Annotated in this window: 50 protein-coding genes and 2 pseudogenes (2 of these 52 cut by a window edge); 31 read left to right on the top strand and 21 right to left on the bottom strand. The window is 63.5% G+C overall.

Translation table 11 applies throughout. The features are described from left to right. A protein-coding gene (locus L0U81_RS24310) for a glycoside hydrolase family 73 protein (RefSeq protein WP_233806459.1) crosses the window boundary here: on the bottom strand, positions 1-75 show its 5' portion. Its footprint begins 408 nt before the window's first position; 75 of the gene's 483 nt are visible here — the first part of the coding sequence; its start codon is at positions 73-75; the stop codon falls past the left edge of the window. Positions 76-337: 262 nt separating this feature from the next. Here L0U81_RS24310 and L0U81_RS33585 point away from each other — a divergent pair, with 262 nt between their 5' ends. Then, on the top strand, positions 338-472 hold the full coding sequence (locus L0U81_RS33585; protein ID WP_267957215.1) for a hypothetical protein: 135 nt from the start codon (positions 338-340) through the stop codon (positions 470-472). Positions 473-561: 89 nt separating this feature from the next. Here L0U81_RS33585 and L0U81_RS24305 read toward each other — a convergent pair. Beyond that, positions 562-855: pseudogene (locus L0U81_RS24305) on the bottom strand (LysR family transcriptional regulator); the annotation flags it as partial. A gap of 382 nt (positions 856-1,237) precedes the next feature. Here L0U81_RS24305 and L0U81_RS24300 point away from each other — a divergent pair. From L0U81_RS24300 to L0U81_RS24285, 4 genes are all read left to right on the top strand, one after another. Then, positions 1,238-2,395, top strand: coding sequence for a CaiB/BaiF CoA transferase family protein (locus L0U81_RS24300; RefSeq protein WP_233806457.1), 1,158 nt, complete (start codon positions 1,238-1,240; stop codon positions 2,393-2,395). 119 nt (positions 2,396-2,514) lie between these two features. Continuing rightward, positions 2,515-3,816: a CitMHS family transporter gene (locus L0U81_RS24295; protein WP_233806455.1), complete on the top strand. Its 1,302-nt coding sequence runs from the start codon at positions 2,515-2,517 to the stop codon at positions 3,814-3,816. Between the two features lie 36 nt (positions 3,817-3,852). Further along, positions 3,853-5,019 (top strand): acyl-CoA dehydrogenase family protein, encoded by a 1,167-nt coding sequence (locus L0U81_RS24290; protein WP_233806454.1) that lies wholly within the window; start codon positions 3,853-3,855, stop codon positions 5,017-5,019. Between the two features lie 48 nt (positions 5,020-5,067). Further along, complete coding sequence (locus L0U81_RS24285; RefSeq protein WP_233806452.1) at positions 5,068-5,820, top strand: IclR family transcriptional regulator; 753 nt, start codon at positions 5,068-5,070, stop codon at positions 5,818-5,820. A 112-nt stretch (positions 5,821-5,932) separates the two neighbouring features. Here the strand turns inward: L0U81_RS24285 and L0U81_RS24280 are convergent, their stop codons facing one another. After that, positions 5,933-6,856 carry a LysR family transcriptional regulator gene (locus L0U81_RS24280; RefSeq protein WP_233806450.1) on the bottom strand — a complete coding sequence of 308 codons (924 nt, stop codon included), beginning with the start codon at positions 6,854-6,856 and terminating at the stop codon, positions 5,933-5,935. A gap of 136 nt (positions 6,857-6,992) precedes the next feature. Here L0U81_RS24280 and L0U81_RS24275 point away from each other — a divergent pair, with 136 nt between their 5' ends. Both L0U81_RS24275 and L0U81_RS24270 read left to right on the top strand, forming a co-directional pair. Beyond that, positions 6,993-8,330: an MFS transporter gene (locus L0U81_RS24275; protein WP_233806448.1), complete on the top strand. Its 1,338-nt coding sequence runs from the start codon at positions 6,993-6,995 to the stop codon at positions 8,328-8,330. Between the two features lie 23 nt (positions 8,331-8,353). After that, positions 8,354-9,529, top strand: coding sequence for an L-rhamnonate dehydratase (locus L0U81_RS24270; protein ID WP_233806446.1), 1,176 nt, complete (start codon positions 8,354-8,356; stop codon positions 9,527-9,529). A gap of 77 nt (positions 9,530-9,606) precedes the next feature. Here L0U81_RS24270 and L0U81_RS24265 read toward each other — a convergent pair whose 3' ends face one another. Continuing rightward, positions 9,607-10,623 carry a LacI family DNA-binding transcriptional regulator gene (locus tag L0U81_RS24265; RefSeq protein ID WP_233806438.1) on the bottom strand — a complete coding sequence of 339 codons (1,017 nt, stop codon included), beginning with the start codon at positions 10,621-10,623 and terminating at the stop codon, positions 9,607-9,609. Positions 10,624-10,828: 205 nt separating this feature from the next. Here L0U81_RS24265 and L0U81_RS24260 point away from each other — a divergent pair, with 205 nt between their 5' ends. From L0U81_RS24260 to L0U81_RS24235, 6 genes are all read left to right on the top strand, one after another. Next, positions 10,829-11,968: an ABC transporter ATP-binding protein gene (locus L0U81_RS24260; RefSeq protein WP_233806436.1), complete on the top strand. Its 1,140-nt coding sequence runs from the start codon at positions 10,829-10,831 to the stop codon at positions 11,966-11,968. 118 nt (positions 11,969-12,086) lie between these two features. Beyond that, the gene (locus L0U81_RS24255) at positions 12,087-13,340 is read left to right on the top strand and encodes an ABC transporter substrate-binding protein (RefSeq protein ID WP_233806434.1); all 1,254 of its coding nucleotides are present in this window, start codon (positions 12,087-12,089) and stop codon (positions 13,338-13,340) included. Positions 13,341-13,418: 78 nt separating this feature from the next. After that, the gene (locus tag L0U81_RS24250; protein WP_233806432.1) at positions 13,419-14,324 is read left to right on the top strand and encodes a carbohydrate ABC transporter permease; all 906 of its coding nucleotides are present in this window, start codon (positions 13,419-13,421) and stop codon (positions 14,322-14,324) included. A 27-nt stretch (positions 14,325-14,351) separates the two neighbouring features. After that, a complete protein-coding gene (locus tag L0U81_RS24245) occupies positions 14,352-15,203 on the top strand; it encodes a carbohydrate ABC transporter permease (protein ID WP_233806430.1) in 852 nt (283 codons plus the stop codon). A 60-nt stretch (positions 15,204-15,263) separates the two neighbouring features. Continuing rightward, a complete protein-coding gene (locus L0U81_RS24240; RefSeq protein ID WP_233806428.1) occupies positions 15,264-17,228 on the top strand; it encodes a beta-galactosidase in 1,965 nt (654 codons plus the stop codon). A gap of 139 nt (positions 17,229-17,367) precedes the next feature. Next, complete coding sequence (locus tag L0U81_RS24235) at positions 17,368-18,558, top strand: glycoside hydrolase family 53 protein (protein WP_233806426.1); 1,191 nt, start codon at positions 17,368-17,370, stop codon at positions 18,556-18,558. 37 nt (positions 18,559-18,595) lie between these two features. Here the strand turns inward: L0U81_RS24235 and L0U81_RS24230 are convergent, their stop codons facing one another. From L0U81_RS24230 to L0U81_RS24210, 5 genes are all read right to left on the bottom strand, one after another. Then, positions 18,596-18,928, bottom strand: coding sequence for a hypothetical protein (locus tag L0U81_RS24230; protein WP_233806424.1), 333 nt, complete (start codon positions 18,926-18,928; stop codon positions 18,596-18,598). 257 nt (positions 18,929-19,185) lie between these two features. Next, positions 19,186-20,544: an MFS transporter gene (locus tag L0U81_RS24225; RefSeq protein WP_233806422.1), complete on the bottom strand. Its 1,359-nt coding sequence runs from the start codon at positions 20,542-20,544 to the stop codon at positions 19,186-19,188. A gap of 367 nt (positions 20,545-20,911) precedes the next feature. After that, on the bottom strand, positions 20,912-21,898 hold the full coding sequence (locus L0U81_RS24220; protein ID WP_233806420.1) for a M14 family metallopeptidase: 987 nt from the start codon (positions 21,896-21,898) through the stop codon (positions 20,912-20,914). 40 nt (positions 21,899-21,938) lie between these two features. Further along, positions 21,939-22,346, bottom strand: coding sequence for a GtrA family protein (locus L0U81_RS24215; RefSeq protein WP_233806418.1), 408 nt, complete (start codon positions 22,344-22,346; stop codon positions 21,939-21,941). A gap of 13 nt (positions 22,347-22,359) precedes the next feature. Then, on the bottom strand, positions 22,360-23,166 hold the full coding sequence (locus L0U81_RS24210; RefSeq protein ID WP_233806416.1) for a class I SAM-dependent methyltransferase: 807 nt from the start codon (positions 23,164-23,166) through the stop codon (positions 22,360-22,362). Positions 23,167-23,416: 250 nt separating this feature from the next. On the opposite strand from L0U81_RS24210, the gene L0U81_RS24205 reads away from it, so the two are divergent. Beyond that, positions 23,417-24,352: a glycosyltransferase family 2 protein gene (locus tag L0U81_RS24205; protein WP_233806414.1), complete on the top strand. Its 936-nt coding sequence runs from the start codon at positions 23,417-23,419 to the stop codon at positions 24,350-24,352. Then, positions 24,349-25,968, top strand: a complete 1,620-nt coding sequence (locus L0U81_RS24200) for a hypothetical protein (RefSeq protein WP_233806412.1) — start codon at positions 24,349-24,351, stop codon at positions 25,966-25,968. Before L0U81_RS24205 ends, L0U81_RS24200 begins: the two co-directional genes overlap by 4 nt. 61 nt (positions 25,969-26,029) lie before the next feature. Here the strand turns inward: L0U81_RS24200 and L0U81_RS24195 are convergent, their stop codons facing one another. Together L0U81_RS24195 and prpR are read right to left on the bottom strand one after the other, a co-directional pair. Beyond that, on the bottom strand, positions 26,030-27,112 hold the full coding sequence (locus L0U81_RS24195) for a tartrate dehydrogenase (protein WP_233806410.1): 1,083 nt from the start codon (positions 27,110-27,112) through the stop codon (positions 26,030-26,032). A gap of 73 nt (positions 27,113-27,185) precedes the next feature. Next, complete coding sequence (gene prpR, locus L0U81_RS24190; protein WP_233806408.1) at positions 27,186-29,144, bottom strand: propionate catabolism operon regulatory protein PrpR; 1,959 nt, start codon at positions 29,142-29,144, stop codon at positions 27,186-27,188. 235 nt (positions 29,145-29,379) lie between these two features. Here prpR and prpC point away from each other — a divergent pair, with 235 nt between their 5' ends. The 4 genes from prpC to L0U81_RS24170 all read left to right on the top strand — a co-directional run bounded on the left by prpC (position 29,380) and on the right by L0U81_RS24170 (position 35,827). After that, a complete protein-coding gene (gene prpC, locus L0U81_RS24185; RefSeq protein ID WP_233806392.1) occupies positions 29,380-30,549 on the top strand; it encodes a bifunctional 2-methylcitrate synthase/citrate synthase in 1,170 nt (389 codons plus the stop codon). Positions 30,550-30,661: 112 nt separating this feature from the next. Further along, complete coding sequence (gene acnD, locus L0U81_RS24180; RefSeq protein WP_233806390.1) at positions 30,662-33,259, top strand: Fe/S-dependent 2-methylisocitrate dehydratase AcnD; 2,598 nt, start codon at positions 30,662-30,664, stop codon at positions 33,257-33,259. Between the two features lie 106 nt (positions 33,260-33,365). Then, on the top strand, positions 33,366-34,550 hold the full coding sequence (gene prpF / locus L0U81_RS24175) for a 2-methylaconitate cis-trans isomerase PrpF (RefSeq protein WP_233806376.1): 1,185 nt from the start codon (positions 33,366-33,368) through the stop codon (positions 34,548-34,550). A 35-nt stretch (positions 34,551-34,585) separates the two neighbouring features. Beyond that, positions 34,586-35,827: an MFS transporter gene (locus L0U81_RS24170; protein WP_233806367.1), complete on the top strand. Its 1,242-nt coding sequence runs from the start codon at positions 34,586-34,588 to the stop codon at positions 35,825-35,827. Between the two features lie 13 nt (positions 35,828-35,840). On the opposite strand, the gene copM is transcribed toward L0U81_RS24170, so the two are convergent. Continuing rightward, positions 35,841-36,230: a CopM family metallochaperone gene (gene copM / locus L0U81_RS24165; RefSeq protein ID WP_233806365.1), complete on the bottom strand. Its 390-nt coding sequence runs from the start codon at positions 36,228-36,230 to the stop codon at positions 35,841-35,843. A 200-nt stretch (positions 36,231-36,430) separates the two neighbouring features. Between copM and L0U81_RS24160 the strand changes: the two genes are divergently transcribed. Both L0U81_RS24160 and L0U81_RS24155 read left to right on the top strand, forming a co-directional pair. After that, entirely contained in the window at positions 36,431-36,745 is a 315-nt protein-coding gene (locus L0U81_RS24160; RefSeq protein WP_233806356.1) for an antibiotic biosynthesis monooxygenase family protein, read from the top strand. 26 nt (positions 36,746-36,771) lie between these two features. Continuing rightward, a complete protein-coding gene (locus tag L0U81_RS24155) occupies positions 36,772-37,779 on the top strand; it encodes a zinc-dependent alcohol dehydrogenase family protein (RefSeq protein ID WP_233806354.1) in 1,008 nt (335 codons plus the stop codon). Between the two features lies 1 nt (position 37,780). Here the strand turns inward: L0U81_RS24155 and L0U81_RS24150 are convergent, their stop codons facing one another. From L0U81_RS24150 to L0U81_RS24130, 5 genes are all read right to left on the bottom strand, one after another. Beyond that, a complete protein-coding gene (locus L0U81_RS24150; protein WP_233806352.1) occupies positions 37,781-38,404 on the bottom strand; it encodes an ABC transporter ATP-binding protein in 624 nt (207 codons plus the stop codon). 117 nt (positions 38,405-38,521) lie between these two features. After that, positions 38,522-39,370: a shikimate dehydrogenase family protein gene (locus L0U81_RS24145; protein ID WP_233806350.1), complete on the bottom strand. Its 849-nt coding sequence runs from the start codon at positions 39,368-39,370 to the stop codon at positions 38,522-38,524. An 82-nt stretch (positions 39,371-39,452) separates the two neighbouring features. Further along, complete coding sequence (locus L0U81_RS24140; RefSeq protein ID WP_233806348.1) at positions 39,453-40,490, bottom strand: AraC family transcriptional regulator; 1,038 nt, start codon at positions 40,488-40,490, stop codon at positions 39,453-39,455. A gap of 431 nt (positions 40,491-40,921) precedes the next feature. Beyond that, positions 40,922-41,743: a TSUP family transporter gene (locus tag L0U81_RS24135; protein ID WP_233806347.1), complete on the bottom strand. Its 822-nt coding sequence runs from the start codon at positions 41,741-41,743 to the stop codon at positions 40,922-40,924. Positions 41,744-41,826: 83 nt separating this feature from the next. Next, positions 41,827-42,951, bottom strand: coding sequence for an acyltransferase family protein (locus L0U81_RS24130; protein ID WP_233806336.1), 1,125 nt, complete (start codon positions 42,949-42,951; stop codon positions 41,827-41,829). A 278-nt stretch (positions 42,952-43,229) separates the two neighbouring features. Here L0U81_RS24130 and L0U81_RS24125 point away from each other — a divergent pair, with 278 nt between their 5' ends. From L0U81_RS24125 to L0U81_RS24110, 4 genes are all read left to right on the top strand, one after another. Continuing rightward, positions 43,230-44,345, top strand: a complete 1,116-nt coding sequence (locus tag L0U81_RS24125; RefSeq protein WP_233806334.1) for an OpgC domain-containing protein — start codon at positions 43,230-43,232, stop codon at positions 44,343-44,345. Continuing rightward, positions 44,342-46,048 carry a tannase/feruloyl esterase family alpha/beta hydrolase gene (locus L0U81_RS24120; RefSeq protein WP_233806332.1) on the top strand — a complete coding sequence of 569 codons (1,707 nt, stop codon included), beginning with the start codon at positions 44,342-44,344 and terminating at the stop codon, positions 46,046-46,048. The genes L0U81_RS24125 and L0U81_RS24120 overlap by 4 nt, the downstream gene beginning before the upstream one ends. Before the next feature lie 101 nt (positions 46,049-46,149). After that, positions 46,150-47,076 (top strand): ABC transporter ATP-binding protein, encoded by a 927-nt coding sequence (locus L0U81_RS24115; protein ID WP_233806330.1) that lies wholly within the window; start codon positions 46,150-46,152, stop codon positions 47,074-47,076. Further along, entirely contained in the window at positions 47,073-47,834 is a 762-nt protein-coding gene (locus L0U81_RS24110) for an ABC transporter permease (RefSeq protein ID WP_233806328.1), read from the top strand. The genes L0U81_RS24115 and L0U81_RS24110 overlap by 4 nt, the downstream gene beginning before the upstream one ends. A gap of 62 nt (positions 47,835-47,896) precedes the next feature. Here L0U81_RS24110 and L0U81_RS24105 read toward each other — a convergent pair whose 3' ends face one another. Then, positions 47,897-48,898 carry a helix-turn-helix transcriptional regulator gene (locus L0U81_RS24105; protein ID WP_233806326.1) on the bottom strand — a complete coding sequence of 334 codons (1,002 nt, stop codon included), beginning with the start codon at positions 48,896-48,898 and terminating at the stop codon, positions 47,897-47,899. A gap of 181 nt (positions 48,899-49,079) precedes the next feature. Here L0U81_RS24105 and L0U81_RS33725 point away from each other — a divergent pair. The 3 genes and pseudogenes from L0U81_RS33725 to L0U81_RS24090 form a co-directional block, all read left to right on the top strand. Next, positions 49,080-49,551 (top strand): annotated as a pseudogene (locus L0U81_RS33725) (AraC family transcriptional regulator); the annotation flags it as partial. 314 nt (positions 49,552-49,865) lie between these two features. Beyond that, entirely contained in the window at positions 49,866-50,291 is a 426-nt protein-coding gene (locus L0U81_RS24095) for a DUF3830 family protein (RefSeq protein ID WP_233806322.1), read from the top strand. Between the two features lie 100 nt (positions 50,292-50,391). Further along, entirely contained in the window at positions 50,392-51,423 is a 1,032-nt protein-coding gene (locus L0U81_RS24090) for an SGNH/GDSL hydrolase family protein (RefSeq protein WP_233806320.1), read from the top strand. 81 nt (positions 51,424-51,504) lie between these two features. On the opposite strand, the gene L0U81_RS24085 is transcribed toward L0U81_RS24090, so the two are convergent. The 3 genes from L0U81_RS24085 to shiA all read right to left on the bottom strand — a co-directional run bounded on the left by L0U81_RS24085 (position 51,505) and on the right by shiA (position 54,752). Next, positions 51,505-51,633 (bottom strand): MFS transporter small subunit, encoded by a 129-nt coding sequence (locus L0U81_RS24085; protein ID WP_233806318.1) that lies wholly within the window; start codon positions 51,631-51,633, stop codon positions 51,505-51,507. Positions 51,634-51,643: 10 nt separating this feature from the next. Then, on the bottom strand, positions 51,644-53,047 hold the full coding sequence (locus L0U81_RS24080) for an L-lactate MFS transporter (RefSeq protein WP_233806316.1): 1,404 nt from the start codon (positions 53,045-53,047) through the stop codon (positions 51,644-51,646). A gap of 385 nt (positions 53,048-53,432) precedes the next feature. After that, the gene (gene shiA, locus L0U81_RS24075) at positions 53,433-54,752 is read right to left on the bottom strand and encodes a shikimate transporter (RefSeq protein WP_233806314.1); all 1,320 of its coding nucleotides are present in this window, start codon (positions 54,750-54,752) and stop codon (positions 53,433-53,435) included. Positions 54,753-55,122: 370 nt separating this feature from the next. On the opposite strand from shiA, the gene L0U81_RS24070 reads away from it, so the two are divergent. From L0U81_RS24070 to L0U81_RS24060, 3 genes are all read left to right on the top strand, one after another. Then, complete coding sequence (locus L0U81_RS24070) at positions 55,123-55,341, top strand: hypothetical protein (RefSeq protein WP_233806305.1); 219 nt, start codon at positions 55,123-55,125, stop codon at positions 55,339-55,341. Continuing rightward, positions 55,319-56,038 (top strand): GntR family transcriptional regulator, encoded by a 720-nt coding sequence (locus L0U81_RS24065; RefSeq protein WP_233806303.1) that lies wholly within the window; start codon positions 55,319-55,321, stop codon positions 56,036-56,038. Before L0U81_RS24070 ends, L0U81_RS24065 begins: the two co-directional genes overlap by 23 nt. A gap of 215 nt (positions 56,039-56,253) precedes the next feature. Beyond that, on the top strand, positions 56,254-57,671 hold the 5' portion of the coding sequence (locus L0U81_RS24060) for a thiamine pyrophosphate-binding protein (protein WP_233806301.1). It continues 355 nt past the right edge of the window; 1,418 of the gene's 1,773 nt are visible here — the first part of the coding sequence; the start codon lies at positions 56,254-56,256; the stop codon falls past the right edge of the window.

The following is a 57,671-nucleotide window of genomic DNA, read 5'->3' as shown; positions in this document are numbered from 1 at the left end:
AGTGGCACGATGGTTGTGAATAAAGTTAGGAACATAGGCGTCGTCCACATTCGCGTGGTGGTGGCGCTTTGGCATGAATGGCTCCTGAAGCCAACAAAAGGAGCCCCAAAGCTATACCTGACAGACAACGTTTGGCTATGGGCGAAGGATGAAAGTGATGCCCCTCAGTGATCGCTGCATCCAAACAACTCATTGGTCAACTATCGTCGGGGTTCTGATAATGTGCGCACAAAACAAGTCATAGCGGACGCGAGCGTCGGAGCATCGGCGCGGGCTCTCGCGACAATCCGGAGGAGACGATGCTGCGACTCAAGTCAGCCGGGTGGTTCTCGCGCTCATGTCCGCGATCTCTTTCATCATGTATCTCGATCGCGTCAACCTGTCGGCTGCGGCTGGCAACGCTGATATGGTCGCGACGCAGAAGGCGTTTGACGTCGTCACACGAATGGCGACCGAACGCCTCGCGCTTTAGCGCCTTCTGTGCGGCCCCGTCGATGCGCGCACCACGAGCTCAGGCGGCGGCCCGAGTACCATCGACGGCTGCCGCTCCGGCGTCTGGATCAGCACGCGGGACATCGACGATCGTGTGAAGCCGATGCTGAGCCAGCCGCGCCGGCCGACGCCGATCTCCTGCGCGGCGAGCGACATCTGTTCGAGCGAGCCGAGGATTTGACGCGCCTCGGTCAGCATCAGCGGCCGTCGCGCGCGATCGACCAGTTGCGTGCCGAGCCGGTCCTCCAGCGAGCGGATCTGCTGGCTCAGTGCGGGCTGCGCGATATGCAGCCGCTCCGCTGCACGGCTGAAGTTCAGTTCCTCCGCGAGAACAACGAAGCACTGTAGGGCCCTGAGGTTCATGTCGGTGTGCCTGGCTGGGGAAAGCAGAGCATACCGGTCATGACTGGAATCGTGGCCACGGCATGGCAGAAAGCCGGCCAGCCGCGACGACCAGCGAACGTCACGTGAAAAGCCGGTGTGGACGATTGACACCGATGCTGGCTACCGACGACTAGGGACATTCCCAGGGAATTTTTTTGGTAGCCGGCTTGACCTCCAGTATTCCTGCGTGTGAATATTAGTTCTCCCGTGTGAAAGTATGTGGGCGCACTCACGTCAATCCATTACGTGGTCGATGTAGCGGTTCTCCATCGTCAGATGGCTGGTGACAGTTCGTCCGCTGATCGTGCTGCATTGAGGGCTTGGCTATTTCCGTTCCTATCAATACGGAGTACTGATAACAATGGGCATTCCTTTTCCGTCGACAGCAGGATCGCTCCATGGCTTGCGTGTGGTGGATCTATCCCGCGTTCTCGGCGGCCCATATTGCACACAGATTCTCGCCGACCACGGCGCAGAAGTGATCAAGATCGAACCGCCTGGTGGTGATGAAACGCGTGGCTGGGGGCCGCCGTTTGATGGTGACACTGCCTCGTACTTCCAGGGCGTCAATCGCAACAAGCTGGGCGTCGTGCTGGATCTCACGCAGCCAGCGGAACGCGAACGCCTGCTTGCGCTGCTCGAAACCGCCGACGTGCTGGTTGAGAACTTCAAGATCGGCACACTGGAGCGCTGGGGACTCGGCTACGACGCCATACTTGCCGCGCGCTTTCCGCGGCTCGTGCATTGCCGTGTGTCCGGATTCGGCACGGACGGCCCCCTAGGCGCCCTGCCAGGCTATGACGCAGCGATCCAGGCGATGACCGGTCTGATGAGCGTCAACGGCGAGGCGGGTGGTGCGCCGCTACGGGTCGGCGTGCCGATCGTTGATCTCGTGACGGGGCTGAATGCCGCCCTAGGTATCCTCATGGCACTGCGCGAACGCGAGACGAGCGGCCGAGGCCAGTTCGTCGAATCGACGCTGTTCGACTGCGCGCTGTCGATCCTGCACCCGCACACGCCCAATTACTTCTACTCGGGTAAAGAGCCGCAGCGCACGGGCAACGCGCATCCGAACATTACGCCTTACGACATGTTCCACGCGGGCAGCGGGGACATCTTCCTTGCGGTCGGCAATAACACACAGTTCGCGGCGCTCTGCCGGCTGATCGAGGCGCCCCAGCTCGCCGGAGACCCGCGCTTCGGCGACAACCGCTTGCGCAATCAGCATCGCGCCGCCCTGCGCGCGGAGCTGGAGCAACGTTTCGCCGCGTGGGACGGCCCCAAGCTCGCCGACATGCTCGTGCGCCACGGCGTGCCGTGTGCGCCTGTGCTGGGAGTTGGCGCGGCCCTCGCGCACCCCCATACAGCCCATCGCGCGATGAAGGTCGAGATGGGCACATATCGCGGAATCGCCTCGCCGATCAAGCTGGCCCGTACACCGGCCACCTACCGGAGCGTGCCACCGGCACTCGACGAACACAGTGCGCAGATCTTCGGAGAACGATCGGGCGAGGCGTAGCCAGCGCACCAACAGAAGGGTCGACATAACCACAACTGCGGCGCACGCAACGCCGCGCAGGAGACAACAATGACATCTGCCAACCAGGCAAGACGCCTCGCGCGCAGAGAGGGCGGCTCATGCTCGCGCTGATCGGTACGCTGGCGATCGTCGCCCTCTTCACGCTGATCATCACGAAGCGGCTCTCGCCACTCGTCGCACTGATCGCCGTGCCCATCGTCGCGGCGCTTGCAGCGGGATTCGGGCTCTCCACCGCGAAGCTCATCGTTCATGGAGTCCAGAACATCGGTCCGGTTGCGGGCATGTTCGTTTTTGCGATCCTTTTCTTCGGCATCCTCACTGATGCCGGAATGCTCGACCCGATCATCAACGGTGTGCTGCGTGTCGTGGGCTGCCATCCTCCGCGCATTGTCATGGGGTCCGCCCTGCTTGCATTGCTCATCCATCTGGACGGCTCAGGCGCGGTCACGTTTCTCGTCACACTGCCCGCGATGATGCCGCTCTATACGCGCCTTGGTCTCGACCGCCGCATTCTTGCGTGCGTTGCATCGATGGCCGCGGGCGTCAACTTTCTCCCCTGGGTCGGTCCCATGCTCCGCGCTTCCGCGGCCCTGCATATCCCGGGCACCGTGATCTTCTATCCGATGATTCCGGTTCAGATCGTCGGGCTTGTCTTCGTGTTCGGCACGGCATACCTGCTCGGCAAGCGGGAGGAGAAGCGCCTCGGTCTTACGCGCGAGCACGCCGCCGGCATCGCCGCCACGCCGCGGGTGCTCACGCCAGAGGAGCTTGCGCTGCGCCGGCCCCGGCGCTTCTGGATCAATCTCGTGCTCACCTTCGTCGTACTTGGCACGCTTGTGTCTGGCATCGTCGATCCGATGGTCATGTTCATGATCGGCACCGTGCTGGCACTCGTCATCAACTATCCGGATGTGAAGCAGCAACGTGAGCGCGTCGACGCGCACGCGAAGGCGGCCTTGATGATGGCGAGCGTGCTGCTTGCGGCGGGCGCCTTTACCGGCATCATGACTGGCACCGGCATGCTCAATGCCATGGCGGAAGTGGTTGTGCGCCATGTGCCTGCCGAGCACGCGCGCCACATGCCATTCGTGCTGGGACTCCTCTCCATGCCGCTCAGCCTGCTCTTCGACCCCGATTCGTTTTACTTCGGCATTCTGCCTGTGCTGGCGAAGAGTGGGGAACTGCTGGGTGTGCCACCGGTACAGATGGCACAGGCGGCACTCCTTGGTCAGATGACTACCGGCTTCCCCGTCAGCCCGCTCACACCGGCAACGTTCCTGATTGTCGGCCTGACGGGCGTGGAACTCGCCGAGCATCAGAAGTTCACGATTCCGTTCCTGTTTGCCGCTACTTTGCTGATGGTGTTCACCGCGGTACTGATAGGCCTGTTCCCGCTTTGATTCCATTTTCGTTTATGCCCTGAGAGGAGGTCCGCGATGAATTTCAACCTCAATGAAGACCAGCAGTCAATTGTCGCTGCAATCGAAAAGATCTGCGAGCGTTTCGACGACAGCTACTGGCTCGAACGCGACCGCGAAGGTGGCTTCCCGCACGACTTCCACCGGGCACTCGCCGACGCTGGCTGGCTTGGCATTGCGATGTCGCCGGACTACGGCGGCTCCGGGCTCGGTATGACCGAGGCGGCATTGATGATGCGCACGATCAGTGCGTCTGGCGCCGGGCTCTCGGGTGCGTCGGCCGTGCACATGAACATCTTCGGGCTCAATCCGGTGCAGGTGTTCGGTAGCGAGGCGCAGAAGCGGCGTTTTCTGCCACCGCTCATCGAGGGCCGCGACAAGGCCTGCTTCGCAGTCACTGAGCCCGACGCGGGCCTCGACACGACGCGCCTGAAAACACAGGCTGTGCGCGATGGCGATCATTACGTGCTCACGGGCCGCAAGATCTGGATCTCGACGGCACAGGTCGCCAACAAGATGCTCATCATCGCGCGCACGACGCCGCTCGACCAGGTGACGAAGCCCACCGATGGCTTGAGCCTCTTTTATGCCAATCTCGACCGCACACGCGTCGAAGTCCGCGAGATCGAGAAGATGGGCCGCAAGGCCGTCGATTCGAACATGCTCTTCATCGACGGCCTGCGCGTGCCGGTGGAGGACCGCATTGGCGAAGAGGGCAGGGGCTTCCACTATCTGCTGCACGGCCTGAATCCTGAGCGCATTCTGATTGCCTCGGAAGCGGTGGGGCTCGGCCAGGCTGCATTGCGCCACGCAACGCAGTATGCGAAGGAGCGCGTCGTGTTCGGACGTCCCATCGGGCAGAACCAGGCAATCCAGCATCCGCTCGCGCAAGCGTGGATGGCGCTCGAGGCCGCGAACCTGATGGTGATGAAGGCCGCCACGCTGTATGACGCGGGCGAACCGTGCGGCGCCGAAGCCAACGCCGGCAAATATCTTGCCGCTGAAGCCGCGTTCCAATCGTGCCAGACGGCCATCGCGACCCTGGGCGGTATGGGATACGCGAAGGAATACCACGTCGAGCGCTATCTGCGGGAGTGTATGATTCCACGGCTCGCGCCCGTCAGCCCGCAAATGATCATGTGCTTCATCGCGGAGAAGGTGCTCGGGCTGCCGAAGTCGTATTGATCAGCGCAAGGGGCATCGCGCCGCCTTGCGATCCACTGCCTGCCCCCTATGGACGTCAAACTCGTTGCCCGCACGCTCGACCTGTTCGAACTCTTTGCCGCAGAACAGAGGCCGCTGCCGCTTGTTGAAATGGCGCGGCTCCTGAACGTGCCCCCATCGAGTTGCCTCGCGCTTGCCCGCACCCTCGTGAGCCGCGGCTATCTCTACGAAGTGCGCAAACGGGGTGGCTACTATCCCACGCGGCGTCTGCAACTGCTCGCGAACGCGATCAACGCGGTCGATCCCGTCGTTGAAATGTTGCATCCCCGGCTGGTGGAGCTGCGCGACGTGACCGGCGAAACCATCGTGCTTGGCAAGATCCACGGCACGGCGGTCATCTATCTGGACGTGGTCGAATCGGAGAAGGCCGTGCGCTATGCCTGCGCACCGGGCTCACTGCGGCCGTTGCATGCGAACTCTATCGGCAAGGTGATTTTCGGCGAACTCGATCCGACGACGCAGGAGGCACTGAGCGCAAAGCTCCACTTCGAGCGATTCACGGACGCAACCGCCGCTGATCGCGCCACGTTCATGGATCAGGTCAGCACCGCGCATCAGCGTGGCTGGTGCGCGAATATCGGCGAAAGCTTTCCCGAGCTTTCGGCGGTGGCCGTAGCCCTCGACTTCGGCGGCGATCTGTATGGGCTTTCAGTCGGCGGCCCGACGGAGCGCATCCGCGAGCGGTTGCACGAGCACGTGGCAACCCTGGTCAAGGCAAAGCAGCAAATCCTTTCAACCTGGCAGAAGAGCGAGGCGGGCTGATCCCCGACGATCTGCACCTGAGCGTTCTTCGCGCGCGCGGATATTGCGCTTCACGCGGCGCCCGCTCAAACGGACAGCAACGCGAGCGGGGTATTGCGCTTCGCCGAAAGCCTCACGCCGCTCGGATCGAATCGATGACCAGTTGCATCGCCGGCGTGATGCGCCGGTTCCTGCGCAGAATCAGCCCATACGGTGCCAGCCGCCCGCGCAGCGGCGTCGCGATCGCGGCGATCGCGTCGAGCGCGACGTAGTATTGGGCGACCGAACTCGGTAGCACGGCGAGCATGTCCGAATCGCGCAGCAACGACAGCGTGGTCAGAATCGACGACGTCTCGACCGTGCTGACCGGCGGCGCGACGCGCGACTCGCGAAACGTTTGATCGATGACCTGGCGCATCGGGCTCGGATGCGGCTGGATGATCCACGGATAACGCGCGAGGTCCGTGAGCTTTGGCCGCGTGCCCGCTTGTGTGGCCGGATGATCGGGCCGCACGACGATCGAGAGCGCCTCTTCCGCCAACGTCTCGAAGCTCAGATCGAGCGCCGGAAAACCATCGGGAATGCGGCCGATCACGATATCGAGCTGATCCTGTTGAAGCGCTTGCACGAGCACGTCGCTGGTGTCGATCGTGACCGCCATCTGCAGGCGCGGATGCGCTTCCTTCAGCTTGACGATCGTGTGCGTCAGCAATTCGGGCGACGGCGCCATCACCGCGCCGATGCGCACCTTGCCGATATCGCCGGCCTCGATGCCGGCCAGCTCCTCGCGCAACTCATCGAGATCTTCGAACACGACGCGCGCATAGCGCATCACGGCCTCGCCGAAGATGGTCGGCTCCATGCCGCGCGCGTGGCGCACGAACAGCGACACGCCGAGCGTGTCCTCGAGTTCCTGTAAGGCCTTGGTCGCGGCGGGCTGGGTCATCGCCAGATCGTCGGCGGCCCGGCGCAGCGATTCCGTTTCCGAGAGCGCGACCATCAATTGCAGATGACGCAGGCGCAAGCGTTTGCGAATGGCGGAGGCGGGCGGGATCATGAGCGATAACTCTAGCGAATCGGCTGATTCGAATAATTCAGTGGTCAGTTATCGGATAGTTTCGCACACTGGCGCTTGTCACACGACGGCAAGCGCAACGCCGTTCGGGTTGACCAGACCAAACTGGAGACGACGCATGACGATCACCGCGAGCCCCGCGCTCGACAGCGCAATTGCCAAAGCGCGCACGAGGCTGCTGCCATTTCTGATCCTGATGTATGTGCTGGCCTTCATCGATCGCGCGAACGTCGGCTTCGCTAAGAATGTGCTGCAGGCCGACACCGGCCTGAGCGATGCGGCGTTCGCCTTTGGCGCCGGCATCTTCTTCGTCGGCTATGCGGTATTCGAAGTGCCGAGCAATCTGCTGATGTACCGCTTCGGGGCGCGCATCTGGATGAGCCGCATCATGGTCACGTGGGGCATCGTCTCCGCGTGCACCGCCTTCGTCGACAGCGCGACGAGCTTCTACGTGCTGCGCACGCTGCTCGGCATCGCCGAAGCGGGTTTCTTCCCCGGCATCATCCTGTTCCTGTCGAACTGGTTTCCCGCCAGAACGCGCTCGCAGACGATGGGCATGTTCTATTTCGGCTTCCCGCTCGCGCTGCTGCTCGGCAGTCCGATCTCGGGTCTGCTGCTCGATGCGGGCAATCCGTTCGGCATGCATCCGTGGCAGTGGCTGTTCGTCGTCGAAGGGCTCGCGGCGTCGGTGGTGGGTGTCGTCGCGTACTTCTACCTGACCGACCGGCCCGTGCAGGCGCGCTGGCTCAATGCCGGCGAGCGCGACGCGCTCGATTACGCGTTGCGCCAGGAAGACCGTCAGAAGCTCGCGCATGGTCCGTCGTCGGTGCTCGCGGCACTGCGCGATTCGCGCGTGCTGTTCTGCAGCCTGATCTACTTCGCGGTGCAGATGAGCGTGTACGGCGTCGTGTTCTATCTGCCGACGCGTATCGCCGGACTCGCGAGCGGCGGCCATGTCGGCGTCGAGGTCGGACTGCTGACCGCAATTCCGTGGATCGCCGCGATCATCGGCACGTTCTGTGTGACGCGCTTCGCCGACCGCCACGGTCATCACCGTGTGTGGGCCGCGGCGATGCTCGCGCTCGCGGCGTTCGGCATTGCCGCGTCGGCGATGACGTCGTCGGTCACGTTGGCGATTGCCGCGTTCTGTTTCGCCGCCATCGGTTTCGTCTGCGTGCAGCCGCTGTTCTGGACGCTGCCCACCAATTACCTCGGCGGCGCCGCGGCCGCGGGCGGCATCGCGTTGATCAATTCGATCGGCAACCTCGGCGGTTTTGTAGCTCCGAATCTTAAGGGGGTAGCCGAGCGCATGATCGGCTCGTCGCAGGCGGGCATGTTCTCGCTCGCCGTGGTCGGTCTGATCGGCGCATCGCTGCTGCTGACGTTCCGCTTTGCATCCGCCTCCCATTCCATCTCTCATCGCTCCGGCCCGCTCGGCGAACGCACGGGCCACTGACTCTCCGAAGGAAATCGTCGAACATGAAAATCAGGCATATCCGCACGCGCGTTTTCGAGTGGAAAGGCAAGGTCGTCCCGCCGCAAGCGCATTTCTGCACGAACGCGGTCGATATTCTCTACGAGCACGACGATGCGATGGGTTCGTTCCGCTTTCACGGCTGGCTCGTCGTCGAAGTCGAATGCGACGACGGCACCGTGGGTATCGGCAATTGCGCGCTCGCGCCGCGCATCGCGAAGCAGATCATCGACGAATACCTCGCGCCGATCGCGATCGGCGAAGATCCGTTCGACAACGAATACATCTGGCAGAAGATGTATCGCCGCACGCTCGCATGGGGCCGCAAGGGCATCGGCATGGCGGCGATCTCCGCGATCGATATCGCTCTGTGGGACGTCATGGGCAAAGCAGTGAAAAAGCCGGTGTTCAAGCTGCTAGGCGGCCGCACGAAAGAAAAGATCTGGTGCTATGCGTCGAAGCTCTATAACAACGACGATCGCGACGCGTTCCTCGGCGAAGCGGAAAGCTATCTGGACAGCGGCTTCACCGCGATGAAGATGCGCTTCGGCTATGGTCCGAAAGACGGCCCCAAAGGCATGGCGAAAAACATCGAACAGGTGCGGCTGTTGCGCGAGCTGGTCGGCGACGAAGTCGACATCATGCTCGAATGCTATATGGGCTGGACGCTCGAATATGCGCGCAGAATGCTGCCGCGCCTTGCCGAATTCAATCCGCGCTGGATCGAGGAGCCGGTGATCGGCGACGACATCGAAGGCTATCAGGAACTGAAGAAGATGAACCTGATGCCGGTGTCGGGCGGCGAGCACGAGTTCACGAGCTACGGCTTCAAAGATCTGCTCGAACGCCGCGCGATCGACGTGATCCAGTACGACACGAACCGTGTAGGCGGCATCACGGCGGCGCGCAAGATCAATGCGATGGCCGAAGCGTGGTCGGTGCCGGTGATTCCGCACGCGGGGCAAATGCACAACTATCATCTGACGATGGCGAGCACCGCGAGCCCGATGTCGGAGTTCTTCCCGGTGTTCGACGTCGAAGTGGGCAACGAATTGTTCTACTACATCTTCGAAGGCGAGCCGCAACCGGAGAATGGCTATCTGCAACTATCCGACGACGTGCCGGGCCTTGGCATCAAGCTGAGCGACAAGTATCTTGCCGATTTCAACATCGTCGAATGAGTGGACGGGCCCGAGGCAAGCACATGAAGCCACGCATCGCGGAACTGCTGATCGTCGGCGACGGAGCGCCTCGCGCTTTAGCGTTTTCTGCGCGGCCCTGTCGATGCGCGCACCACGAGCTCGGGCGGCGGCCCGAGCACCATCGACGGCTGCCGCTCCGGTGTCTGGATCAAACGGATCAGACTCTTGATGGATAGCTCTGCAACAGCTGCGGTTTGAATCGCGACCGTCGTTAACGCGGGATGCACCTGATGCGCGAGTTGAATGTCGGTGATGCCGATCACCGAGACGTCGTCGGGCACCGAGCGGCCGAGCGTGATCAATGCCTGGATCGCGCCGATCGCGAGCAGGTCGTTGGTCGCGAAAATCGCGCTCAGTTGTGGGCGGTTCGCCATCAGCTCCATGCAGGCTGCGAAGCCGGCGTCGATCGAGTCGCGAATCTGCAGTACCGCGGCCGCGTCGGCTTCGATGCCGGCCTCGCGCATCGCCGCGCGAAAACCGTTCGAGCGCGCGTCCTGCAAACCGCCGCAGCCATCGCCGATCAGCAATCCGATCTCGCGATGACCGAGTCCGAGCAGGTGCCGCGCAGCCAGCTCGCCCGCACGCGCGAAGTCGACCGCGATGCACGGTAGCGCGGGCGGCGACTCGGGATGCTCCCACATGGCGAGCAGAATCGGCGCGCTATGTGTCGCCGATGCGCACAGGTCGTTGATCGTGATGTCCGTGTTCATCACGAGCACGCCGTCGGCGAGCGTGCCGGCTATCTGGTTCAGATACGCACGGCCGATCTCGGCATCATCGTCAGTATTGCAAACCATCAGGAAGTGGCCGGTCTTGCGTGCCGCGCGCTCGGCGGCGAGCACGAACTCCGGGTAGAACGGGTTCGAGATGTTCGACAGCATCAGCGCGAGCGTCGACGAGCGGCCTTCGGCGAGCGCGCGCGCATTCAGGTTCGGCCGATAGCCGAGCTCGGCGATCGCCTGCAACACGCGCTCGGCCGTTTCAGGGCGGACTTTCTCGCGATTGCGCAGCACGTTGGAGACGGTGGCGGCGGTAACCTGCGCGCGTTTCGCAACTTCGGACAACGTAACCATGTTCGGTTTATCCCATATTTAGGGAGGGTAATTCAAATGTTGCAAACTGCCAGCGACATTGCTAACTTTCTCAAAAACGTACCGGAGACACCCGCCATGACTTCTTCCGTCGAACCCAAATTTAAGCGATTAAATGCGCTCGGCACAAGCCCCGGGCATTTTATTTCAGCGAAAATTTAAGCGGTTAAATCAAGGCGGAGACAGCATGGCGACGATTCGTTTGAGCGATGTGCAAAAGGCCTACGGCGATCATCCGCCGGTGATCCGGCGCGTGAATCTGGAAATCGCGCAACACGAGTTCTGCGTGTTCCTTGGTCCGTCGGGTTGCGGCAAGTCGACGTTGCTGCGAATGATCGCCGGTCTCGAAGACCTCAGTGAAGGCAAGCTACATATTGGCGGGCGGCTCGTCAACGACGTGCCGGCCGCCGAGCGAGGCGTCGCGATGGTGTTCCAGAGCTACGCGCTGTTTCCGCACATGACCGTGTTCGACAACATGGCTTTCGGTCTCAAGCTCGCGAAGCAGCCGAAGGACGTGATCGAGCGCAAGGTGCGCGAAGCCGCGCGAATTCTGCAACTGGAGAGCCTGCTCGAGCGTCATCCGAAAGCGCTGTCGGGCGGGCAGCGGCAGCGCGTCGCGATCGGCCGTGCGATCGTACGCGAGCCGGGCGTGTTTCTGTTTGACGAGCCGCTCTCGAATCTCGATGCCGCGCTGCGCGGCCAGACGCGGGTCGAGATCGCGCGGCTGCATCAGCGCTTCGCGAACGCGAGCGTCGTCTACGTGACGCACGATCAGGTCGAAGCGATGACGCTCGCCGATCGCATCGTGCTGCTGCATGCGGGCGCCGATGCCGAGCGCTTCGGCAGTATCGCGCAGAGCGGAGCGCCGCTCGAGCTCTATCACCACCCGAGGTCGCTCTTCGTCGCGGGCTTTATCGGCTCGCCGCGCATGAACTTTATCGATGCGACTGTCGAGTCGATCGAGCCGGGGCGTGTGACGGTTGCGCTTGCGGCAGGTGCGGAAAAACTGGTCGCGCACGTCGACGGCGAACGTCTGCAACGCGGGCGGCGCGTCACGCTCGGCGTGCGCCCCGAGCACCTGCGGCTCGATGGCGACGAGCAGTTCATTCAGTGCTCGACGGTGCTGTCGGAACGGCTCGGCGAGCACAGCTATATCCACGCGGACCACGCGGGCGGCACGCTGATCGCGAAGGCGCCCGGCGATACGCCGCTCGGCGCGGGCGAGCGCCTTCGCGTTCGCGTGCCGCCGGCCGCCTGTCATTTGTTCGACGAACAGGGACTCGCGCTGCGGCGTAGCACGTTCGAACCGGAACGCGCGGCCGCCTGATCGATCGTCGACGGCGGACCCGGCATTGACGGTTCGTCGTACTGAATTCCGCCATAGAGCGGGTTACATCGCCGGCCACGCTGCGTAGCCGGTCAACAAGGTAGACAAGGAGACATAGATGATTGCTCTTCGCCTTCGCCGTCTTGCTCAGGTGTCGATCGCCGCGGCCGTGGTGGCCGGCGCGCTCGGCAGTGCCGCGGTCGACGCGGCCACGCTGAACGTCAACGTGTCGGCGCGCGGTAATCAGCGCTCGACGTGGCAGGACGCTTTCGACCAGTTCAAGAAGGCCAATCCCGACATCGATCTGAAAATCACCTACGTGACCGAGGAGGCGTACAAGGTGCAGATGGGTGGCTGGCTCGCCACCGATCCGCCCGACATCGTCTCGTGGCACGACGGCGAACGCATGGCCTACTATGCGCAGCGCGGTCTGCTCGAAGATCTGAGCTCCGACTGGGCGAAGAACGGCTGGTCGCAGCAGTATGCATCGGTCAAGGACGCGTCGACGTACAAGGGCAAGCAGTACGCGGCGCCGCTCGGCTATGACGCGTACGGCTTCTTCTATCGCAAGGATCTGTTCGAGAAGGCCGGCATCAAGAGCGAGCCGAAGACGTGGGACGAACTGCTCGAGGCGAACAAAAAGCTGAAGGCGATCGGCGTCGCGCCGATCGCGGTGGCCGCGCGCGATAGCTGGACGCTCGCGGCCTGGTTCGACTATCTCGATCTGCGCATCAACGGCAACGAGTTCCATCAGAAACTGATGGCCGGCGAGATTCCATACACCGATCCGCGCGTGAAGAAGGTCTACACGACGTGGAAGACGCTGCTCGACAATCACGATTTCATCGACAACGCGCTCTCGTACGACGTCGATTCGATCGGGCCGATCCTCAACAACGGCAAGGCCGCGATGATGCTGATGGGCACGTTCTTCTCGGCGAGCTTCCCGCCGTCGATCAAGGATCAGATCGGCTTTTTCCGCTTCCCGGTGATCGACGCGAACGTACCGATGGCCGAGGACGGTCCCGTCAACGTGCTGCTGATTCCGGCGAAGGCGAAGAACAAGGCCGACGCGCGCAAGCTGCTCGCGTTCATGGAGACGCCGAAGATCAACTCCGAGCTCGCGAAGGGCTGGGGACAGTTGCCGTCGAACAGCCAGGCGGTGCCGCCTGAAGATGCGATCTCAAAGGTCGGCTTCCAGACGCTCGCAAACACGAAGGGCGGCATCGCGCAGTTCTACGATCGCGACATGCAGAAGGAAATGGCCGACGAGGGCATGAAGGCCATGCAGCAGTTCTACAGCGATCCGTCGCAACTCGACAGCGTGCTCGCTCATCTCGAAGCGACGCGCAAGCGCATCTACCAGAAGTAAGTCCCACCGCGCCGGCCGCCTGATCGCGGCCGGCCTCCGGGTTCCAGTTCCGCCTTCGATTTCCGACGAGGCCGTTCCATGTCTCATACCGCAGCGCGCCGCCTGCCCGCGGCGCGGCACCGTCGCGTCTCGACGACGCGCCGTCATCAGCATCGCGCCGCGTTTTTCTTTCTGCTGCCGGGGTGCGCGTTGTTTGCGCTGTGCGTGATCTATCCGATCATCAGCAGCATTTCGCTGAGTTTCTACAACTGGGACGGCATGACGCCGAAGACCTTCGCGGGTCTCGCCAATTACGTCGAGCTATTCCAGTCCGATACGTTTTATACGGCGCTGAAGAACAACCTGATCTGGCTCGCGCTGTTTCTGCTTGCCCCGCCGCTGGGTCTGCTGTTCGCGTTGTATCTGAACCAGCACGTGCGCGGCATGCGCGTCGTGAAGTCACTGTTTTTCGCGCCGTTCGTGCTGTCGGGCGTGGTGGTCGGCCTTGTGTTCAGCTGGTTCTACGATCCGACATTCGGGTTGCTGCGGCTGATCGTCGGTCGTGGCATACCGGTGCTCGGCGATCCGCATACGGTCACGTTCGGCATCATCTTCGCCGCGTTGTGGCCGCAGACGCCGTTCTGCATGGTGCTGTATCTGACCGGGCTCACCGGCATCAATCCCGAGGTGGTCGAGGCGGCGCGCATGGAAGGCGCGAAGGGATTGCGACTGCTGTGGCACGTGATCCTGCCGCAATTGCGGCCAGCCACCTTCATGGCGGTGGTGCTGACTGTGATCGGCGCACTGCGCAGCTTCGATCTGATCGCGGTGATGAGCAGCGGCGGTCCGTTCGACAGCTCCACCGTGCTCGCCTATTTCATGTACGACCAGGCGATCAAGTATTACCGCGAAGGCTATTCCGCGGCGATTGCCGTGGTGCTGTTCGCGATCATGCTCGTCTATATCGTGTTCCATCTGCGCCGCATGCTGCGCGAGGAACGCTGATTCTCTGAACGTCAGGAGTACCAGGTCATGTATCCGCTTCCCGTCGAACGCTGGAAACCGCTGAATCGCGGGCTTTACAAGGCATCGCTGCCGCTCGCGCTGTTTATCTGGCTGCTGCCGATGCTGGCCGTGCTGCTCACGTCGATCCGTTCATCGGACGAGCTATCGCAGGGCGACTACTGGACGTGGCCGAAACACTTCGCGCTACTCGAGAACTACGGGACCGCGCTCACGCAAACGCCGATGCTGCATTACTTCGCCAACAGCGTGCTGATCACGGTGCCGTCGGTGATCGGCGCGATCGTCCTCGCGTCGATGGCGGGCTTCGCATTGGCGACCTATCGCTTTCGGGGCAACACGGCCGTGCTGTTCGCGTTCGTTGCCGGCAATTTCGTGCCGATCCAGATCCTGATGATTCCGGTACGCGACATGGCGCTGAAGTTTGGCCTGTTCAACACCGTGTGGGCGCTGGTGATCTTTCATGTGTCGTTCCAGACCGGCTTTTGCACCTTGTTTTTGCGCAACTTCATCAAGCAGTTGCCGTTCGAGATGATCGAGGCCGCGCGCGTCGAAGGGGCGAGCGAGTGGGCGATCTATCTGCGCATCGTGCTGCCGCTGATCCGCCCCGCGCTCGCCGCGCTCGCGATCCTCGTGTTCACGTTCGTGTGGAACGACTACTTCTGGGCGCTGTGCCTCACGCAAGGCGACGACGCAGCGCCGATCACGGTCGGCGTCGCCGCGCTGAAGGGGCAATGGACGACCGCGTGGAACCTGGTCGCGGCGGGCTCGGTGCTGGCCGCTTTGCCTTCGGTGCTGATGTTCTTCGCGATGCAAAGGCATTTCGTCGCCGGACTGACCTTCGGGGCAAGCAAGGGATAAACGGCGCCTGAAACACGACTGAAACGACGGCTCGACGTCAACTCACCACGAGACTTTCACATGCAACTTGGTGTCTGCTATTACCCGGAACAATGGCCACGCGCGATGTGGGCCGACGACGCGCAACGTATGGTCGAACTCGGCATCACGCATGTACGGATCGCCGAATTCGCGTGGAGCCGCATGGAGCCGCGCGCCGGTGAATTCGACTGGCAATGGCTCGACGAAGCCGTCGCAACGCTCGCGAAAGCGGGCCTGAAACTCGTGCTCGGCACGCCGACCGCGTCGCCGCCGAAGTGGCTCGTCGACGCGCATCCGGACGTGTTGCCGGTGCGCGCGGACGGCACGCGGTGGAACTTCGGCTCGCGCCGTCACTACGATGTTTCGAGCGAGACCTACCGGCGCGAATGCGTGCGCATCGTCACCGCGATGGCGAAGCGCTACGGGCGGCATCCATCGATCGTCGCATGGCAGACCGATAACGAGCTCGGCTGCCACGACACGGTGCCGAGCTATTCGGCCGCGGCATTGCAGCGTTTTCATGTGTGGCTGCAGCGCCGCTACGAAACGATCGGCGCATTGAACGACGCGTGGGGCAACGTGTTCTGGAGCATGGAGTATCCGTCGTTCGACGCGATCGGCCTGCCGACTCTGACACCCACCGACGCGAACCCGATCCATCTGCTCGACTTCCGCCGCTTCATGTCCGACGAGGTGGCGAGCTTTCATCGCGAGCAGATCGACGTGCTGCGCGAGCATGCGCCGAGCGCGGATCTGTTGCACAACTTCATGGGCTTTTTCACGACCTTCGATCACTATCGCTTCGCCGCCGACCACGCGATCGACGTCGCCGCATGGGACAGCTATCCGATTGCGCGTACCGAATCGATCGCCTTGCCCGAGGAGCAGAAGGCGCGTTTCGCGCGCACCGGGCATCCCGACGTGTCCGCGTTCGATCACGACCGTTACCGCGGCGTTGGCGGCGGCCGCTTCTGGGTGATGGAGCAACAGGCCGGGCCGGTGAACTGGGCGCCGTGGAATCCGGCGCCCGCGCCGGGCATGGTGCGGCTGTGGGCGTACGAGGCGTTCGCGCATGGCGCGGAACTGGTGTCGTATTTCCGTTGGCGCCAATGCCCGTATGCGCAGGAGCAGATGCACTCCGGGCTCAATCTGCCGAACAACGAACTGTCGCCGGGCGGTCTCGAAGTGCAACGGGCCGCGTGTGAAATTGCCGGGAGTACGGCGCTGTCGACGCTCGCCGCGCCCGCGCGCGCAGCCACCGCGCTCGTATTCGACTACGAGACGCAGTGGATGTTCGAAATCCAGCGTCACGGCAAGGGCTTCGACTATCAGACGCTCGTGTTCGACTACTACGAATCGCTGCGCGAACTCGGACTCGATGTCGATATCGTGTCGAACCGCGCCGATCTTTCCGGCTACCAGCTAGTCGTCGTGCCGAGTCTCGCGGTGATCGACGCCGCGCTCGTCGAACAGATCGCGCTTTCGAGCGCGCAATGGGTGTTCGGCCCGCGCAGCGGCTCGAAAACCGACGCGTTCGCGATTCCGGGCAATCTGCCGCCCGGCGCATTGCAGCAGGTGCTGCCGATCCAGGTGCTCGAAGTCGAAACGCTGCGGCCGACGCTGGCGCCCGCGCTGTCGATCGACGGCGCGCGGGGCCACGCGCTGCACTGGCGCGAGCACGTGCGCGCCAATGGTGAGACGCGTACTGCCGTGCGCTTCGACGACGCGTGGCCCGCGCTGCTGACGCACGGCAACGTTCGCTACGTCGCCGGCTGGCTGTCACATGAACTGCATCGCGCGGTGTTGCGGCAGGCAGCGCACGATGCGGGACTCGAGACGCAGGTGCTCGCCGACGGGCTGCGGCTGCGTCGCCGCGGTGGCCTGACCTTCGCATTCAATTTTGGCGCGCAACCGGTGCAGGCGCCGGCGCCGCGCAACGCGACGTTCGTGCTCGGCGAGCCGCGCCTGAATACCGGCGACGTCTGCGTGTGGAAAGACGCGTGACGCCGTGCGGTCCACTTTGAAAAATCGCCAGAGCAGGGGGCGGTAAAGCAGTCTGAAACTCGAAGGTTGCAACACCGACGCATCAAACCGGACCAGGCGGCCCGCGAGGAGCCGCCATTCAATCGATGGAGGATGACGGATGAACCGAAGAGAAATGCTGGGATGGCTCGCGGGCGCCGCGGCAGCGGCCGGTGTCGGCGCGACGCTCGGCGCGCCCGCTGTTGCAGCGGAGGGCGGCCAACAGGCAGGAGATGCCGCGCAGCAGGATGCCGCCGCGCGCGCGAACCGCTTCGCGATGGGCGCGGATGTCTCGACCTTGCTCGAACTCGAAGCGAACGGCGCGAAGTACTACGAGCATGGCGAGGCGCACGACTGCCTGCACATTCTGAAGCGTCACGGCGTCGATTCGATCCGTATCAAGATGTGGAATGATCCTGGCAATCCTGACTTCTTTCCGGCCAATCAGAGTCCGGCGGCCGGGTGGAACAATGCCGAGCACGTTCGGATCCTCGCGCGTCGCGCCGCCGCGCTCGGCCTGCGCGTGCTGATCGACTTTCATTACAGTGACTGGTGGGCCGATCCGGGCAAGCAGTACCCGCCGCACGACTGGGCCGGCAAGGACATTACCGAGACCTGTGCGCTGCTGTCGGCGTACACGTCGACAGTGTTACAGATGCTTGAGCGCGACGGAGTGCATCCCGAGTGGGTGCAGATCGGCAACGAGATCACCGGTGGCATGCTGTGGCCGCTCGGCAAGTACGATCAGCTCGACAACCTCGCGGCGTTGCTGAAGGCGGGGCATGACGCGGTCAAATCCGTCGACTCGCGCACCAAGGTGATGCTGCATATCGACAGCGGCGGCAACAACGCGACGAGCCGCTGGTGGTTCGACGCCATGACGCAGCGCGGCGTCACGTTCGACGTGATCGGACTGTCGTACTACCCGCAATGGCAGGGCTCGTTCAGCGACCTGCAGGGCAACGTGAACGATCTCGCGACGCGCTACGACAAGGACGTGATCGTCGTCGAGACCGCGTATCCGTGGACGACGAGCGACGGCGATTCGGAACCGAACTCGATGACCAACGTCGGCACCTCGCCTTACCCGCAGACGCCTGCCGGCCAGGCGCAATTCCTTGGCGCGGTGACCGACATCGTGAAGGCGATCCCCGACGGCCACGGCAAGGGCGTGTTCTGGTGGGAGCCCGAGTGGATTCCGACGCCGAACGTCGGCTGGAAAGTCGGCGCGGGTGATCAGTGGGACAACAACACGCTGTTCGATTTCCACGGCAACGCGTTGTCCTCGCTGGATGCGTTTCGCCAACGTTAGCGCGCGCCGCTGAACGTGGGCAGGACAATCGCAGGCATCACTGTGCCGGCGATGCCTGCCCCTTATGCTGGTTCACGCAGTCCGACGTGATCGCCATGCTCGCCTGATCGGGCGTCATGTGCGGCGCGTCCGGACTGTAGATCTTTTCGATGATCGCGCTGACGGCCGCGCGATCGGACGGGTCTTTGTAGTAGCGGGCGGCCTGATCGAGCGCCTGAGCTTTGGTCTTCTTGTGTGCGCGCCATGACGCGACCTGACCGGCGATATCGCCGAGCGCGAAACATTGATCGCTGACGGTCTGCGCGACGGCCTGAGCGGCCGGCTGCGCGAAGCACAGCGCGACGAGCGCGGATACGACTAGGCGTTTCATTACCGGAATCCTGAGATGAGACGGCGGCGGCGCGGCAGCGGCGGTGCTCGCCGTGCCCGGCCGCGCGGATGAATAGCTGCGTAGTGTATCGGGAAGTGGGGCGCGGTGCTTTTTACTACTGTGGTTCAGATTGCCGCAGGCGAATTTCCATGCGCCCAGCCAAAGAAAAAGCCGCCCTGCGAATCGCAGGGCGGCTTCAGAATTACCACTTGGTCGAATTGTTATTGGTTTATTAGCGGGTACGCGTCATCGCACGCTCAATGCCCAAACGACTCCGCCTTCGAGGCACCGGCGTCAGCCGTCTGCGGCCGTGCGGCCTGCTTGATCAGCAGCGCGACGCACGACAGCACACCCGCGACCGCGATGGTCGCGAAGATACCGCCGAACGAGAAGTGGCGGCGCGTCAGCTCGGCCACGAGGAACGAGCCCGCGATGCCGCCGAAGCGGCCGACGCCGAGCATCCACGCGACGCCGGAGCCGCGGCCCACGGTCGGGTAAAACGCGGCGGCGAGCGCCGGCATCGACGATTGTGCGGTGTTCATCAGCACGCCGGCGATGAACACGATCAGCACGAGCGCGCCCACGTTGCCGGCCGCCTGACCGATGAAGTACACGCTGACCGCAGTCAGTGCATAGCAGACCGCGATGACGCGGTTCGCGTTGAAGCGGTCCATCAGCACGCCGGCCAGCACCGCACCGACACCGCCGAGCGGGAACAGCGCGGAGATCAGCGTCGCGCGTTGCGGCGTGAGTCCGGCGTCCTTCAGCAGGATCGGCATCCAGTTGATCGACGCGTAGAAGATCACGAGGCCCATGAAGTACGCGACCCACAGCATCACCGAGCCGACGATGTACGAACGCGACAACACGACGCCGAGACCCTTGCTGCCGGTTTGCGGCGCGGTTTCGGTCATCGTGAACCCGGCGGCCTGCACCGCGTCGCCGGAAATGCGCGCGAGCGCCGCGCGAATCCGCTCTGCCGGCTTGTTATTCGCGACCATGTAGCGGACCGACTCCGGCATCTTGGTGAGCAGCAGCACCAACAGCACCAGCGGGGTGACACCGCCAAGGATCAGCACACTGCGCCAGCCGAGATGCGGGATCATCCACGCGGCGAGGAAACCGCCGAACGCCGCGCCGAGCGGAAAACCGCAGAACATCAGATTGATCACAGTCGCACGACGGTTGTCCGGGCAGTACTCGCCCATCATCGTCACTGCATTCGGCATCGCGGCGCCGAGGCCGACGCCGGTGATGAAGCGCAGCACAGTCAGTTGGTCGATGCCGGTCGAGAACGCCGACGCGAGGCAGGCGACGCCGAACAGCAGCACCGAGCCGACCAGCATCGAGCGACGCCCGAGACGGTCGGACAGCGGACCCGAGCCGAGCGCGCCGCAGGCGAGGCCGAACAGCGCGGCGCTCAGCACCGGCGCGAGCGCGGGCTTGGTGATACCCCATTCGGTGATCAGCGAAGGCGCGATAAAGCCGATCGCAGCGGTGTCAAAACCGTCCAGCAGGACGATGATGAAGCACATGAAAAAGATCAGCCACTGGAACGGCGAGAACGGATGTTCGTTGATAAAGGTTTGAACGTTCACAGCGGGGCTGCGGTTCATGATGGTCTCCTGACTGCGAAAGGCCCGCTACGCGAGCCATTCTTCTTAAGACTGTACGCCGCCTGGCAGCGGCGCACGATGCCTACGTTCGGGCCAACTGGCCGTGCTTCGGCAATGAATCATACCAGGGCGGATCGGCTTGACAGAGCCGCGCCGGGCGAGGGAATTTGTTCGCATATAGAACGGTGATTCTTCACGCGAACGCGCGCCACTGTAAGCAATGAAATCATTCGGGTCAACGGGGGAATACCCCAGATGCGCCAAAGCGGGCAAAAGCGCGCCTTGGCGCCGGATGGCGGCGCGCTGCCATCCGGCCCCGCGCGTCAAGGTCAAGGCGCCGAAACAAACGGCAAACGGCTTCCTGCCGTCAGCCCGTCACCGCAGGATTGGTGACCGTCCGCTCGATGCGTCCGAACCGCACGACGGTCACACCGGGACGCAACTGCCGCAGCGAAGGCATCACGAGGATGCAGTTGTCGTAGGGCGTGCACACCGGCTCGCCGTTCGACCAGCCGATCACAGCGCCCGCCTCGGCGAAAACCTCGAGGCCGGTGTACGCCGCGGCGAAGCTGAAGTCCATGCTCGTCGCGACGACCGGCTGCGTCACGCGCACGATCTGCTGCGCGGGCGGCAACGGCGCGAGCCACCCCGGCGGCAGATCCGTTTCGTCGATCACGCCGGACAGCAGCAGGAAGCGCGCGGTCGTATCGCGTGCGACTGCCACCGCACTGCGCTCCCAATGCTGGCCGCATTCGATCAGCAGCGCGTTCTTCGGGCTCGCGGCGTCGCCGAACCTTTCGTAGTCGCGCATGCGGCGGCCTTCGGGATGGCCTTCGTCGCAGATCACCGTGGCGGGCGTGCCGAGCCGTACCGCGAGGTCGATGCCTTTTTGCAGCGGTCCAGCAACGATCAGCGGCTTGCAGCGCTCGTGCATCGAATGCAGGTCGAGCAACGCGTCGACTGAGTCGAGCACCGGGCGCATCGCCCGCGCGCGCTCGAGTTCGCTCGACGTGCGCGAGGTGTCGTCGAGCACGGCGGCGGTCCACACGCGGTTGAAGTCCTGATCGACGAAGCGCGCGGCATCGGGATTCGCGGGATCGAAGCGCCGGTACGCGGCGACATTCGCGAACGACAGCGTGAGGCGCCCGCGCCGGGGCCGCATCGCGTGCCGCAGCAGTTCATCGACGACGATCGCGCCGCACACTTCGTTGCCGTGCGTGAGCGCATTGATCATCACGTGCGGGCCGGGCATGCCGGAATCGTACGTGTGGACATACGCAATACCCGACGACGATTGCTCATGCTGCGCGAGATAGGGGAATTCGACTTCGATCGGATAGGCTTCCCTGCTCATGGCGGTGTCCCTGGTGAATGGCCTGGATAGTCTTTCATCTTCAGCGTGTGCGCTCGCGCATCGCCCAATACCGGTTGCCGAGAAAGCCCACCATCACGTAGACGGGAATGCCGCACAGTTGCGCGAGGTAGGGCGCGTGTGTCAGATGCAACACCGAAACCATCGTCGCGAGATTGGCCAGATACGAGATCAGAACCACGATCAGAAAGCGGATGGCCGTGTGCCGCGTTGCCGCTGTCCTGAACGTGAACCTGCTGTTGAGCGCGAAGCTCAAGGCCACACCAATCGCGTAGCCGGTTATGTTGGCGACCACAGGATTGGCGCCGGCCGCTTGCGCAATGAAGATGATAACGGCCGAGATCGCCGTATTGAGGCCGCCAACCAGCAGATACTTGATGAACTGGCGAACAGGTTCGAAATGCAATGCTGTCGTGCGTAGGTCGTTCATTGAATGACCGCCTTCATGCGGCGCTCGCGTAGACGGAGTATTGGGCGCCGAGCGGGACATGAGTCAGATATTTTTCGAGCGGACGAAGCTTGGCCAGCATGTGAGGAAAGAAAATCCGAAAGCGCACGTCCACCTCGGAAAAGCCAGCATCGAGGCATGCCTGCTTCATCTTGCGCGCGTTGATCAGTTTGGCGTTCACATCGAACTCGCAGGTGTTGACTGCCCTGACGGTCAGCGGATTCAGCGGATTGTGCTCGAAGATGACGACCGTTCCCCGCGGACCCACGACGCGTTTAAGTTCGCTCAGCAAATGAACATGCTCGGCGTGATCGATGTGATGGAACACGCACATTGCATAGGCGAGATTGAATTCGCCCTGCTCGAACGGCAGCGTGTGGCCGTCAAAGTGAACGAAGCGCGAAGAATCAGGAAAGCGGCGTTGCGCGACTTCCAGTGAGCGTTCCGATACATCCGCGCATGTGAGTTGTGCGTCAGGCAAATAGCGCTTCACCCAGGGAATCGACGTGCCGACGCCCGATCCGAAATCGAGCATGCGCGCGGGTAGCGCATCGCGTCGCGTCATCTCCTCGGCGATGTCGCGAATCTTGTACTCGGCGAAATACTCCGGGCCTTCTCCCGACACCGCAATGTTACGGGCGTGCAGCGAAAGATACTCGTCAGCAAAGCTGTCGAACTCGGCTTTGTCCATGCTATTCATCCTTACCGTAATACATCGGTTCCAAAGGTCATTGGAAAACGATCCGGCGTGACGGTTCATCTCCTGTCGCCACGACACAATCATACGGGAGCGCGAGAACAATCGCATTTGCCTGCGTATCGACCGTGCTCATGTTGACGGTGTATCAGTAAAAAGCGGTTGTTCGTATTCCGATGTGGTAATTCCGTTGCGGCTCCAATTCGACGTTATTTCCGATGCGTTAGTGATTTTCGGACAATGAGGTCCTTATGCTTGCCTGTGATCGCCGATGCGTACTAATGTCGAAACAGGTTGAACGCCGGACTCTGCGCCTGACTCTGGGTCGAGCCAGCTACAGAATGGGGATTTGCCTATGACGATGATGAATCTCGTCGTACCGTGCTACAACGAAGAAGAGGTACTCTCCGAGACGAGCAAGCGGCTTCTCGCACTTCTGGAGCGATTGATCGAAGCCGGCGACGTAAGCAACGAAAGCCGCATCACTTTCATCGACGACGGTTCCCGCGACCACACCTGGTCGATCATTGAAGCGCTGCACGCACAGGACGCCCACTGCGGCGGCATCAAACTCTCGCGCAATCGCGGCCATCAGAATGCGCTGCTTGCCGGCCTGATGACGGCTCAGGGCGATGTGCTCGTCAGCCTCGACGCCGATCTTCAGGACGATATCGAAGCCATTCCGCGCATGCTCGCGGAATATCAGTCGGGGGCGGAAATCGTCTTCGGTGTGCGTCACAAGCGTACGACGGACACATTCTTCAAGCGCTTCACCGCTCGCAACTACTACAGGCTGCTGCGGACGTTCGGCGTCGACATCCTGCCGGGCCATGCGGATTTTCGCCTGATGAGCCGCAAGACCGTGGAAGCGCTACGGCAGTTTCAGGAGGTCAATCTGTTCCTGCGCGGCATCATTCCGCTGCTGGGGTTCAAGACTGCGATCGTCGAATACGAGCGTGCTCCGCGCTTTGCGGGCGAGAGCAAATACCCGCTCGGCAAAATGCTCATCCTTGCGTTCGACGGCATCACGTCGTTCTCCGCCGTACCCCTGCAATGGAGTACGCGCCTCGGCGCATTGCTGGCGGTCGGTTCGCTATGCTTCGGCGCATGGGCCCTCTATGCGCGCATCTTCACCAATCTCACGGTGCCCGGCTGGGCGTCGACGGTGATTCCGATGTACTTCCTCGGTGGTATCCAGTTGCTTTTCCTCGGTGTGATCGGCGGCTACATCTCGAAGACGTATGCCGAAACCAAGCAGCGTCCTCGTTTCATCATTGAGCAAACGCTATGAATTCTCCCGTCGATCGTTCCGCGCCGGCGAGTGCGGACATCGAGACGGTGTCCGCAGACGTGTTTGCGCGCTCCGGCCGGCTCGCCGCGATTGTTCCTCGCGTGCTGTTCATCGTCACCGTACTGTATGGCGGAGCGTTGTTCTGGATCGCGCCGCGTCCGCCGTTGGTCGACTTGCCGCAACACGCCGGACAGGTGATGTTGCTGCGTGATCTGCTCGCGCATACGTCGCCCTGGCAAAACCTCGTGCAGCTCAACCTGCTCACGCCGTATCTCGTCGGCTACGGCATCGCGCTGCCGCTCACGTATCTGATGCCGATCGGCGCCGCGCTCAAGTCTGTGCTGATGCTCGCGTACTTCGCGTTCGTGGCATCGTGCGTCGGGTTTCGCCGCTATCTGGGCGGCGATCCACGGCTCGACTGGCTGTTCGTGCCGGGATTTTTCGGCTTCGCCTTCACGTGGGGCTTCTATACGTTTCTGGTCGCGACACCGTTGGGCATTCTGTTCATGTGGCTCTCGCACGACTATGCGACGCAGACCTCGGTCAGGAAGGGTGTAGGGATGTTCGTTGCGGGCACGGCGCTGTTCTTCTGTCACGGGCTCGTGTTTCTGTTCGCGATGGTGATAGGCGTCGGCTTCGTGCTGGTCAAACAGAAGACGTTCGCGCGCAAGATACTCGCGCTGGCGCCGTTCGTGCCGCTCGGCGTGCTGTGCATCGCGTATATGCTGTGGAGCCGCGCGACCGATCCGCTACTCGGGCGGCCGTTGCCCGGGATAGACGTATTCGGATGGGGCTTCGACTGGCAGCGCCTCGTCTCGCTGCCAGTGTACGTGTGGGGCATGAACAAGGGCGCGGCGGTGTATTTGCCCCTCGTCGCACTGATGTTCGCCGCGCCGTGGTTGTGGCGCAACCGGATCAATCCCGATCGCTCGGTCATCGTGCCGATGCTCGCCGTGGCGATTGTGTGGTTCCTCGTGCCCGGCACGGCGCTGAAGACCGCGTACCTGTATCACCGTTTTGCAGTGTTTCTGCTGCCCGCCTATGCGCTGATGTTCTGCGCGCCGCAATCCACCGCGAGCGGCGCTCGCCGTGCGTCGTCCGGCTCGACTTCGGGCACGCTGCCTGGCGTGGGCGTGCAAGCGTTGATCATCGCGGGGTGCTGGATCTTTTTCGCGGACCAGACGATTCGTCTGCATCGTTTCGCCGTCGAGATTGCGCCGCTGGGGGAGTTGCTCGAGCAAGCCGAGCCGGGGCAGCGCGCGCTGAGCCTCGTCTTCGATCGCGCGAGTCCTGCCTACAGGAGCCCGTTCGCGTACGAGCACCAGTCGCTGTGGTATCAGGCGGAGAAACACGGTTTCGTCGATCTGAACTTCGCGACTTTCGTGCCGCAGATCGCGCGCTTCAGGCCGGGCTTGATGCCCATCTCCCCCCCGGTGCTCGAACACAATCCGGGAAGTTTCGAATGGAACAAGGACAACGGCCGTCAGTACCGCTATTTCTTCGTTCGCAAGGAAGGGCCATTGCCGAAAGATTTCTTCGCCAATAACGAATGCGATGTCGCCCTCGTGACCCACGAGGGCGAATGGTCGCTCTACGAGCGGCGCAACTGTCGATAACGGCGCACCCGACGTTGCGCCGCGCGTTCACGCGGCCTGCGCGCCCGGCGCTTCATTCATGTCACGCGAGTTTGGCCGCAATGGCCTTGCCGACTTCACTCGTGCTCGCCTGACCGCCGAGGTCGGCGGTATGCGGACCTTCGATCAGCGTCGCCTCGATCGCCTGCAGGATCGCGTCGTGCGCTTCGCGCTCCTTGCCGCTCGAATGGCCGAGGAAGTCGAGCATCATCGCGGCCGACCAGATCATCGCGATCGGATTCGCGATGTGCTTGCCCGCGATGTCGGGTGCCGAGCCGTGCACCGGCTCGAACAGCGACGGAAACCTGCGGTCCGGATTCAGGTTGCCCGACGGCGCGAGGCCGATGGTGCCCGTGCACGCGGGGCCGAGATCGGACAGGATGTCGCCGAACAGATTGGTCGCGACGACCACGTCGAAACGGTCCGGGTTCAGCACGAAACGCGCGCACAGGATGTCGATGTGCTGCTTGTCCCATGTGACATCCGGATACTGCGCGGCGATAGCGGCCGCGCATTTGTCCCACCAGGGCATGCTGATCGCGATGCCGTTGCTTTTCGTCGCGACGGTGATTTTCTTGCGCGCGCGGCGCTGCGCGAGATCGAACGCGAACTTCAGCACACGCTCGCTTCCGTGCCGCGTGAACACCGACTCCTGCAGCACGAATTCGCGCTCGGTGCCTTCGAACATCACGCCGCCCACCGACGAGTACTCGCCCTCGGTATTCTCGCGCACGATCCAGAAATCGATGTCGCCGGCCTTGCGTCCCGCGAGCGGCGACGGCACGCCCGCAAAAAGCCGTGCGGGCCGCAGATTCACATACTGGTCGAACTCGCGGCGAAACTTCAGCAGCGACCCCCACAGCGAGATGTGATCGGGCACGGTATCGGGCCAGCCGACCGCGCCGAACAGGATCGCATCGGCCGATTGCAGTTGCGCTTTCCAGTCGTCCGGCATCATCTTGCCGTGCTTCGCGTAGTAGTCGCAGCTTGCCCACTCGATGTGCTGATACTCGAGCTCGATGCCGAAGCGTTGGGTCGCGACCTCGAGTACGCGCAGCGCTTCGGGCATCACCTCGACGCCGATGCCGTCGCCGGGGATGACGGCAATCCGGTATTTCTTCGACATGCTGGGCTTCTCCTTGCGGAATGGGTTGGGGATGCGGTGGCGGTTATTTTATGCGTGCGCCTTTGGTGCGTGCCTAACGCCCCGCATTCAGCTTGCGCCACAACGTCGTCTTGCTGATGCCCAACGCGGCGCACGCCGCATCGCGATCGCCTTCATGAGCCGCGAGCACCGCGCGGATCTCATCGGCTTCGACATGACGGCTGCGCTCGCGCAGCGTCAGCGCGGCCGGCTTCGCGCGCGCGATCGGCTCGACGATTTCCGGCGCGACTGCGCGCAGCAGGTCGCGCGTGACGAGTGCCGCGCTCGCATCCGTGTCCGCATCGCTATCCGCGAGTTCAACCACGATCCGCTCGATCACGTTCTGCAACTCGCGTACATTGCCCGGCCACGCGTAGCGCCGCAACGCCGCGCCCAAACCCTCCAGCATGCGCGCGGCGGTGTCCGCGTCGGGCACGCGCGCCGCCAGCCTCGGCTCGCGCGCGGCCGTCTGGCGCAACAGCTCGGCGGCCAGCGGCAGCAGGTCGTTCGGCCGCTCGCGCAGCGGCGGCAGGGCGATGCTGAGGATATTGAGCCGGTAGTACAGATCGGCGCGGAAACTGCCGGCCGCAACGCTCTCGGTGAGCGCGCGATGCGTCGCCGCGACGACGCGGATATCGACGCGCGTCGGCTCCGTCGAACCGAGCCGCACCACTTCGCGCTCCTGCAACACGCGCAGCAGGCGGCTCTGCAACGGCAACGGCATCTCGCCGATCTCGTCGAGAAACAGCGTGCCGCGATGCGCGACCTCGATCAGCCCCGCCTTGCCGCCCTTGCGCGCGCCGGTGAAGGCGCCTTCCTCGTAGCCGAACAGCTCGCTTTCGAGCAGCGCCTCCGGAAACGCCCCGCAGTTGATCGCGACGAACGCGAAGTCGCGCCGTGCGCTCAGCTGATGCATGCTCTGCGCGACCATCTCCTTGCCGGTGCCGCTCTCGCCGAGAATCAGCACGGTCGCATCCGATCTCGCATAACGCGCGACGAGCGCGCGCACCCGTTCGATCGATTCCGACGCGCCGACGATATCGTCGAGCCGGTAGCGCGCGGTGAACTGCTGCACGCGTTGACGAGCCCGCAGCGTGCGATCGAGCCGCTCGACCGCGCGCGATTCCTGAAACGTCAGAACGGTGCCCGGCGCCGCGCCGCTGCTCGCGAGCGGCCCGCGATGCACGACATAGCTCGCGCCGCGCACCGTGCAAAAACTGTCGCCGTCCGCATCGGGCAGACTGCCCGCGAGGTCCGGCGCGAGATCGTGCAGCGCGCGGCCGACCGCCTTCGCGGCATCGATGCCGAGCACGCTCGCGAGACGCTGGTTCATCACTTCGATGCGGCCTTGCGCATCGAGCGCGACCACGCCGTCGCGCAGATGCTGCAGCAGCGTGTCGAGCCGCTGACGCCGCACGGTTTCGCGGCGCGTCGCCTGGGCGACTTCGAGCGCGGTGTCGAAGCCGGCGCGCACCGACGCGCGCGAGTACAGAAATACCGCGCCCATGCCCGCGCTCGCGGCCAGATCGGTGACCATCCCCGGGCCGACCACGACGTCGATGCCGCGATCGCTGAGATCGAGCACGACGCTCTCGGCGTCCTGCGCGGACTGATACGACGCGAACGTGACGTCGAGCGCGTAAGCGGCGGTGAAGCGGCGCAGTTCGTCGGGCGTGTCGCCGTGCGTGACGAGCGCGACACGCGCGCCTTCGCGACGCGCGCGCGCGAGCGCATGCATCACGTCGTAGCCGGTCGGGCTGATCCGCACGACCGGCACTGACACGCGCGTTTTCAGATATGCGCCGTTCGAGCCGCCCGCGAGCACGACGTCGGGACGCGCGGCGCCCGCGCCTTCGATTTCGCGGACCGCGTCTTCGAAGGCGTGCGACACGATGCGAATATCCGCGCGTTCCACATATTCGCCGGCGATGTCGAAGAACAGATCGCGCAGGCGGCTGATGCTGAGCGCCCAGACGCGTGGACGCTGCGGCGGTTCGTACAGAGGCGTGCTCAAGGTCGGCGGCTCGTGGCGGGGTGAGTTGGGATCTCTATTATGCAAGCATTCGTTGCCAATTTGAAATTCGCGGTTTCATTAATGAAATGGAGTGTGCAGAGAGTCGCCTGATCGTTTGGTGAGACTTGCGTCGAATCAGGCACTTAGCCGGACGCGCACGGCCTGGCCCGTTCTTTGCGTACAAGGTCGCCCAGTCGAAGCAAAGACCCAAATTTCCACTCATTCTGGAGACAACATGAGCGAAGCAGACAACAGCACGCCGAACGCAGGCGCTTTCAAGCCGAAGAAATCCGTCGCGCTGTCCGGCGTGACCGCGGGCAACACCGCGCTGTGCACGGTCGGCAAGACCGGCAACGATCTGCACTATCGCGGCTACGACATTCTCGACATCGCCGGCGCGTGTGAATTCGAGGAAATCGCGCATCTGCTGGTCCACGGCAAGCTGCCGACCCAGGCCGAACTCACCGCGTACAAGACGAAGCTGAAGTCGATGCGCGGCCTGCCCGCGAACGTGAAGGCCGCGCTCGAATGGATTCCCGCCGCCGCGCATCCGATGGACGTGATGCGCACCGGCGTGTCGGTGCTCGGCACGGTGCTGCCCGAGAAGGACGACCACAACCTGCCCGGCGCGCGCGACATTGCCGACAAGCTGATGGCCTCGCTCGGCTCGATGCTGCTGTACTGGTATCACTACTCGCACAACGGCAAGCGCATCGAGGTCGAAACCGACGACGATTCGATCGGCGGCCATTTCCTGCATCTGCTGCACGGCGTCGAGCCGTCGAAGGCGTGGGTCGACGCGATGCACGTGTCGCTGAACCTGTACGCGGAGCACGAGTTCAACGCCTCGACGTTCACCGGCCGCGTGATCGCGGGCACGGGCTCGGACATCTACTCGGCGATCACCGGCGCGATCGGCGCGCTGCGCGGCCCGAAGCACGGTGGCGCCAATGAAGCCGCATTCGAAATCCAGTCGCGCTACCAGACACCCGACGAAGCGGAAGCCGATATCCGCCGCCGCGTCGAGAACAAGGAAGTCGTGATCGGCTTCGGTCATCCGGTGTACACGATCTCGGACCCGCGCAACAAGGTGATCAAGGAAGTCGCGAAGAAGCTGTCGAAGGAAGCGGGCAACACGAAGCTGTTCTCGATCGCCGAGCGGCTCGAATCGGTGATGTGGGACGCCAAGAAGATGTTCCCGAACCTCGACTGGTTCAGCGCGGTGTCGTACCACATGATGGGCGTGCCGACCGCCATGTTCACGCCGCTGTTCGTGATCTCGCGTACGGCCGGCTGGAGCGCGCACATCATCGAGCAGCGCGTCGACAACAAGATCATTCGTCCGAGCGCGAATTACACCGGTCCGGACGATCTGCCGTTCGTGCCGCTGGCGAAGCGCGTTTGAGGCGAGCAGCGAGCTAAACTAACCGCACTGTCCGACCGGCCGCGCGAGCGAAGCGCCGCCGCAGGCCGCCGGCATTCTGTCCTGCGGCCGATAACCGTCCTGTTCCCACCTCATGAATACTGCCAACCGCAAACGTCTTCCGGGCACCGGGCTCGACTTCTTCGATACGCGTGCCGCGGTCGATGCGATCAAACCCGGCGCCTATGACAAGCTTCCGTACACGTCGCGCGTGCTCGCTGAAAACCTGGTGCGCCGCTGCGATCCGGTGACGCTCACCGCTTCGCTGAAACAGATCATCGAGCGCAAGCGCGAGCTGGATTTTCCGTGGTTCCCGGCGCGCGTCGTGTGTCACGACATTCTCGGCCAGACCGCGCTCGTCGATCTGGCGGGTCTGCGCGATGCGATCGCCGCGCAAGGTGGCGATCCGGCGCTCGTGAATCCCGTGGTGCCGACGCAGCTCGTCGTCGATCACTCGCTGGCGGTTGAATGCGGCGGTTTCGATCCGGATGCGTTCGCGAAGAATCGCGCGATCGAAGATCGCCGTAACGAAGACCGCTTCGATTTCATCAACTGGACCAAGCGCGCGTTTCGCAACGTCGACGTGATCCCGCCGGGCAACGGCATCCTGCATCAGATCAACCTCGAACGCATGAGCCCGGTCGTGCAGGTGAAGGACGGCGTCGCGTTTCCCGACACGCTCGTCGGCACCGACTCGCATACGCCGATGGTCGACGCGCTCGGCGTGATTGCGATCGGCGTCGGCGGCCTCGAAGCGGAGAGCGTGATGCTCGGCCGCGCGTCGTATATGCGGCTGCCGGACATCGTCGGCGTGGAGCTCTCCGGCAAGCCGGGCGAAGGCATCACCGCGACCGACGTGGTTCTGTCGTTGACCGAATTCTTGCGTAAAGAGAAGGTGGTCGGCGCGTACCTGGAGTTCTATGGCGAAGGCGCGGCGAACCTGACCTTGGGCGATCGCGCGACGATCGCGAACATGGCGCCCGAGTTCGGCGCGACTGCCGCGATGTTCTATATCGACGAGCAGACGATCCGCTATCTGAAGCTGACCGGCCGCGACGACGAACTCGTCGGACTCGTCGAGACGTATGCGAAGCACACCGGCTTGTGGGCCGATACGCTGAAGCACGCCGAGTACGAGCGCGTGCTGAAGTTCGATCTGTCGAGCGTGGTGCGCACGCTCGCGGGACCGTCGAATCCGCATCGGCGCTTGCCGGTGTCAGAGCTGGCCGCGCGCGGCGTGAGCGGCAAGGTCGAGAACGTGCCCGGTCTGATGCCGGACGGCGCGGTGATCATCGCAGCGATCACGAGCTGCACGAACACGAACAATCCGCGCAACATGATCGCGGCGGGCTTGGTCGCGCGCAACGCGAACCGGCGCGGACTCGTGCGCAAGCCGTGGGTCAAGAGCTCGCTCGCGCCGGGCTCGAAGGCCGTCACGCTGTATCTGGAAGAGGCGGGGCTGCTGCCTGAGCTCGAACAGCTCGGCTTCGGCGTCGTCGCGTATGCGTGCACGTCGTGCAACGGCATGTCCGGTGCGCTCGACCCGGTGATCCAGAAGGAAGTGATCGAACGCGATCTGTATGCGACCGCCGTACTGTCGGGCAACCGCAACTTCGACGGACGAATCCATCCGTATGCGAAGCAGGCGTTTCTCGCCTCGCCGCCGCTGGTGGTCGCGTATGCGATCGCGGGCACGATCCGCTTCGACATCGAGAAGGATGTGCTCGGCGTCGATGCCGACGGTCATGCGGTCACGCTGAAAGATCTGTGGCCGTCGGATGCGGAGATCGATACGATCGTCGCGGCGAGCGTGAAGCCGGAACAATTCCGCAAGGTGTACGAACCGATGTTCGCGGTGCACGCCGATACCGGGGCGAAAGCCGACCCGCTGTACGACTGGCGCGCGCAAAGCACCTATATTCGCCGTCCGCCGTACTGGGAAGGCGCGCTGGCCGGCGAGCGCACGCTCAAGGGCATGCGGGCGTTGGCCGTGCTCGGCGACAACATCACGACGGATCACCTGTCGCCGTCGAACGCGATTCTGCCCGACAGCGCGGCCGGCGAGTACCTGACGAAAATGGGCCTGCCCGAAGAGGACTTCAACTCGTACGCGACCCATCGCGGCGATCACTTGACCGCGCAGCGCGCGACCTTCGCGAACCCGACGCTGAAGAACGAGATGGTGCTGGAGAACGGCCAGGTGAAGGCCGGTTCGCTCGCGCGCATCGAGCCCGAGGGCAAGGTCACGCGTATGTGGGAAGCGATTGAAACGTATATGGAACGCAAGCAACCCCTGATCGTGATCGCGGGCGCCGACTACGGCCAGGGTTCGTCGCGCGATTGGGCGGCGAAGGGCGTGCGGCTGGCGGGCACGGAAGCGATTGTCGCTGAGGGCTTCGAGCGGATTCACCGCACGAACCTCGTCGGCATGGGCGTGTTGCCGCTTGAATTCAAGCCCGGTGTGAATCGCCTGACGCTCGGCATCGACGGTACCGAGACGTTCGACGTGATCGGCGGGCGCAAGCCGCGCGCCGATCTGACGCTGGTGATTCATCGTCGCAATGGCGAGCGCGTAGAAGTGCCGGTGACGTGCCGGCTCGATACGGCCGAAGAGGTGTCGATCTACGAGGCCGGCGGCGTGCTGCAGCGTTTCGCGCAGGACTTTCTCGAGTCGACCAAGGCGGCGGCTTGATGAGTTGACGCGCGCTTTGCAGTGAACGTCACAACAGACCAGGGCGATGCGGCTTGACGAGCCGCATCGCCCTTCATCAAAGATCACGTCATCTCAGGACACTTTCATGCACTTACCCCAGATCAGGATTCCGGCCACCTATATGCGCGGCGGCACGAGCAAGGGCGTGTTTTTCCGTCTGCAGGATCTGCCCGAGGCCGCGCAGCGACCGGGCGCCGCGCGCGATGCGCTGCTGATGCGCGTGATCGGCAGTCCCGATCCGTACGGCAAGCAGATCGACGGCATGGGCGGCGCGACGTCGAGCACCAGCAAGACCGTGATCATTTCGCGCAGCAGCCGGCCCGATCACGACGTCGACTATCTGTTCGGTCAGGTGTCGATCGATAAGGCGTTCGTCGACTGGAGCGGTAATTGCGGCAACCTGTCAGCCGCGGTCGGGCCGTTTGCCATCAGCGCGGGCCTCGTCGATGCGAGCCGCGTGCCGCGCGACGGCGTCGCGATCGTGCGCATCTGGCAGGCCAATATCGGCAAGACGATCATCGCGCACGTGCCGATGACCGGCGGCGCGGTGCAGGAAACCGGCGATTTCGAACTCGACGGCGTGACCTTTCCGGCCGCCGAAGTGCCGCTCGAATTCATGGACCCGGCCGCCGACGAAGACGGCGCGGGCGGCGCGATGTTCCCGACCGGCAACCTCGTCGACGACCTGGAGGTGCCCGGCGTCGGCACGTTGAAGGCGACGATGATCAACGCGGGCATTCCGACGATCTTCGTCGAGGCCGAAGCGATCGGCTACAAGGGCACCGAGTTGCAGGACGCGATCAATAGCGACGCGAAGGCGCTCGCGATGTTCGAGACGATTCGCGCGCACGGCGCGCTGCGCATGGGGCTCATCAAGCACCTCGACGAGATCGCGACGCGGCAGCACACGCCGAAGGTCGCGTTCGTGGCGAAGCCCGTGGATTATGTCGCGTCGAGCGGCAAGCCGGTGCGCGCGGGCGAGGTCGACTTGCTGGTGCGCGCGATGTCGATGGGCAAGCTGCATCACGCGATGATGGGCACGGCGGCGGTCGCGATCGGTACCGCGGCGGCGATCGCGGGAACGCTCGTCAATCAGGCGGCGGGCGGCGGCGAGCGCGAGGCGGTGCGCTTCGGACATCCGTCGGGCACGTTGCGCGTCGGCGCGCAGGCGAGTCTGAAAGACGGCGAGTGGGTCGTCACGAAGGCGATGATGAGCCGCAGCGCCCGTGTGTTGATGGAGGGTTGGGTCAGGGTGCCGCAGCAAGGCTGAGGCGCCGCCGATGCCGGCCACGCAGAGGAGGCACGATGCGCAACAGGCTGGACGCCGACGCAACGAATCCCGGTGACGCGGCGCGCGAGCTCGCGCACGCGAAACGCGCGGCGCTCGTGATCGCGATTGCGCAATTGCTCGGCACCTCGCTGTGGTTCAGCGCGAACGGCGCGATGCGCGATCTGCAGCTCGCGTGGCAACTGAGCGCGTCGGATATCGGCTGGCTGACGAATGCGGTGCAGGCCGGCTTTATCGTCGGGACCTTGCTGTCGGCGACCACCGGACTCGCGGATCGCGTGTCGGCGAGCAAGGTGTTCGCTGTTTGCGGCGTGCTCGGCGCGGCCTTGAATGCGCTGTTCGCGCTGTGCAGCAGCGGCCTCCCGTCCGCGCTCGTGTTTCGCTTTGGCGTGGGCGTTGCGCTCGCGGGCATCTATCCGCTCGGGATGAAGCTGCTCGTCACATGGGATCCGCGCCGCGCCGCGCAGACGCTTGCGTTGCTCGTCGCGATGCTGACGCTCGGCACGGCGTCGGTGCATGCGATTCGCGCGTTGCTGTCGGGCGTGCCGTGGCAAATCGTGGTGCTCACTTCATCGGGGCTGGCGGTGATCGGCGCGCTGCTGGTGTTCGTACTTGGCGAGGGACCGCACGCGCGGCACTCGGGCAACCGTCGCTTCGGTTTGTCGGCGGGCGTTGGGCAGGTGGTGCGCATCAGCGAGTTTCGCGCGGCCGCGCTCGGCTATTTCGGCCACATGTGGGAGTTGTACGCGTTCTGGACACTGACCCCGCTCCTCGTGCAGCGCGCGTTCGCGAGCGGCGCGCCGGCAGCGCCGGGCAGCGTCGCGTTGTGGTCATTCCTGATCATCGCGATCGGTGCGCTCGGCTGCCTGTTCGGCGGCAGGCTCAGCAAATCGGTCGGCAGCGCGCGTACCGCCGCGCTTGCGCTGACGATATCGGGCACCCTGTGCGCCATTTATCCGCTTACCACCGCGCTCGGCACCACCGCGCAGCTTGCGCTGCTGCTCGTGTGGGGCATCAGCGTGGTCGCCGATTCGCCGCAGTTTTCGGCGCTGTCCGTCAAGGCCTGTCCGGCCGACAAGATCGGCGGCGCGTTGACGCTGCAGAACAGCTTCGGCTTTTTCCTGTCCGCATGCTCGATCCTGTGGTCGACGAGCATCTTTCAAACGCTCGACGTGCGCGTCGCGTGGCTTCTGCTGCCGGGGCCGATCATCGGTCTGATCGCGATGACGCCGTTGTTGCGCAAGCAGCCGCGCTGGTGACGCTCGCAGGGCGTCATTTGCCGCCGTGCTTTTCCAGCCAGCGCTGCATGAACGCGATCTCATCATGCTGCGCCTTGATGATATTGCGCGCGAGCTGCTTGATCTCCGGGTCTTTGCCGTATTTCAACTCCGCCTGCGCCATCTCGATCGCACCCTGATGATGCGGGATCATGTGCGCGACGAAATCCCGGTCGGCGTCGCCGGTGTATTCGGGGGCGCTCATGTCATGCATCATGCGCTCGTCGGCGGCCTTGAAGGCTTGCGTCGAGGCGCTCGCGTCCGCCGGGCCCGACATGCCCATGTGGGGCATGTTCTGATGTTGCGCCTGAGCGGGCAGAGCCGCCGCCGCCAAGGCAAAACCACCAAACACACAGAGAGCGCGCAACGCGCGAAGGCTTTTCATATCGGTTCTCCGTTGCTGAAGTGCGTGGCCGATGTGATCTGCGCGATTCTATCGGGCAGGTAACGGACACTTCGAAAAGTGTGGAGCTTCCCACCGTGGTAGGGTCAAGCGAATCCAATCCGATGCCACGCCTATAATGAAACGCGACCGGATGACCAATCCAGCATCATCAGCATCACTTACGCAACGAGGCTGACAGCATGTACATCGCGATGAACCGCTTCAAAGTGGCACCCGGCTCCGAGGCCGCCTTCGAACATCTGTGGACCACGCGCGACACCCATCTGAAAGAGGTGCCGGGCTTCGTCGAATTCCATTTGCTGAAGGGACCGAGCAAGGACGATCACGTGCTCTATTCGAGCCATACCATCTGGCGCGACTACGCATCGTTCGAAGCATGGACGAAGTCCGACGCCTTTCGCGCCGCGCATCGCAGCGCCGGCAACGAAAACCGCGTGCTGTATCTCGGCCACCCGGAATTCGAAGGCTTCGAAGTGATCCAGACCGTTAGATAACGCGCCATTCATCGAGGAACGAAACCATGAAAGCCGTCAGAATCGGTTCGCCCGCCACCGTCGATAGTTTGCAGGTCGTCGATCTCGCCGATCCCGGCCAGCCGACTGCCGGGCAGATTCGAGTGCGCATTCGCGCGAGTTCGCTGAACTACCACGACTACGGCGTCGTCTCCGGCAATCTGCCTGCCGAAGCGGGCCGCATCCCGATGTCCGATGGCGGGGGCGTCGTCGAAGCGGTCGGCGCGGGCGTGAGCGAATTCAAGGCCGGCGATCACGTCATGTCGTGCTTCTTCCCGTTGTGGGAAAACGGCTCGCCCGAGATCGGCGATTTTTCGACCACCCCCGGCGACGGCGTCGACGGTTACGCACGCGAAGTCGTGGTGCTGCCGAGCCAATACTTCACGCATGCGCCAGCGGGCTATAGCCACGCGGAAGCCGCCACGCTGACCACGGCCGGGCTGACTGCGTGGCGCGCGCTCGTCGTCGACGGTCAGCTGAAGGCGGGCAGCACGGTGCTCGTGCTCGGTACCGGCGGGGTGTCGATCTTCGGTTTGCAGATGGCGAAGGCGATGGGGGCGTCGGTGATCGCGACGTCGTCGTCGGATGCGAAGCTCGCGAAGCTGCGCGAACTCGGCGCCGACCATACGATCAACTATCGCGACAATCCCGAGTGGGGCAAAGAGGTGCGTCACCTGACGAATGGACGCGGCGTGGACCACGTGATCGAGGTCGGTGGTCCCGGCACGTTGCCGCAATCCATCACCGCGTGTCGCATCGGCGGGCATATCGCGCTGATCGGCGTTTTGACCGGTCGCGCCGGACCGGTCCCGACCGCGCATCTGATGGTGCGGCAGCAGCGCCTGCAAGGGCTGATCGTCGGCAGCCGTCAGGATCAGATCGACATGGTGCGCGCGATGGAGACGACCGGCATCAAGCCCGTGATCGACAGCACGTTCGAGCTCGGCAAGCTAGCCGATGCGTTCCGGCACGAGGCATCAGGTGCGCACTTCGGCAAGATCTGCGTGGCGATCTGAGTCAGGTGCCCCGCGCGAGGTCCGCGAAACAGACACGCGTCGCCTCGCAGGCCTGCGTGAATCCTTCGTCGTAGCTCGTGAAAAATACCGTGCGCGTGGCGCCGAGCGTTCTGAACAGCTCGGCGAGCACGGCGCGCGCGGACGCGTCCAGTCCGCCCGCCGGTTCGTCGGCGATCAGCACGCGGGTCTCGCCGAGCGCGGCCGCCGTTAGAAACACCTTTTTGCGGCTGCCATATGACATCTGCTCGAAACGTTTGTCCAGATGTGGGGTGAGGCCGAAGCGTTCGGCAATTGCGAGCACGTCGTCGGTGAGCGCGCTGTGTCGCGCCGACGCGACCTCGCGCAGATAGTCGCGCCCGGTCTGATCGGGCCAGCTCATGCTGTCTTCCGGCACGTACGTGAGCAGTGCGTGCGCGGCGTGCGCAGCGGCGCGCAGCGAATGGCCGCCGACCCATACGTCGCCGGTATCGGCTTCGAGTGCGCCGGCGAGGATGGCGAGCAACGTCGATTTGCCACTGCCGGATTCATCGTTTAACGCGACGCAGCCGGACGTCGCGTCGAAGTGCAGTCCTTCGAACAGGACGCGGTCGCTATAGCGCTTGCTGAGGTTGTCGAATCGAAGCATCGGTTGGCGCCCAGTGGGCGATAGGAACGCGGCGCAGGGCAGCGCCGCATCTCGTGCGAAATCTTCAGCACGGTCATGTCGCGCCAGTGTAGCAGCGCGCCTGCTGCTTCTGCGCGGTTACACCGACGTCACCGTCTCCAGAAAAAACTCCACCATCCGGTCACACACGCGTTCGAACATTTGCGTGCCCGTCACGGTCGGGCAGCCGTGCGCGCGTGCCGCTTCGATCAGCGGCGTGAGCGGCGGCTTCGTTACGACGTCGCCGACAAAAGTCGTGGCCGGCAAGCGCGCGACGTCGATCGGCAGCGGATCGCCCGCGCGCATTCCGAGCAGCGACGCGTTGACGACCACGTCGTACCTGCTCAAATCCAGTTCGGCCCCCACTCCGCGCGCCTCGCCGCGCCCAAGCGCATTGAGCCGCGCGCTCAGCGAGCCGGTGCGTTCGGCGTCGTTGTCGCGCACGTCGAGCGAGCCGACGCCGCGCTGAATCAGTGCATGGCCGATCGCCGAGCCCGCGCCCCCCGCGCCGACCAGCAGCGCGCGCTTGCCCTGTAACTCGCAGCCCGCGGCGACGAGGGCCGCGACGAAGCCGGTGCCGTCGAACATGCCGCCATGCCAGCTGCCGTCAGCGTTGCGGCGCAGCGTGTTGACCGCGCCGAGGAACGCCGCTGCTTCGGCAAGCGTCGCGCAATAGCTCGCGGCGCTGAATTTGTGCGGCACCGTGATGATCACGCCATCGACGTTGCGCATCGCCGCGATGCCCGCGAAGAACGCAGGCAGATCGGCGGGCGCGACGTGCGCGGGCACCACTAGCGCATCGCGGCCGGCCGCGCGCAGCGCAGCGGTCACACCCGACGGCGAGCGCACCTGCGCAATCGGATCGCCGACGATGAAATACACGCGCGTCGCACCGCTCAGACCCGCGTCGAGCGACGCCAGAACCGAAGGGGTATCTGCCTGCTGCATGGTCGAATCTCCTGAAATGGGTGTCCGTTTGCAGTTTGCTGGAGCCGCTTCCGGCGAGTGCGAGCGGCTGCGCCGGTCGCGTCTAGGCGATGTCCGCCTGGCGCAACTCCAGCGCGCGAGCCCGCAGGTCCTGCGGGCTCATGTCGAACGCGCGCCGAAATGCGCGCGTGAAATCCGACGCGCTGCCAAATCCCAATCCATACGCGATTTCCGCGACCTGAAGCTGCGGGAAGCGCACCAGTTCGTCCGCCGCTTCGCGCAGCCGGCGATGGCGGATATAGGCGCCGAGCCCGCCCTCGTGCTCGAACCAGCGGTAGATCGTCGCGCGTTTCAGATGCAGCGCCTGCACGACGTGCTCCGGCGTCAGGTCGCCGTGATGCAGGTTCGCGTCGATGTAGCGGCGCACCTGCGCCATCAACGCCGACTGCAAGGCCGCGCGGTCGGCGCCGGTCAGTCGTGCTTCCTTGCGGAATGCGGCGACCATCAGTTGCCTGCCGGTCTGCAGCGCGTCGATCGCGGCGGCGGCATCGAGCGCCGTCATCTCACGCGCGAGCGCCGCGAGATGGCGCAGCGCGAGGCCGGCGAGCGGCGCTTCGTTACGCACGATGCGGCCGTGGATTCCGACGCCGTCGCGCAACTGCTCGTCGACCAGCGACGCCGGCACGAACAGGCTCAGCAGCCGGCAATCGGGCCGCTCGACGCGAAACGGCTGGTTCAGATCAAACGCGACGATGCCCGCTACCGAGCCCGGCTCGCTGCGTTTCTTGCGCATGCCCGTGATGTGCCCGACCTCGCCCTCGACGAACACCTGGAACACGTAATCGCGCCGCTGGTCCGTGGAGATGCGCGCGACCGAGCGCTCCAGCAGCATCGCTTCGGTGCGACAGTCGGTCAACACCATGCCACCGGTCGCGTACAGGTCGATTTCGCCGCGAAAGCCGTTGGCGATCTGCTCGTTCGACGGCGGCGCGTCGATTACGTGACCGACCCGCTGGCGCCACGCAAGAAACTGTTCGCCGGGTGCGAGCCCTTGCGTGCCGAAACGGCTCGTCGACACGACCGTGCACGAATCGGCCGCGGCGCGGGCGGCGAGATGGGACGGTAACGGAGGCTGGCTCATGAAATGACCGCAATTGCATGCATGGACGGGTTGACGGGTAGGACGGGGCCGAACCAGCCAGCATTTTTCGCGCCCGCGCCCTATTTTGAGACGCATGGTCAAGCCGTGTCCAGAAACAACGCTATCGTCACACGATTCAATTGCGGATGGCTTTCGATTTCATGTCGGGTTTGGCGGCGCGGGTTTGCGTCGCGCGACGCACGGCGGCTTGAGATCGAGGGTTGCTACAACGAGTACCGGGGGTAGTGCAGTGCAGGGGAGAACCGTTGATGCCTGCTGGCATTGGCGCCAAAAAAGTAGAGCCTGAGAGAAAGTGGCGATGATGCGAACGGGCCCGTAGAGGCCCGTCGCTCATCTGCCCAATATTCACCGACATACGGTGGCGTTCGCCTTCGTCCCCGGCGGCCGCGATCGAATCGGACGGTCCCGCGTCAGAGCGAAGGCGCGCCGAACAGCGTCTGCACCACTCCGGATTTCCAGATCATCTGCGCGGCGGCGGCCAGCACGAATAACAGCACCACGACACGAAACACCGCGGGCGGCAGACGGTCGCGCAGCGGCCGCACGAGCAGGATGCCCGCGATCACCGGCACGCTTGCGCACACTGAGATCGCCAGATCCGTCCAGCTCGCATGCGCCCCGCCACTGAACGCGGCGACCAGCGTGATGATCGACACCACCAGAATGATCGCGATCTGCTTGGTGAACGCCTTGCCCGTTGCGCCGGTTGCGATCAGATACATCGCGAGCAACGGCCCGGGCACCGACGCAATGCTTTCCATCAGCGCGGCGCCGAAGCCGAGCACGAGACCCGCGGGCTTGGCCCAGCTCGGCGACAGCGTGAGCCGTGGTGCGGCGAGCAGCAGCAAGGCCGCGAACATCAGCAGCGCGCCGGCCGCCGCCTGCGCGCGATGCGGTGCCAGCGAGATCAGCACCGACACGCCGACGATATTGCCGAGTACGGTGCCGACGAGCGGCGCCGCGATGCGCTTCATCGTCGGCAGCATCTCGCCGCCTTCGAGCGCCTGCGGAATATTGCCGAGGATGATCGGCATCGACAGCAGCAGCACGGCCGCCTTGATCGGCAGAAATTGGCTAAGGATCGGCATTGCGACGAGCGGCACGCCGATGCTGACCACGCCCTTGACCATGCCGCCGAGCAGCAGCGCGGCCGCGATGCCGACGAGTGCGTAGAGATCGAGCGCCTGCACGCTGGAGACGAGGATGCCGTTGGCGAAAGCGAAATGAGACATTGACGAGGGTCGTAAATCGGTGAGGCGCAATGATAGCGTGATCCGCGTCGCCGCCGGATATCCCGGCGATTTGATTCGATTTTTCAGGCGACGTCGGAAGTCACATTTCCGGCTGCTTCCAATACCGATTCGTCCCGCGTCTTCACCCGCAAAATCGGCGCTTCGATAAACCGCCACGACAGCAATGCGATGCCAAGCGAAATCGCAAATGACGCGACGATACCAAGCGCGTTCGCCCACATCGGTACGGTGCCTCCAAATAGCGCTTCGGCGTGCCGGTTACGCGTGAGATCCGGGATCAGGTTGTGATACAGATAGAAGCCGTAGCTGATCCGCCCAAGACCGGCGAGCCAACGGGTCTGCAGCAGAGCCATCACGACAGCGTTGCGGCAACACGCAATCGAAGCGACCAGCGCCGCAATGCCGGCCCCATACACGGCGCTGATCGCGGTCAACAGCAACGGATTGTCGAGCGTGTTCCACACTGGTTCGGCCGCGCACAAACCGATCACGACGAGACTGAGCGCGAACAGCGTCAGGCCATGACCGAGCCATGCACTCACGCGGCTGCGATCGTTGGCGATCGCCAGACCGCCGACGCCGCCTAACGCCAGCAGCCAGAAATTGCTCAACGGGTGCGTGTAGATCGTGATCTCATCCCAATGCGCGGCGTGCATCGCGAACAACGCAGCAAGGCCGAGCGCCACGATCGCCCAACATGCCGCGCGATGTCGCCGGGTGGCGAGCAGCAGCAAAAGCGGCGCGACCACGAGATAGAACTGCTCCTCGATCGCGAGGCTCCACAAGTGCGAGTAGCGGCCCGGCCAGTAACGCAGCACCGAGCCGATCCAGACGTTCGACAGATACGCGAAATGAAACGGCATGCCGCTCGCGAGTTCCGGATTCGCGAAGCCGAACGCCATCAGCGCGCACATCACGACGAGCATCAGGTAATAGATCGGAAAGATGCGCACTGTCCGGCGAAACAGGAAGCGCCGGAGTTCGGCGCCGAAGCGACTGTCGCCCGATTCGATGCGCGCGCGCTGCGACGACAGGATGCCGATGATCAGAAAGCCGCTCAACGCAAAGAAGATCCACACGCCGAGATGCCCGATCTCGCCGACGTCGCCGAAGAGTCGATGCTGCAGAAACACCATCAGCACGGCGATCGCGCGCAATCCATCGAAGCCGGCAATTCTGTTTTTCATAAACCTGTATACGCAAAACAGCAGAAAGCATGAAAACATCGTACGGAGAAAAAAGAGCGAAAAAAATCGCACCGTGTGTTTGTTTTTTTATTTTTGAGTCCTGCTTTAGCCCATCAATACCGATTCCGCTGTTTCGTGCGTGAGAAGCTGCAAATCTTTCCGGCTATTCGCTAAAGACGTACCCGGTATTACGAGTGGCCAACGCGTCCATTTCAGAATGCCGTTGTGAAAGCGAAAATGAAAGGCGGCCTGTCAGCGCGCATTCTTCGAGAAGCCGAATGGAAAACCCAGGCCGTGTTCGTGGACGATCGGTCGAAGTCGATTTCTTTCGTGGTGTCGTGCTGATCGTCATCGTGCTCGATCACATTCCCGGCAGCACGCTATCGCATCTGATGCTGCACGCTTATGCACTGTGCGACTCGGCCGAGGTGTTTGTGTTTCTCGGCGGCTATGCATCGGCGGCGGCTTATACGGCGGTGCTTGCGCATCGCGGCGAACAGGCGGCGAAGCTGCGCTTTCTCAAACGCTGTTGGGAGATCTATCGCGCGTATCTGGTGACCGCGATGTTGACGCTTGTATCCGGCGCGATTCTCGCGTTGCTGGATCTGAATCGGCCGATGGTCGAGCTGACCGGCTGGCCGCTGTTCGCATTGCAGCCGTGGCGCGCAGCATTCGATATCGCGCTATTGCGCCGGCAACCTTATCTATCGAGCGTACTGCCGATGTACGTGATCTTTGCGCTATGCGTGCCCGTCATGGTGCCGCTCGCGCGCCGCTCGACATCGCTCGCGCTGGCCGTGAGCCTCGCGGTGTGGGCCGCCGCGCGGCCGCTTGCCGCGTTATTCAGCATTGACGATGTCGCAGGCTGGGCATTTAATCCGTTTGCGTGGCAGTTGATGTTCGTGCTCGGCATGCTGTGCCGGGTGCAGCCGATCAGCGAACGCTTTCATGCGAGTCACGCCGCGCAGTGGTTCACGCGCGTCGCGGTGGTCGCGGTGCTTGGCTTCGCGATCATCAAACTTTTCGTGCTGACGCAACCTGTGTCCGGCACGCACAAGCAGAATCTTTCCGTGGAACGTGTGATCAATTTCATCGTCATCGCGTGGCTCGCAGCCCAGTTCGTGCGGATGGGCAGCATCGCATGGCTCGCGAGGCGGCTGCCCGCCGTCGTGACGGTCGGACGCAGCGGGCTCGTGTGCTTCATTACCGGCACGCTGGTGTCGTTGATCGTCGATACGGCGACGCCGCACACGTTTCACGGTTTTCGCGGTGTGCTGGTCGGACTCGGCGGCGATCTCGCCGCGATCGGCGCGCTGCTGATGATCGCGCGCGGCTGGAACGGCTGGAAGGGACAGCAGCCGGGCGCGCAAGCGAATGGCGCGCGCTACGGATGACGCGGCGCGAGCACCGCGGGCGCGTCACGCCCACGATGCGCACGAAGCGCAAGCTCGTCGGGCGCGCGAGCATCATGAGCATCGTCGTGATCGCGTGGCTCGCGATGCATCGCACGGCCGCGGTAGCCGAAGGAACACCGCTCGCGATGCGCTGCGCGGAGTTCGCAGGCGCGGTGGTGTCGCCCGAACCGATCGCGATGCCGACGGCCGGCGCGCTGATCGAAAGCGCGGAGATGATCGGCGCGACCGCGCCGGGCAATCAGCAGGGCGGCGAGTATTGCCGCGTCACGGGCCGCATCAAGGCGCTGAATCCGACGACGCCCGACATCCGCTTCGACCTGAATCTACCGCGTCACTGGAATGGGCGCGCGTTGCAGATTGGTGGCGGCGGGTATGACGGGGCGGTCGTCAGCGGCATCGGTGTGATGCCGTTTTCGCCGGATCGCGCGCCGCTCGCGCAAGGCTATGCGACGTTCGGCGACGACTCGGGGCATGTCGGCAATGCGTCGCTCGCGCAGTTTGGTCTCGTCGATGAAGCGGTGACGAACTTCGGCTACGCGCATCTGAAGAAGACGCACGACGTCGCGCTCGCGTTGATCGTGCGCGCGTATGGCAGGCCGCCGCAGCGCATGTATTTTGCCGGTGGCTCGACGGGCGGCCGCGAAGGCTACACGGTGATGCAGCGCTTCCCCGACGACTACGACGGCGTGATCGCCAATTCGCCCGCGCTGAATTTTTCCGGCGTGCGCCTGATCGGCTTGAAGCTCGGCCGGGCCGAGTACGTCACACCGGGCGGCTTCGTGCCGCCGGCACTGCTCGAGCACGTCTATCAACGCACGCTCGAGGTATGCGACCGGCTCGACGGTGTGGCGGATGGCATCGTTAGCGACGTCGAGGCATGCCGCGCGCACGAAGCGCAAATTATCGATTCGCTGCGTTGCACGGTTCGTCCGGCATCGGACGACGCCTGTCTGACCGACGCGCAACTGAGCACCTTGCTGGTGATGCGCAACGGGCTATCGCTGCCGTATCGGCTCGCGTGGGACGTGGCCGGCTATCGCGGCTACAACGTGTTCCAGGGCACGCAGCTGGCGGACGCGCTCGGGCTTGCACATCAACCGTGGCGCCAGCCGGTGCCCACCTTCTATGCGAACGGCTATCTGTTCGTGCAAGGCGACGGCTATGTACGCTACTTCATCGCACGCGATGCGAACTTCGATTCGCTGTCGTTCGACCCGCAACGGCCCGGCATATATCAGGCGCAACTAGTCGCGCTGTCGGCCACGATCGGCTCGATGAATCCGGACCTGTCGCGCTATATCGCACACGGCGGCAAGCTGATCACGCTGCAGGGCCTCGCCGACGAAGTGATCAGCCCGAATCAGACGATCGCGTATCACGACGCGCTGATTGCGCGCTTCGGCAAGGACGAGGTCGATCGTTTCATGCGGCTCTACATGGTGCCGGGTTTTCAGCATGGCGGCGGCGTGTTCATTCCATCGGTCGATCTGCTCGGCGCGCTCGACGCGTGGGTCACGCGCGGCGTCGCGCCTGAAACGCTGACGGCCACCGATCTCGCCGCGGCGACCAATGGGCGCTCGCGGCCGCTGTGCCGCTATCCGGGGTTCCCGCGCTATGTCGGCAAAGGCAATGTCGATCTGGCGAGTAGCTTTGTGTGTGCACAGCCGCCCGGCAACCAGTGACTCGCTGCACACTTTCGCACTTTCCATTACATTGCGGATGCGGCGCGCCAGTTGGCGCCGTTTCCTCTCATTCAACAGCGGTGTCTGCCATCCTAGAGTCCATGCAGCCAATCGTTTCAGTCAAGAATCTGTCGAAAACCTATGCCAGTGGTTTTCAGGCGCTGAAGAACGTCAATCTGGCGATCGACCGGGGAGAAATCTTCGCTCTGCTCGGGCCGAACGGCGCGGGCAAGACTACGCTAATCAGTATCATCTGCGGCATCGTCAACGCGAGCGAAGGCAGCGTGACGGTAGACGGCCACGATATCGGCGCCGACTATCGCGCGGCCCGCTCGCTGATCGGTCTAGTGCCGCAGGAGCTGACCACCGACGCGTTCGAAACCGTATGGGCCACCGTGTCGTTCAGCCGCGGCCTGTTCGGCAAGCCGAAAAACCCCGCTTACGTCGAGAAAGTACTGCGCGACCTGTCGCTATGGGAGAAGCGCAACAACAAGATCATCACGCTGTCGGGCGGCATGAAGCGGCGCGTGCTGATCGCGAAGGCGCTGTCGCACGAGCCGCGCGTGCTGTTTCTCGACGAACCGACCGCCGGGGTCGACGTCGAGCTGCGGCGCGACATGTGGAAGCTCGTGCGCTCGCTCGCGGCGAGCGGCGTGACGATCATCCTGACCACGCATTACATCGACGAAGCCGAGGAAATGGCCGACCGCATCGGCGTCATCAATGCGGGCGAGATCATGCTCGTCGAAGAGAAGACCGAGCTGATGCGCAAGCTCGGCAAGAAGCAGTTGACGCTGCAACTCGATAGCCCGCTCGACGAGGTGCCCGCTTCGCTCGCCGGCTACGGGCTCGCGGTCGTGAACGGCGGCAACGAACTGACCTACACCTATGAAGGCGAGGGCGGGCGTACCGACATCATCGCGCTGCTGAAATCGCTCGACGACGCGGGCATCGGCTTCAAGGACCTGCACACCACGCAGAGTTCGCTCGAAGACATTTTCGTCAGCCTGGTGCGGGGGGACCAATGAACATCTACGCAATGCGCGCGATCTACAAGTTCGAAATGGCGCGCACGTGGCGCACGCTGATGCAAAGCATCATCGCGCCGGTGATTTCCACTTCGCTGTACTTCGTCGTGTTCGGCTCGGCGATCGGCTCGCGCATCAAGGAAGTGGAGGGCATCAGCTATGGCGCGTTCATCGTGCCGGGGCTGATCATGCTGTCGTTGCTGTCGCAGAGCATCGCGAACGCGTCGTTCGGGATTTACTTTCCGCGTTTCACCGGCACGATCTACGAGCTGCTGTCGGCGCCCGTGTCGTATCTGGAGATCGTCGTCAGCTATGTGGGTGCGGCGGCCACCAAGTCGATCCTGCTCGGGCTCATCATTCTCGCGACCGCCGCGCTGTTCGTGCCGTTGCAGATCATGCATCCGGTCTGGATGGTGCTGTTTCTCGTGCTGACGGCGCTCACGTTCAGTCTGCTCGGTTTCATCATCGGCATCTGGGCGGACAACTTCGAGAAGCTCCAACTGGTGCCGCTCCTGATCGTGACGCCGCTCACGTTCCTCGGCGGCAGCTTCTATTCGGTGAACATGCTGCCGCCGTTCTGGCGCACCGTCACGCTGTTCAATCCGATCGTCTATCTGGTCAGCGGTTTTCGCTGGAGTTTCTTCGAGTTGGGCGACGTCGACGTCGGCCTGAGTCTCGGCATGACACTGCTGTTTCTCGCGGTGTTCCTCGTGATCGTCGGCTGGATCTTCAGGACCGGCTATCGATTGAAAAGTTGACAGGGCGCGACGGCGAAAAGCCGTCACGCCCTGCTCATCGATACGCGGCGACGCCAACTCAACTACGAGAGATACGCCTGTGCGACATTGATCAACTGCACGCGGTTGCGCACGTTGAACAGCTGCCGCAAGCGCCGCAGATGATAGTCGACGTTGTGCGGCGACAGCCCGAGGAAATACGCGATTTCCTTGTCGCGCTGCCCCTGCACGACCGCTTTCAGCACCGCGTGCTGCAGCGTGCTCAGCGCGACGCGCTGCTGCTGCGCGGGCGCGATGCCGATCACGCTTTTCGCGTGCGTCCAGATGAACTCGTGAATCGTGTGCGCGAACATCAACGTTTCCGCGACGATCGATTCGGTCATCCAGCGCGGGTTGCCGATCTCCGAGTTGAAGCACAGACTCGCGCTCAGATCCGGCTCGGGCAGCGGCATCTGCGTGAGAATGCCGCTCTTGCGCCCGGCCGCCTCGAGCATGTCGATCAGATCGCCGAGCCGTTCGCTGCGCGACTGCGCGCGCGGCAGATCGGCGCGCATGTCGGCGGTATTCCACAGAAACGGCATGCCAGTCGGCGACGCGTGCGCGACGCGCGGATCGAGCTCGAAATAGCGCTCGCGGAAATAGCGCGTGAGCCACGCCGTCGACTCGTAGCTCGTCAATACGAACATCGCCTTGTGATGTGACGACGTGCGCGTGGCGGCATAGCTGAACGAGTCGAAGCCCAACTGCCTGATGCGCTGGCGCACGAACTCCATGCGGTCCCGCGCGCTGCCGAACCGTCCAAGCGGACTGATCAGCGGGCCGGCCCGGCGCCCCACGGGTGGCGGCGTGCCGATCTCCTCCTCGGTGAACAGAGTCAGAAAGCTACTGCGCGTCGCGCCATTCGCGACGCGGGGAGACGTCTTCGATGCTTCAGCCGCGTGGGCTGAATTTGCGGCGTGCCGCGCGCCGGCCGGGTAGGCCGGTTGGGCGGATGCCGCTCTCGGGTTTGCTGCCGACGCGTGCCCGGCTTCGCCTTGTGGCGAGCCGGTCAGCCATTGCGGCAGCGTATCGCATTCATGTTCCATGAAACGGTAGCTCCGGCGTTCTAAACGCGTGAAAGACGACAACCTCAATGATTAGCGATTTCGTGAAATAGCGGTAGCCGGTTCCTTGCTATCATTTTTGTGACCTTGCGGTGACAGTGGACCGGCAATTCGGGTACGGCGGCGCTTCTCCTTCCATACGGCACCTCCTTTGAAGGGTGTGATGGCACGAATTCCCAAGCTCACGATGACACTCGCCTACGACCGCTACATGGCCGGCCAGCGGCTCGTGTCGAGCGTGGATCGCGACTGGCGGTACCGGGTGCTGCGCTCGTATCTCGAGTCGCGCCGAGCATCTCGAACGCAACCTCGGCGGACACCGGGAAAGCGCCGACATGCGCGTGAACGACCGGTGGTTCGTGCCGCCCGCGCCGATCTCATGCCGCTGACATTCGATCAGCGACGAGCCGCTGTCGACCTTGCACCTAGCGAGCGCGGTTTGCTCGACAACGTAGCGCAACTGATGGGATTCGACGCGGCCCGAACGGCTGGTGCGGCGCGGGATCCGGCGAGTGACCGACTACATCCGCGCCAATCTCGCCGAAGATCTGGCGATCACCGAACTGACCGGACAGGCCGGGCTAAGCACTTTTCATTTTGCTCGGGTGTTTCGCTGCGAAACGGGCGAGACGCCGCTTGCCTGCCGATTGCGCCGAGATGCGTACCAGTCGCGACGCAGAGCCGTAACGGCGAGCCATTCTCCAGCCGGATTCACGCACCTGCGAAGTGTGCGTTGCCTTGCGCAGCTTGCAAACTACGAACTTTCGTGGCGACGCGCAGCGCAAACTGGCATGGCAGACTGCGCAAGGCTTTGCGGCACGGTCGACCGGGCGCGATCATGCGTGGTCTAACTGGCCTGACCGCGGTGCCGGCAATTGTACCTGTCGAATCCTTGCATGGGATGACAGAATCGAAGCGCTTTTCAACCTCACACGCTAGATGACCCGCGATGACCCGACTCACCATGACCGCCTGCGGCCACACCTTTATCGCCGAGACCCATCCTGATGCGCCGCAGACCGTGGCCGCGTTCCTGAAGCTTCTGCCGTACCGGCAGAAGCTGATCCACGTGCGCTGGAGCGGCGAGGGCTGCTGGGTGCCGCTCGGCGAGTTCAAGCTCGAGAACGACGGCATCGCGGTCGGCTTCGAGAATCACACGAGCCATCCATCGGTCGGCGACATCCTGTTCTATCCGGGCGGCTATAGCGAGACCGAGATCATCCTCGCGTATGGCGCGTGCTGCTTCGCGAGCAAGATGGGCCAGCTCGCGGGCAATCACTTTCTGACGATCGTCGAAGGCAAGGAGAAACTGCGCGAGCTCGGCACAAAGGTGCTGTGGGAAGGTGCGCAGGAGGTGGTGTTCGAGAAAATCTGATTTGGCAGTATCTCCTTGCTGGGCATAGGCGATGCTTGTTTGAAGCGTCGCGAGCGATCGGGCACCGGTCCCGTCTGGCCTGCGCGGCAAGGAGGAGGACATGCGAGGAATAAATGACAAATTCCGCGCTGTAGTTTTTGCCATGTCGGCCGCGTTGCTCGTCGCCTGTGGCGGGGGTGGCGGCAGCGGCGGGTCGGGTAGCGGCAGCAGCGCTGCGTCTGGGCCGGCCGGCGGCGTCACGCTGCAAGTGGTGTCGTTTGGCGACAGCCTGTCGGACGTCGGGACTTATGCGCCGCTCGCGAGCGCGGTGGGAGGCGGGCGTTTCACGACCAATCCCGGCCAGGTGTGGACCCAGGACGTCGCGCAATACTACGGCGATACGCTCAGCGCCGCGTACACGATCGACCTCACGCACAAGCTGAGCGCGCAGGGCGGCCTCGGTTATGCGGAAGGCGGCGCGACAGTGGCGACGCCTGCGAACCAGTACGACTACCTGAGCGACGTCATCGGCAACGTCGAAATGCCTGTCAATCAGCAGGTGTCGAGCTATCTGAGCGCCCACGGCAGTTTCAACGCCAATCAGCTCGTGCTCGTGTGGGTTGGCGCGAACGATGTGCTTCGCGCCGGCAACCTGCCCGCCGCAGCCCCGATCGTCCAGACGGCGGCCACCACGCTCGCCCAGCTCGTCGGGCAGATTGTGCAGAACGGCGGCGCGCATGTGGTGGTGGTCAATCTGCCGAATATCGGACTATCGCCGAAAGGGCTCGCTTCGGCAGATGGTGGTGCGAACCTCACGCAGTTGTCGCAGCTTTTCAACAATACGTTGAATACTGCGCTACAAACCGATGGGCTGCAGTCGAAGGTGATCGAGGTCGATTCGTACGCGTGGACCAATCAGGTCATCGCGAACTTTCGGGCGAACGGTTTCACCGTGTCGAATACGTCGCAAGCCTGCGATCCGGGGAAAACGCCCGATAACACCTCGCTTCTATGTTCGCCTCCGACCTATGTGAGCGCCAATGCGGACCAGACTTACATGTTCGCCGACGATCTTCATCCGACGACGCATATGCATGCGTTGTTTGCGCAGTTCGTCGAGCAGCAGATTGCGCGCAGCGGGTTGGGGCGGTGACGGGGCGTTGTCACAAGTCGGCGCGGTCCGCTATCCGCACCCCGCCCCTCAACAGGCCGGGGTGCGCACGACATTACTTCGTCAATTGAACAACTTCATCGCCTGCGTCAGCGTATTGACGACTCCCCACGCGAGCGGAACCATCACATACAGCCAGAACACCACGAGCATCGCCTTGTTGGTCGGATGTGCGGTTTGAACGGTTGACATACGGATCTCCTCACGCGCCCTTGGCGACTTGTGCATCGGTCATGTGGTGCTTCGCATCCACGCGCTTGACCAGCAGGTTGCAGATAAAGCCGATCACGAGCAGCACGGCCATGATATGCACGGTCATCGTGTACGCGTCCGCTTTCGCGACGCCGTTCGCGACTTCGTACGCGCGGATGTAATTGACGAGCACCGGACCCGCGACCCCCGCCGCGGCCCACGCGGTCAACAGACGTCCGTGAATGCCGCCGACGAACGTCGTGCCGAACATGTCGGCGAGATAGGCCGGCACCGTCGCGAAGCCGCCGCCGTACATCGACAGGATGACGCAGTACGTCAGCACGAACAATGCGATCTGTCCGTTCGCGGCAAAGCTCGGCACCAGGTAGTAGAGCACCGCGCCAAGCGCGAAGAAGATGTAGTAGGTGTTCTTGCGGCCGATGTAGTCCGACGTCGACGCCCACACGAAACGCCCACCCATGTTGAACAGCGACAGCAGCCCGACGAAGCCGGCCGCCGCCGCCGCCGTCACCGTGTTCTTGAAGCTCTCCTGGATCATCACCGAGGCCTGGCCGAGAATGCCGATGCCAGCCGTCACGTTCAGGAACAGCACGAGCCAGATCAGATAGAACTGCGGCGTCTTCAGCGCCTGATCGATATGCACGTGATTGCTCGTGATCAGCCGGTGCTGGGTCGCCGCGGGCGGCGTCCAGCCGGCCGGCCTCCAGTCCGCCGGCGGCACGCGGATCGCGAGCGAGCCGATCGTCATCGAGATGAAATAGACGATGCCGAGCACGACGAAGGTCTCCGCAACGCCGACGCTCGTCGCGCTATGGAAGTGGTTCATCAGCGCAACCGACAACGGCGCCGCGATCATCGCGCCGCCGCCGAAGCCCATGATCGCCATGCCGGTCGCCATGCCGCGGCGGTCCGGAAACCAGCGGATCAGCGTCGACACCGGCGACACGTAACCGAGCCCAAGCCCGATGCCACCGATCACGCCGTAGCCGAGATACAGCAGCACGATCTGATGCAGATACACGCCGAGCGCGGACACGAGGAAGCCGCCGCCGAAACAGCACGCGGCTGTGAACATCGTGCGGCGCGGACCGACGTGTTCGAGCCATTTGCCCGCGAATGCCGCCGACAAACCGAGGAACACGATCGCAAGCGAAAAGATCCAGCCGAGCCCGGTCAGCGTCCAGTCATCGGGTGCGGACTGGGTGATGCCGATCACTTTGGTCAGCGGTCCGTTGAAGACCGAGAACGCGTAGGCCTGACCAATGCACAGATGCACGGCGAGCGCTGCGGGCGGCACCATCCAGCGCGAAAAACCGGGCTGCGCAATGGTGGCCTGTTTGGAAAAGAATGGGGCGGAACCTCGCTGGCTGCCCGGTTCGCTGATGCTGCTCATATAGGTGGTCTCCTTCCGGTTGGTCCGTTGCCGGCGCGTTGTGGATTTTTCGGGGACGGACCAGTTTAACGCGTGCAGGCCGCCTCGTCATGCTATATGCAATATTATTTCATATGGCCTGTGTTCAAGCGCCTGGATTCGGTTCTGGATGGACAATAGGACGTGCACGATGGCTTCGCAATATGAAGTACGTTGACATATGGTGCGATCCTGGTGAAACGCGGGTGTTCTCCGCGCAGGTTGGTCCGAACGAGTAACTCGAAGCGCCATACGAAGGCGGCAAAAAACGAGCAGCGCAAAGGCGCGGCTCAAAAAAGACAAACGGGCTGGCGCGGCCTCTTCGCCGCGCCAGCCCGTCATGTATCGACGGCGAATCCCGCCGAGCTCAATCGGTCTTGCGTCCGGTCTTCATGCGCGCCGCGACGAGTAGCGAAATCAGGCAGCCGATTGCCAGATAGGCCGCCACCGGATGCCACGAGCCGCCCGCGAAGCTGACCAATGCGACCGCGATGAACGGCGTGAAACCGCCGCCGACCACGCTCGCCACCTGATAGCCGACGCCCGCGCCGCTGTAGCGGTACTCGGTGCCGAACAGTTCGGTGAACATCGGCTGCTGCACGCTGACGACCATGTCGTGCGCGATGTTCGCGAGCATCACGGCGAACACGACGATCCACACGGTCGAACGCGCTTCGAGCGCGAGGAAGAACGGCACCGCGCTGAACACGCCGACCAGCGCGCCGAGCATATAGATGCGACGGCGACTGAAGCGATCCGCGAGCCACGCGAAGCACGGAATCGTGACGCAGCTGAGCGCGCCGACGATGAAGCCGATCGTCAGGAAGAACTCGCGCGGCATGTGCAGGTTCGCGGTCGAGTAGTTCAGCGCGAATGCGGTCACGATGTACATCGAGAACAGCTCGGCGAGCCGCAGCGCGATGATCAGCAGGAAGGCCTTCGGATGGCGCAGCAGCGCTTCGACGATCGGCAGGCGCACGCGGCGCTCGCCGTGCTGGCCGACTTTCTCGACGAACTCCTGCGACTCCTCCATGCTCGAGCGGATCCACAGCGCGATCAGCACCAGCACGACGCTGAACAGGAACGGCAGACGCCAGCCCCAGCTGAGGAACGCGGCGTTGTCCATCGAGTGGCTGATCAGCGCGACGAGACCCGTCGAGAGCACGAGCCCGACGCCGTAGCCGACCTGCACGCCGCTGCTGTAAAAGGCCTTCTTTTTCTCGGGCGCGCTTTCGACGGCCATCAGCGCCGCACCGCCCCATTCGCCGCCGACCGCGAAGCCCTGGATCGCACGCAGCGTGACGAGCAACACCGGCGCCAGCCAGCCGATCATCGAAAACGACGGCAGCAGACCGATCGCGGCCGTCGACAGACCCATCATCATCACGGTGAGCACGAGCATGCGCTTGCGCCCGAGCCGGTCGCCGTAGTGACCGAACACGAAGCCGCCGAGCGGGCGGAACAGGAAGCCGACGCCGAAGGTCGCGAATGCGGCGAGCGTGCCCATCGCCGGACCGACGTTCGGGAAGAACTCGGCGTTAAATACGAGCGCGGCGACGATGCCGTACAGCAGAAAGTCGTACCAGTCGACCACGGCGCCGATAAAGCTGCCGAGCGCGGCCTTGCGAGCCTGACTGCGCGCATTGCGGTGAGTGGCCACTGCGGCCTGCGGGTGGGTAGTGCTCATTGGGTCTCCTCTGTGTTGCGGTACTTGAACCGATCACGTGGCACCGGCGAGGCATTTGACGCGATCGATCCGGGGCAGAATGTACGGAAGGTTATTGGTGCGGCTCGGATTTCACAATCCACGCGATGCTGAAAATGCGCGATCATCGCACGCGGCTGCGCGCATAGCGCGCGTTTTGCGTGTTTACACGGAGCGCTGCGGGGGATCATCGCGAGGAATGACGTGGGCACACCACGGAGCCCGCGGCGTGCTAACGTGAAAGTAATCTTAAAAACAACAAGCATTGATATACTACATACCGGATATTGAAAAATGCGGCGCTGCAGCATATGATTGAGGAATCCATCTTCTCAATCGTTCGGAGTTACACGTGGAATTCGTGCCTCTCGCGCTGTTCGCCATTGCTGTCGTAGGGTTGGGCTGTGCCGCCGCCGTTTTGCTGACCGACTGGATTCCCGAACCGGTCGCAGAGCTGGCATCGCAACATGGCCGCTTCGTGGGACTGGGTGAGCAGCGCGGCAAAGCGGCGGCGCCGTATCGCGCGCACGTTCAAACAGAGGCGATGAATGTCGTCAGAACTTCCAACTGAAACAGTGGCCACCCCGTTGACCCTGTCGTTGCAGCCTATCGGCGCGAGCGCGAGCTTGCGCGATCAGGCCTATACAAAGCTGCGTCAGGCAATCGCCGATGCGGATATATACCGGAATCGCGAAGAAATCCGCCTCGACGAGCGCGTACTCAGCGAATCGCTCGGCGTGAGCCGCACGCCGGTGCGCGAGGCGATGACGCTGCTCGAGCAGGAGGGCTTCCTGCGCATGGTGCCGCGGCGCGGCATCTACATCGTGCGCAAGAGCAAGCGCGAAATCGTCGAGATGATCCAGATGTGGGCCGCGCTCGAAAGCATGGCCGCGCGGCTCGCCACGCTGCATGCGACCGACGAGGAAATCGGTCGCCTGCGCCATATGTTCGATAATTTCCGCGATACGACGCCGGCCGAGCATATCGCCGAGTATTCGGATGCGAACATCGCGTTTCATCAGGCGATCGTCGAGCTGTCGAAGTCGCAGATCATTCTCGATACGATCAAGAACATCTTCATCCACGTGCGCGCGATCCGGCGCATGACCATCTCGCAGAGCGACCGGGCGGCGCGTTCGATCGTCGATCATCTGCGCATCATCGAGGCGCTCGAGAAGCGCGATACCGAACTCGCCGAGCGGCTCACGCGCCAGCATTCGCTCGATCTCGCGGCGTTCGTCGAAGCCAATTGCGATTTCCTCGACTGACGGCGGCGTAGGCGCCTGATTGCGTGCTGTCTTCGAAAAGCCCGCGGTGTGCAAGCACCGCGGGCTTTTTAGCATGGGCGAACGACAGGAAAACGAGGTTGCTACCGCGCTGCGGGATAAACCGTGCTTGACGGTCTTAAAAATATGGTATGTGATATATCAACAATCACAGCCGCCGTTTGACCGTTGCACACCAGATTGATGAGGAGACGACCATGTCTGCAGTTGTTTCATCCCTGAGTCCGGCCACGACCATCGCGACCACCACGACCGCCGACGACACGCTCAAGCAGAAGACCCGCGACGCGGGCGTTGTGTCGGGCGGTCATCTGGTCGCGAAGGCACTGAAAAACGAGGGGGTCGACACGATCTTCACGCTGTGCGGCGGCCACATCATCGATATCTACGACGGCTGCGTCGATGAAGGCATCCGCATCATCGACGTGCGCCACGAGCAGGTCGCCGCGCATGCGGCCGACGGCTACGCGCGCCAGACGGGCAAGCTCGGCTGCGTCGTGACGACCGCCGGCCCCGGTTGCACGAACGCGGTGACCGGCATCGCCACCGCGTTCCGCTCGGAAAGCCCGATCCTGCACATCGGCGGGCAGGGCGCGCTCACGCAGCACAAGATGGGCTCGCTGCAGGATCTGCCGCACGTCGACATCATGGCGCCGATCACGAAGTTCGCCGCGAGCGTGTCGAGCACCGAGCGCATCGCGGACATGATCGCGATGGCCGCGCGCGAATGCTTTAACGGTGCGCCCGGTCCCGCCTACCTCGAAATTCCGCGCGACGTGCTGGACCGCGAAGTCGACGCGACGCGCGCGATCCTGCCGCAGCCGGGCCGCTATCGGGCGTCGACGAAATCAATCGGCGATCCGCGCGACATCGAGAAACTCGCGGACATACTCGTCGATGCCGAACGCCCCGCGATCCTGTACGGCCAGCAGGTGTGGACCGCGCGCGGTCACGAGGAAGCGATCGCGTTGCTGCGCGGCGTCGAGATCCCCGGTTATTTCAACGGTGCGAGCCGTGGGCTGCTGCCGCCGGGCGATCCGCATCATTTCGATCGCACGCGTTCGCAGGCGTTTGCGAATGCCGACGTGCTGATCGTGGTCGGCACGCCGTTCGATTTCCGCATGGGCTATGGCCGACGAATCAGCAAGGAATTGACGCTCGTACAGATTGATATGGACTACCGGACGGTTGGAAAGAATCGCGATATCGATCTGGGCCTCGTCGGCGATCCGGGCGCGATTCTCGCCGCTGTGCTGCAAGCCGCGAGCGGACGCCTCAAGGACGACAAGCGTCAGGCACGCCGCAAATGGATGGCGCAGTTGCGTGACGCCGAGGCGAGTGCCACCGAGAAACTGATGCCGCTGTTCCGCTCGAACAGCACGCCGATTCATCCGTATCGCGTCGCGTACGAGCTCAACGAGTTTCTGTCGGACGACACCGTCTATATCGGCGACGGCGGCGACGTCGTGACGATTTCCGCGCAAGCCGTGCGCCCGCGTCGCCCGGGACAGTGGATGGACCCGGGCGCGCTCGGCTCGCTGGGTGTCGGCACTGGCTTTGCGCTCGCGGCGAAGCTCGCGCATCCGCACAAGGAAGTGCTCTGCTATTACGGCGA

The organism is Paraburkholderia sp. HP33-1 (genome assembly GCF_021390595.1).
Lineage (GTDB): Bacteria > Pseudomonadota > Gammaproteobacteria > Burkholderiales > Burkholderiaceae > Paraburkholderia.
This window is presented reverse-complemented; position numbering and strand designations above follow the sequence as displayed.

Coding starts and splice junctions, on each gene's coding strand:
- L0U81_RS33585 (WP_267957215.1), top strand. CDS start 338: ATGTCCGCGATCTCTTTCATCATGTATCTCGATCGCGTCAACCTGTCG.
- L0U81_RS24300 (WP_233806457.1), top strand. CDS start 1,238: ATGGGCATTCCTTTTCCGTCGACAGCAGGATCGCTCCATGGCTTGCGT.
- L0U81_RS24295 (WP_233806455.1), top strand. CDS start 2,515: ATGCTCGCGCTGATCGGTACGCTGGCGATCGTCGCCCTCTTCACGCTG.
- L0U81_RS24290 (WP_233806454.1), top strand. CDS start 3,853: ATGAATTTCAACCTCAATGAAGACCAGCAGTCAATTGTCGCTGCAATC.
- L0U81_RS24285 (WP_233806452.1), top strand. CDS start 5,068: ATGGACGTCAAACTCGTTGCCCGCACGCTCGACCTGTTCGAACTCTTT.
- L0U81_RS24280 (WP_233806450.1), bottom strand. CDS start 6,856: ATGATCCCGCCCGCCTCCGCCATTCGCAAACGCTTGCGCCTGCGTCAT.
- L0U81_RS24275 (WP_233806448.1), top strand. CDS start 6,993: ATGACGATCACCGCGAGCCCCGCGCTCGACAGCGCAATTGCCAAAGCG.
- L0U81_RS24270 (WP_233806446.1), top strand. CDS start 8,354: ATGAAAATCAGGCATATCCGCACGCGCGTTTTCGAGTGGAAAGGCAAG.
- L0U81_RS24265 (WP_233806438.1), bottom strand. CDS start 10,623: ATGGTTACGTTGTCCGAAGTTGCGAAACGCGCGCAGGTTACCGCCGCC.
- L0U81_RS24260 (WP_233806436.1), top strand. CDS start 10,829: ATGGCGACGATTCGTTTGAGCGATGTGCAAAAGGCCTACGGCGATCAT.
- L0U81_RS24255 (WP_233806434.1), top strand. CDS start 12,087: ATGATTGCTCTTCGCCTTCGCCGTCTTGCTCAGGTGTCGATCGCCGCG.
- L0U81_RS24250 (WP_233806432.1), top strand. CDS start 13,419: ATGTCTCATACCGCAGCGCGCCGCCTGCCCGCGGCGCGGCACCGTCGC.
- L0U81_RS24245 (WP_233806430.1), top strand. CDS start 14,352: ATGTATCCGCTTCCCGTCGAACGCTGGAAACCGCTGAATCGCGGGCTT.
- L0U81_RS24240 (WP_233806428.1), top strand. CDS start 15,264: ATGCAACTTGGTGTCTGCTATTACCCGGAACAATGGCCACGCGCGATG.
- L0U81_RS24235 (WP_233806426.1), top strand. CDS start 17,368: ATGAACCGAAGAGAAATGCTGGGATGGCTCGCGGGCGCCGCGGCAGCG.
- L0U81_RS24230 (WP_233806424.1), bottom strand. CDS start 18,928: ATGAAACGCCTAGTCGTATCCGCGCTCGTCGCGCTGTGCTTCGCGCAG.
- L0U81_RS24225 (WP_233806422.1), bottom strand. CDS start 20,544: ATGAACCGCAGCCCCGCTGTGAACGTTCAAACCTTTATCAACGAACAT.
- L0U81_RS24220 (WP_233806420.1), bottom strand. CDS start 21,898: ATGAGCAGGGAAGCCTATCCGATCGAAGTCGAATTCCCCTATCTCGCG.
- L0U81_RS24215 (WP_233806418.1), bottom strand. CDS start 22,346: ATGAACGACCTACGCACGACAGCATTGCATTTCGAACCTGTTCGCCAG.
- L0U81_RS24205 (WP_233806414.1), top strand. CDS start 23,417: ATGACGATGATGAATCTCGTCGTACCGTGCTACAACGAAGAAGAGGTA.
- L0U81_RS24200 (WP_233806412.1), top strand. CDS start 24,349: ATGAATTCTCCCGTCGATCGTTCCGCGCCGGCGAGTGCGGACATCGAG.
- L0U81_RS24195 (WP_233806410.1), bottom strand. CDS start 27,112: ATGTCGAAGAAATACCGGATTGCCGTCATCCCCGGCGACGGCATCGGC.
- prpC (WP_233806392.1), top strand. CDS start 29,380: ATGAGCGAAGCAGACAACAGCACGCCGAACGCAGGCGCTTTCAAGCCG.
- acnD (WP_233806390.1), top strand. CDS start 30,662: ATGAATACTGCCAACCGCAAACGTCTTCCGGGCACCGGGCTCGACTTC.
- prpF (WP_233806376.1), top strand. CDS start 33,366: ATGCACTTACCCCAGATCAGGATTCCGGCCACCTATATGCGCGGCGGC.
- L0U81_RS24170 (WP_233806367.1), top strand. CDS start 34,586: ATGCGCAACAGGCTGGACGCCGACGCAACGAATCCCGGTGACGCGGCG.
- copM (WP_233806365.1), bottom strand. CDS start 36,230: ATGAAAAGCCTTCGCGCGTTGCGCGCTCTCTGTGTGTTTGGTGGTTTT.
- L0U81_RS24160 (WP_233806356.1), top strand. CDS start 36,431: ATGTACATCGCGATGAACCGCTTCAAAGTGGCACCCGGCTCCGAGGCC.
- L0U81_RS24155 (WP_233806354.1), top strand. CDS start 36,772: ATGAAAGCCGTCAGAATCGGTTCGCCCGCCACCGTCGATAGTTTGCAG.
- L0U81_RS24150 (WP_233806352.1), bottom strand. CDS start 38,404: ATGCTTCGATTCGACAACCTCAGCAAGCGCTATAGCGACCGCGTCCTG.
- L0U81_RS24145 (WP_233806350.1), bottom strand. CDS start 39,370: ATGCAGCAGGCAGATACCCCTTCGGTTCTGGCGTCGCTCGACGCGGGT.
- L0U81_RS24140 (WP_233806348.1), bottom strand. CDS start 40,490: ATGAGCCAGCCTCCGTTACCGTCCCATCTCGCCGCCCGCGCCGCGGCC.
- L0U81_RS24135 (WP_233806347.1), bottom strand. CDS start 41,743: ATGTCTCATTTCGCTTTCGCCAACGGCATCCTCGTCTCCAGCGTGCAG.
- L0U81_RS24130 (WP_233806336.1), bottom strand. CDS start 42,951: ATGAAAAACAGAATTGCCGGCTTCGATGGATTGCGCGCGATCGCCGTG.
- L0U81_RS24125 (WP_233806334.1), top strand. CDS start 43,230: ATGGAAAACCCAGGCCGTGTTCGTGGACGATCGGTCGAAGTCGATTTC.
- L0U81_RS24120 (WP_233806332.1), top strand. CDS start 44,342: ATGACGCGGCGCGAGCACCGCGGGCGCGTCACGCCCACGATGCGCACG.
- L0U81_RS24115 (WP_233806330.1), top strand. CDS start 46,150: ATGCAGCCAATCGTTTCAGTCAAGAATCTGTCGAAAACCTATGCCAGT.
- L0U81_RS24110 (WP_233806328.1), top strand. CDS start 47,073: ATGAACATCTACGCAATGCGCGCGATCTACAAGTTCGAAATGGCGCGC.
- L0U81_RS24105 (WP_233806326.1), bottom strand. CDS start 48,898: ATGGAACATGAATGCGATACGCTGCCGCAATGGCTGACCGGCTCGCCA.
- L0U81_RS24095 (WP_233806322.1), top strand. CDS start 49,866: ATGACCCGACTCACCATGACCGCCTGCGGCCACACCTTTATCGCCGAG.
- L0U81_RS24090 (WP_233806320.1), top strand. CDS start 50,392: ATGCGAGGAATAAATGACAAATTCCGCGCTGTAGTTTTTGCCATGTCG.
- L0U81_RS24085 (WP_233806318.1), bottom strand. CDS start 51,633: ATGTCAACCGTTCAAACCGCACATCCGACCAACAAGGCGATGCTCGTG.
- L0U81_RS24080 (WP_233806316.1), bottom strand. CDS start 53,047: ATGAGCAGCATCAGCGAACCGGGCAGCCAGCGAGGTTCCGCCCCATTC.
- shiA (WP_233806314.1), bottom strand. CDS start 54,752: ATGAGCACTACCCACCCGCAGGCCGCAGTGGCCACTCACCGCAATGCG.
- L0U81_RS24065 (WP_233806303.1), top strand. CDS start 55,319: ATGTCGTCAGAACTTCCAACTGAAACAGTGGCCACCCCGTTGACCCTG.